Source organism: Aeromonas sp. 602658 (assembly GCF_049173005.1).
In the GTDB taxonomy this organism is placed as follows: domain Bacteria; phylum Pseudomonadota; class Gammaproteobacteria; order Enterobacterales; family Aeromonadaceae; genus Aeromonas; species Aeromonas veronii_A.
Map to the genome: position 1 here is coordinate 55758 of NZ_JAAKRF010000011.1, position 56903 is coordinate 112660.

53 protein-coding genes (1 of these 53 only partly in view) are annotated in these 56903 nt (G+C 60.1%); 29 read left to right on the top strand and 24 right to left on the bottom strand.

Translation table 11 applies throughout. The annotated features are described in order from the left end of the window. From panB to thpR, 7 genes are all read right to left on the bottom strand, one after another. Positions 1–127, bottom strand: the beginning of a protein-coding gene (gene panB / locus G5253_RS10525; RefSeq protein ID WP_005335640.1) for a 3-methyl-2-oxobutanoate hydroxymethyltransferase. Its footprint begins 668 nt before the window's first position; the window shows 127 of its 795 coding nt (coding positions 1–127); it begins with the start codon at positions 125–127; the stop codon falls past the left edge of the window. Further along, entirely contained in the window at positions 124–633 is a 510-nt protein-coding gene (folK, locus tag G5253_RS10530) for a 2-amino-4-hydroxy-6-hydroxymethyldihydropteridine diphosphokinase (RefSeq protein ID WP_005354659.1), read from the bottom strand. The genes panB and folK overlap by 4 nt, the downstream gene beginning before the upstream one ends. An 11-nt stretch (positions 634–644) precedes the next feature. After that, the gene (pcnB, locus tag G5253_RS10535) at positions 645–2111 is read right to left on the bottom strand and encodes a polynucleotide adenylyltransferase PcnB (RefSeq protein ID WP_266135253.1); all 1467 of its coding nucleotides are present in this window, start codon (positions 2109–2111) and stop codon (positions 645–647) included. A 255-nt stretch (positions 2112–2366) separates the two neighbouring features. Next, positions 2367–3275, bottom strand: a complete 909-nt coding sequence (gene gluQRS / locus G5253_RS10540; RefSeq protein ID WP_266135252.1) for a tRNA glutamyl-Q(34) synthetase GluQRS — start codon at positions 3273–3275, stop codon at positions 2367–2369. Positions 3276–3386: 111 nt separating this feature from the next. After that, positions 3387–3836 (bottom strand): RNA polymerase-binding protein DksA, encoded by a 450-nt coding sequence (dksA, locus tag G5253_RS10545; RefSeq protein ID WP_005335644.1) that lies wholly within the window; start codon positions 3834–3836, stop codon positions 3387–3389. Positions 3837–3955: 119 nt separating this feature from the next. Next, positions 3956–4699, bottom strand: coding sequence for a DNA/RNA nuclease SfsA (gene sfsA / locus G5253_RS10550; protein WP_203118487.1), 744 nt, complete (start codon positions 4697–4699; stop codon positions 3956–3958). After that, on the bottom strand, positions 4696–5238 hold the full coding sequence (gene thpR / locus G5253_RS10555; protein ID WP_266135251.1) for an RNA 2',3'-cyclic phosphodiesterase: 543 nt from the start codon (positions 5236–5238) through the stop codon (positions 4696–4698). The genes sfsA and thpR overlap by 4 nt, the downstream gene beginning before the upstream one ends. 178 nt (positions 5239–5416) lie before the next feature. Here thpR and hrpB point away from each other — a divergent pair, with 178 nt between their 5' ends. The 3 genes from hrpB to G5253_RS10570 all read left to right on the top strand — a co-directional run bounded on the left by hrpB (position 5417) and on the right by G5253_RS10570 (position 10716). After that, entirely contained in the window at positions 5417–7864 is a 2448-nt protein-coding gene (gene hrpB, locus G5253_RS10560) for an ATP-dependent helicase HrpB (protein WP_266135250.1), read from the top strand. Positions 7865–7937: 73 nt separating this feature from the next. After that, positions 7938–10256 (top strand): penicillin-binding protein 1B, encoded by a 2319-nt coding sequence (gene mrcB, locus G5253_RS10565; protein ID WP_005335656.1) that lies wholly within the window; start codon positions 7938–7940, stop codon positions 10254–10256. A 58-nt stretch (positions 10257–10314) separates the two neighbouring features. Beyond that, positions 10315–10716, top strand: coding sequence for a VOC family protein (locus G5253_RS10570; protein ID WP_139440714.1), 402 nt, complete (start codon positions 10315–10317; stop codon positions 10714–10716). Between the two features lie 78 nt (positions 10717–10794). On the opposite strand, the gene G5253_RS10575 is transcribed toward G5253_RS10570, so the two are convergent. Together G5253_RS10575 and G5253_RS10580 are read right to left on the bottom strand one after the other, a co-directional pair. Beyond that, positions 10795–11115 (bottom strand): SMR family transporter, encoded by a 321-nt coding sequence (locus G5253_RS10575; RefSeq protein ID WP_005335659.1) that lies wholly within the window; start codon positions 11113–11115, stop codon positions 10795–10797. Continuing rightward, on the bottom strand, positions 11112–11498 hold the full coding sequence (locus G5253_RS10580) for a DMT family transporter (protein ID WP_005335660.1): 387 nt from the start codon (positions 11496–11498) through the stop codon (positions 11112–11114). Before G5253_RS10580 ends, G5253_RS10575 begins: the two co-directional genes overlap by 4 nt. Before the next feature lie 158 nt (positions 11499–11656). Between G5253_RS10580 and G5253_RS10585 the strand changes: the two genes are divergently transcribed. The 3 genes from G5253_RS10585 (at position 11657) to ppa (ending at position 14976) form a co-directional block, all read left to right on the top strand. Next, positions 11657–12538 carry a LysR family transcriptional regulator gene (locus G5253_RS10585; RefSeq protein ID WP_421203280.1) on the top strand — a complete coding sequence of 294 codons (882 nt, stop codon included), beginning with the start codon at positions 11657–11659 and terminating at the stop codon, positions 12536–12538. Positions 12539–12648: 110 nt separating this feature from the next. Further along, on the top strand, positions 12649–14229 hold the full coding sequence (locus tag G5253_RS10590; protein WP_266135248.1) for a DUF3369 domain-containing protein: 1581 nt from the start codon (positions 12649–12651) through the stop codon (positions 14227–14229). 216 nt (positions 14230–14445) lie between these two features. Beyond that, positions 14446–14976: an inorganic diphosphatase gene (gene ppa, locus G5253_RS10595; RefSeq protein ID WP_005335667.1), complete on the top strand. Its 531-nt coding sequence runs from the start codon at positions 14446–14448 to the stop codon at positions 14974–14976. A 26-nt stretch (positions 14977–15002) separates the two neighbouring features. Here the strand turns inward: ppa and G5253_RS10600 are convergent, their stop codons facing one another. Beyond that, positions 15003–15350, bottom strand: coding sequence for a hypothetical protein (locus G5253_RS10600; RefSeq protein WP_076492509.1), 348 nt, complete (start codon positions 15348–15350; stop codon positions 15003–15005). 139 nt (positions 15351–15489) lie between these two features. Between G5253_RS10600 and G5253_RS10605 the strand changes: the two genes are divergently transcribed. The 10 genes from G5253_RS10605 (at position 15490) to G5253_RS10650 (ending at position 25464) form a co-directional block, all read left to right on the top strand. Further along, a complete protein-coding gene (locus G5253_RS10605) occupies positions 15490–16380 on the top strand; it encodes a hypothetical protein (protein WP_005354684.1) in 891 nt (296 codons plus the stop codon). 220 nt (positions 16381–16600) lie between these two features. Next, the gene (locus G5253_RS10610; RefSeq protein ID WP_266135247.1) at positions 16601–17143 is read left to right on the top strand and encodes a YtfJ family protein; all 543 of its coding nucleotides are present in this window, start codon (positions 16601–16603) and stop codon (positions 17141–17143) included. A gap of 44 nt (positions 17144–17187) precedes the next feature. After that, positions 17188–17487 carry a hypothetical protein gene (locus G5253_RS10615; protein ID WP_266135246.1) on the top strand — a complete coding sequence of 100 codons (300 nt, stop codon included), beginning with the start codon at positions 17188–17190 and terminating at the stop codon, positions 17485–17487. Positions 17488–17519: 32 nt separating this feature from the next. Next, a complete protein-coding gene (locus G5253_RS10620) occupies positions 17520–18104 on the top strand; it encodes a DUF2796 domain-containing protein (protein WP_421203282.1) in 585 nt (194 codons plus the stop codon). A 4-nt stretch (positions 18105–18108) separates the two neighbouring features. Then, a complete protein-coding gene (locus G5253_RS10625) occupies positions 18109–18798 on the top strand; it encodes an ABC transporter ATP-binding protein (protein ID WP_005335686.1) in 690 nt (229 codons plus the stop codon). Further along, on the top strand, positions 18792–20039 hold the full coding sequence (locus tag G5253_RS10630) for an ABC transporter permease (protein ID WP_005354695.1): 1248 nt from the start codon (positions 18792–18794) through the stop codon (positions 20037–20039). Before G5253_RS10625 ends, G5253_RS10630 begins: the two co-directional genes overlap by 7 nt. Positions 20040–20069: 30 nt before the next feature. Beyond that, entirely contained in the window at positions 20070–20543 is a 474-nt protein-coding gene (locus tag G5253_RS10635) for a DUF3299 domain-containing protein (protein WP_236327070.1), read from the top strand. A 104-nt stretch (positions 20544–20647) separates the two neighbouring features. Then, positions 20648–21508, top strand: coding sequence for a TIGR03899 family protein (locus tag G5253_RS10640; RefSeq protein WP_047439578.1), 861 nt, complete (start codon positions 20648–20650; stop codon positions 21506–21508). 276 nt (positions 21509–21784) lie between these two features. After that, entirely contained in the window at positions 21785–23422 is a 1638-nt protein-coding gene (locus G5253_RS10645) for a methyl-accepting chemotaxis protein (RefSeq protein WP_266135244.1), read from the top strand. A gap of 662 nt (positions 23423–24084) precedes the next feature. Then, positions 24085–25464, top strand: a complete 1380-nt coding sequence (locus G5253_RS10650) for a helix-turn-helix domain-containing protein (protein ID WP_266135243.1) — start codon at positions 24085–24087, stop codon at positions 25462–25464. A gap of 292 nt (positions 25465–25756) precedes the next feature. Here the strand turns inward: G5253_RS10650 and cysC are convergent, their stop codons facing one another. The 5 genes from cysC to cysG all read right to left on the bottom strand — a co-directional run bounded on the left by cysC (position 25757) and on the right by cysG (position 32096). Then, entirely contained in the window at positions 25757–26347 is a 591-nt protein-coding gene (cysC, locus tag G5253_RS10655) for an adenylyl-sulfate kinase (RefSeq protein ID WP_266135242.1), read from the bottom strand. 138 nt (positions 26348–26485) lie between these two features. Beyond that, the gene (locus tag G5253_RS10660; protein WP_266135241.1) at positions 26486–28210 is read right to left on the bottom strand and encodes an SLC13 family permease; all 1725 of its coding nucleotides are present in this window, start codon (positions 28208–28210) and stop codon (positions 26486–26488) included. A 4-nt stretch (positions 28211–28214) separates the two neighbouring features. Continuing rightward, complete coding sequence (gene cysN, locus G5253_RS10665) at positions 28215–29642, bottom strand: sulfate adenylyltransferase subunit CysN (protein WP_266135240.1); 1428 nt, start codon at positions 29640–29642, stop codon at positions 28215–28217. A 12-nt stretch (positions 29643–29654) separates the two neighbouring features. Continuing rightward, on the bottom strand, positions 29655–30587 hold the full coding sequence (gene cysD, locus G5253_RS10670) for a sulfate adenylyltransferase subunit CysD (protein ID WP_323137704.1): 933 nt from the start codon (positions 30585–30587) through the stop codon (positions 29655–29657). Positions 30588–30659: 72 nt separating this feature from the next. Continuing rightward, a complete protein-coding gene (gene cysG / locus G5253_RS10675; protein ID WP_266135239.1) occupies positions 30660–32096 on the bottom strand; it encodes a siroheme synthase CysG in 1437 nt (478 codons plus the stop codon). A gap of 197 nt (positions 32097–32293) precedes the next feature. Between cysG and G5253_RS10680 the strand changes: the two genes are divergently transcribed. Next, positions 32294–33217 carry an SPFH domain-containing protein gene (locus tag G5253_RS10680; protein ID WP_005335703.1) on the top strand — a complete coding sequence of 308 codons (924 nt, stop codon included), beginning with the start codon at positions 32294–32296 and terminating at the stop codon, positions 33215–33217. Further along, positions 33214–33669: an NfeD family protein gene (locus tag G5253_RS10685; RefSeq protein ID WP_005354718.1), complete on the top strand. Its 456-nt coding sequence runs from the start codon at positions 33214–33216 to the stop codon at positions 33667–33669. Before G5253_RS10680 ends, G5253_RS10685 begins: the two co-directional genes overlap by 4 nt. Before the next feature lie 69 nt (positions 33670–33738). On the opposite strand, the gene G5253_RS10690 is transcribed toward G5253_RS10685, so the two are convergent. Further along, positions 33739–35844 (bottom strand): methyl-accepting chemotaxis protein, encoded by a 2106-nt coding sequence (locus G5253_RS10690; RefSeq protein WP_266135430.1) that lies wholly within the window; start codon positions 35842–35844, stop codon positions 33739–33741. Between the two features lie 139 nt (positions 35845–35983). Here G5253_RS10690 and nadA point away from each other — a divergent pair, with 139 nt between their 5' ends. Next, positions 35984–37057: a quinolinate synthase NadA gene (nadA, locus tag G5253_RS10695; protein WP_201938717.1), complete on the top strand. Its 1074-nt coding sequence runs from the start codon at positions 35984–35986 to the stop codon at positions 37055–37057. A gap of 70 nt (positions 37058–37127) precedes the next feature. On the opposite strand, the gene G5253_RS10700 is transcribed toward nadA, so the two are convergent. After that, complete coding sequence (locus G5253_RS10700) at positions 37128–37994, bottom strand: D-hexose-6-phosphate mutarotase (protein ID WP_266135429.1); 867 nt, start codon at positions 37992–37994, stop codon at positions 37128–37130. Positions 37995–38080: 86 nt separating this feature from the next. After that, complete coding sequence (gene gap / locus G5253_RS10705; protein ID WP_005335708.1) at positions 38081–39076, bottom strand: type I glyceraldehyde-3-phosphate dehydrogenase; 996 nt, start codon at positions 39074–39076, stop codon at positions 38081–38083. 348 nt (positions 39077–39424) lie between these two features. Between gap and malQ the strand changes: the two genes are divergently transcribed. The 4 genes from malQ (at position 39425) to msrB (ending at position 46485) form a co-directional block, all read left to right on the top strand. Next, on the top strand, positions 39425–41614 hold the full coding sequence (gene malQ / locus G5253_RS10710) for a 4-alpha-glucanotransferase (RefSeq protein WP_266135428.1): 2190 nt from the start codon (positions 39425–39427) through the stop codon (positions 41612–41614). Positions 41615–41696: 82 nt separating this feature from the next. Beyond that, on the top strand, positions 41697–43874 hold the full coding sequence (gene glgB, locus G5253_RS10715; RefSeq protein WP_266135427.1) for a 1,4-alpha-glucan branching protein GlgB: 2178 nt from the start codon (positions 41697–41699) through the stop codon (positions 43872–43874). Continuing rightward, entirely contained in the window at positions 43874–46030 is a 2157-nt protein-coding gene (glgX, locus tag G5253_RS10720) for a glycogen debranching protein GlgX (RefSeq protein ID WP_266135426.1), read from the top strand. Before glgB ends, glgX begins: the two co-directional genes overlap by 1 nt. 68 nt (positions 46031–46098) lie before the next feature. After that, positions 46099–46485 (top strand): peptide-methionine (R)-S-oxide reductase MsrB, encoded by a 387-nt coding sequence (msrB, locus tag G5253_RS10725; RefSeq protein WP_040068248.1) that lies wholly within the window; start codon positions 46099–46101, stop codon positions 46483–46485. Between the two features lie 73 nt (positions 46486–46558). Here the strand turns inward: msrB and chrA are convergent, their stop codons facing one another. Then, positions 46559–47710, bottom strand: coding sequence for a chromate efflux transporter (gene chrA / locus G5253_RS10730; RefSeq protein ID WP_421203286.1), 1152 nt, complete (start codon positions 47708–47710; stop codon positions 46559–46561). Positions 47711–47792: 82 nt separating this feature from the next. Further along, positions 47793–48239 carry a nucleotide triphosphate diphosphatase NUDT15 gene (locus G5253_RS10735; RefSeq protein ID WP_266135424.1) on the bottom strand — a complete coding sequence of 149 codons (447 nt, stop codon included), beginning with the start codon at positions 48237–48239 and terminating at the stop codon, positions 47793–47795. 206 nt (positions 48240–48445) lie between these two features. Between G5253_RS10735 and G5253_RS10740 the strand changes: the two genes are divergently transcribed. Then, positions 48446–48673: a hypothetical protein gene (locus tag G5253_RS10740; RefSeq protein WP_216952052.1), complete on the top strand. Its 228-nt coding sequence runs from the start codon at positions 48446–48448 to the stop codon at positions 48671–48673. Positions 48674–48818: 145 nt separating this feature from the next. Further along, the gene (locus G5253_RS10745) at positions 48819–49136 is read left to right on the top strand and encodes a hypothetical protein (protein WP_266135423.1); all 318 of its coding nucleotides are present in this window, start codon (positions 48819–48821) and stop codon (positions 49134–49136) included. 131 nt (positions 49137–49267) lie between these two features. On the opposite strand, the gene G5253_RS10750 is transcribed toward G5253_RS10745, so the two are convergent. Together G5253_RS10750 and G5253_RS10755 are read right to left on the bottom strand one after the other, a co-directional pair. Further along, the gene (locus tag G5253_RS10750) at positions 49268–49744 is read right to left on the bottom strand and encodes an Lrp/AsnC family transcriptional regulator (RefSeq protein ID WP_005304871.1); all 477 of its coding nucleotides are present in this window, start codon (positions 49742–49744) and stop codon (positions 49268–49270) included. Positions 49745–50055: 311 nt separating this feature from the next. After that, on the bottom strand, positions 50056–50679 hold the full coding sequence (locus G5253_RS10755) for a helix-turn-helix transcriptional regulator (RefSeq protein WP_266135422.1): 624 nt from the start codon (positions 50677–50679) through the stop codon (positions 50056–50058). Positions 50680–50785: 106 nt separating this feature from the next. On the opposite strand from G5253_RS10755, the gene G5253_RS10760 reads away from it, so the two are divergent. Then, positions 50786–52015, top strand: a complete 1230-nt coding sequence (locus G5253_RS10760; protein WP_266135421.1) for an MFS transporter — start codon at positions 50786–50788, stop codon at positions 52013–52015. Positions 52016–52125: 110 nt separating this feature from the next. Continuing rightward, positions 52126–52944 carry a Cof-type HAD-IIB family hydrolase gene (locus tag G5253_RS10765; RefSeq protein ID WP_266135420.1) on the top strand — a complete coding sequence of 273 codons (819 nt, stop codon included), beginning with the start codon at positions 52126–52128 and terminating at the stop codon, positions 52942–52944. A 51-nt stretch (positions 52945–52995) separates the two neighbouring features. Here G5253_RS10765 and G5253_RS10770 read toward each other — a convergent pair whose 3' ends face one another. Further along, on the bottom strand, positions 52996–53559 hold the full coding sequence (locus G5253_RS10770; RefSeq protein WP_118854584.1) for a DUF2799 domain-containing protein: 564 nt from the start codon (positions 53557–53559) through the stop codon (positions 52996–52998). 206 nt (positions 53560–53765) lie between these two features. Between G5253_RS10770 and G5253_RS10775 the strand changes: the two genes are divergently transcribed. Continuing rightward, positions 53766–54605, top strand: a complete 840-nt coding sequence (locus G5253_RS10775) for an isopenicillin N synthase family dioxygenase (protein WP_266135419.1) — start codon at positions 53766–53768, stop codon at positions 54603–54605. Positions 54606–54815: 210 nt separating this feature from the next. Next, complete coding sequence (locus tag G5253_RS10780; RefSeq protein ID WP_005335722.1) at positions 54816–56129, top strand: sodium-dependent transporter; 1314 nt, start codon at positions 54816–54818, stop codon at positions 56127–56129. 3 nt (positions 56130–56132) lie between these two features. Here G5253_RS10780 and G5253_RS10785 read toward each other — a convergent pair whose 3' ends face one another. Further along, positions 56133–56852, bottom strand: coding sequence for a substrate-binding periplasmic protein (locus tag G5253_RS10785; protein ID WP_047439628.1), 720 nt, complete (start codon positions 56850–56852; stop codon positions 56133–56135). Positions 56853–56903: the final 51 nt, after the last annotated feature.

Below are 56903 nucleotides of genomic sequence, written 5' to 3' on the forward strand. Positions count from 1 at the left end.
TAAGCAGCACGTGGGCCCCCTCGTCGTCGAACAGCTTGGCAAAGGTGGCATCATAGGCGGTGATGGCGGTGAACTTTTGACCTTCCTGCTTCATCTTCAGCAGGCTGGCGGTGGTGATCTTGCTCATAGAGGCTCCTGTACGTCTGCACGCGGGGCAATGATGGCCAAATCATTGTGCGGGCAGCGGGCAACCAGTCGGGCGAGCGGGGTGCCGCAGGGCAGCACCAGAGCAGGCGCAATTTCGGCAAGGGGCAGCAGCACGAACTCCCGCTCCTTCATGCCGTAGTGGGGTACGATCAGGCGCTCATGGTTGATCACCTGATCCCCATAGAGCAGCAGATCGAGATCCAGAGTTCTCGGCCCCCACCGCTCATCTTTGCGCACACGTCCCTGTTCCAGCTCGATTTTTTGTAATTGATCCAGCAGCGCAAGGGGCGCGAGCCGGGTATTGAGCCGGGCCACGGCATTGACGTAGTCCGGCTGGTCAGCAGGGCCCATGGGGCGGCTGCTGTAAAACGACGAGGCCTCCACCAGCACAGATTCCGGCAACCTTGCCAAGGCGGCAACGGCGCGACGAGCCTGACCCAGCGGATCAGACAGGTTGGAACCAATGGCGATGAAGACCTCGGTCATCACGTCTGTTGTCACTCGGCCACTTTCGGTTTGCGGCGACGGGGGCGACGACGGTTGCGGCTGTTGCTGCTGCGCTTCTCGCCATCGTGGCTGCGGGGCTCACCGCGCTCACCGTTGGCCGGGCGACGGGTCGCTTCACGCTGCAGTTGCGGGCGCACATCCGGATTGGAGGCAACATAGCGCTCCCACCAGCTGGCCAGCTCGCCGAGACCGCGCTCGACCCGGTTGCGCAGCAACAGGAAGTCGAACGCCGCGCGGAACTTGGGATGCTCCATGGCGCGCTCGGGGTGCTTGCCCTGACGACGGGTCAGACGCTGTTGCAGTGCCCAGATGTCGCGGACATCGGTAGTGAAACGGCGGGGAACGGCGATGATCCGCACCTGATTGTCCAGCACCTCGTTGATCGCCAGCATGAAGGCGTCATACCAGGGCAGGCCGCTCTCGTTCTCCAGCACCCGACCACGGGCCTCGACGCAGCCCCACAGCAAGGTGGCGTAGAGGAAGGCGGGAGTGACGCGTTTCTCTTCACGAACCCGGGTGTCGGTATCGATCAGCGCCTGCTCGATAAACTGTTCGTAAGGCGAGTTGCCGTGCGGGGTAAACAGCGCAGCCACTTGCGGGAAGAGCTGCTGGAACAGGCCATACTCGCGCAGCAGTTTGTAGGTCGCCAGACCGTCGCCAGCCAGGAACAGCTTGAGGGTCTCCTCAAACAGGCGGGCAGCCGGGATGTCTTGCAGCAGTGGCGCCAGCTCCTTGATGGGGGCGGCAGTACGCGGGCTGATGGTCATATCCAGCTTGGCGGCAAAGCGCACGGCGCGCAGCATACGCACCGGATCTTCACGATAACGGGTCTCGGGATCGCCGATCAGCTCAAGCTTGCGCTCGGCCAGATCTTCCAGACCCCCTTCGAAATCGTGCAGGGTGAAATCTTTGGCGCTGTAGTAGAGGGCGTTGACGGTAAAGTCGCGGCGCTCGGCATCCTCTTCGATGGTGCCGTAGACGTTGTCGCGCAGCAGCATGCCTTCATCAGACTGGGCCGACACATGTTTGCTGGTATTGACCTGATGGTGGTGACCCCGGAAGGTGGCCACTTCGATCACGTCACGACCAAAGACAATGTGGGCCAGGCGGAAACGACGGCCAATCAGGCGGCAGTTGCTGAACAGCGCCTTGATCTGCTCCGGCGTCGCATCGGTTGCGATGTCGAAATCCTTGGGCGTCTTCCCGAGCAGCAGATCCCGGACTCCGCCGCCGACCAGGTAGGCCTCATAGCCCCCTTTGTTCAGGCGATAGAGCACCTTGAGTGCATTCTCGCTGATCTCTTTGCGCGAAATAGGGTGCTGATCACGGCTTAAGGTACGACGTTGACCGGCGACACGGGCTGGAATGGGGGATTCCACCGACTGCTCGCCGTCTTCCTTGCCGAGCACCTTGCGGCAAAAGTTTGCGATCTGGGAAAAAATGGTACACCTCTTCATGACTTCTAAATTGACGGGAGGCCAAAAAATAGCGGCCTATCATAGCTCACGCCTAACCAAATGAAAAACCGTGCTGACAATTGATCCCGCATGAAACCGTCTGCCAGCGAAAATAGCGGTCAATCTGCACATAGCTCACACCTGACCAAATGAAAAACCGTGCTGACAATTGATCCCGCATGAAACCGTCTGTCAGCGAAAATAGCTGTCTATCAGCGCCCAGCTCACGTCCTATTACACGAAAACCGGCTCTCTTTACTCAATGTCCAGCGGGATCTTCTCGCTGGCTGGCACCCGTTCGAGCTGCCAGTTGGCGATGCCCCATTCGATGATCTCGTCGATCCGGCTCGCCATCAGCTCGGGGGGCGGGCACTGGCCGAGGAAGTGCAGCGCCTGCCACAGGGCCGGTCGCACCTCATCGAGCGCCAGGGCCGGCGCATGGTTCTGCTTGGAGAGCTTGTTGCCATCTGCCAGCACCGCCAGCGGCAGGTGCACCCAGTCGGGCACCGGCGCCCCCAGGGTCTGATAAAGGGCAATCTGGCGCACCGTGGGCTCCAGAAGATCGGCGCCGCGCACTATCTCGGTGATGCCGCTGTCCATGTCATCCACCACCACCGCCAGGTTGTAGGCGTAGAGCCCGTCGCGGCGGCGGATAATAAAATCCTCCTCGGCGAGCGCTGCAGGGACCGCGATATGGCCCTGCAAGCGATCGTCGAAGTGGTAGACCGGATGGTGCTGGCGCAGCCGGGCGGCGCAACCTTCGGCCGCAAGCCCGAGGGTGCGGCAGTGGCCGCTGTAGAGACCGCCCACGGCCATAATTTCGCGCCGTGTACAGCGGCACCAGTAGAGATCCCCCGCCCGGTAGAGCTGGTCGATGATCTCGTCATAACGGCCGTGGCGCGCGCTCTGGAACATCACCTCCCCATCCCACTCGAGACCATATGCTTCAAGAGTCTTGAGGATCAGGGTCGCAGCCCCTGCCATTTCCCGCGGCGGGTCGATATCCTCGATGCGCACCAGCCAGCGCCCCTGCTGCGCTCTGGCCTGCAAAAAGCTGCCGAGGGCCGCAATCAGCGAACCGAAGTGGAGCGGGCCTGAGGGTGAAGGTGCAAAGCGGCCGACATAGGGACGTGCAAGGGGTGAGGACGGGGGATTCACTGGCATGACTGTTCAGGTAAGCAATTCATTGAGGCTGCATTCTGGGGCGCGACCGCCAAAAGCTCAATAAAAAAGGGAGCCCGCGAGCTCCCTTTTTCATATACCAGAGGGTCGGGATCAACCGGCCATCTGTTTTTCCTTGATCTCGGCCAGCGTCTTGCAATCGACACAGAGGTCGGCAGTCGGACGGGCTTCCAGACGACGGATACCGATCTCGATACCGCAGTGTTCGCAGTAACCGAAATCATCGTCTTCAAGCAGCTGCAAGGTCTTCTCGATCTTCTTGATCAGCTTGCGTTCACGGTCGCGGGTACGCAGTTCAAGAGCGAACTCTTCTTCTTGCGCGGCACGATCCACGGGATCCGGGAAGTTGGCAGCCTCGTCTTTCATATGGTCGACGGTACGATCAACTTCCTGCATCAGTTGGTTGCGCCAGGCACCCAGGATCTTGCGAAAATGCGCCTTTTGTTGGTCATTCATGTACTCCTCACCCGGCTTTTCCTGGTAAGGCGCGACACCCGCAATGGCCAGGGGGCCCAGAGATTTCCTGTTTTCGCCTGTTGGCATGCCCTGTCTCCTAATTCAGCACGCTACCCGTGCCATCCATAAATTGAGGGCGACATCTATAGCAGAAGGGTAACGGGTAAGCAAACGAGCCGTACCAATAATGTTACCCACTCCAATATTTATGCACTCCCCTCGGGTAACAGGTGACCAGATTCAAACGGGATAAACCCTTGAGCCACCATGCCTTGCACCCCAACATGGGGCCGATAGCATAAAATTTCAACCCCCGCCGCGATTGCCTGCTCAATTAGCAGACTATAGTGCGGATCTATATGGGTTGCAGGGCGCATCCGGCTTATTCCGGAGTGCAACACCATAAAGAGCAGCACGGCCCTGTGGCCCGCCGCTTTCATCGCCATCAACTCGCGCAAATGCTTGGCACCACGGGCGGTGACCGCATCGGGGAAGTAGCCCATGCCAGCCTCCTCCCGCTCGTCGAGCAGGGTGACCGATTTTACCTCGATGTAACAATTTCCCTTCTCGTCATCTTCCAGCAACAGATCGATGCGACTGTTCTCTTCGCCATACTTCACCTCGGTGCGCAACCGGCTGTACCCCGCCAGCGGAGCGATGGCCTCCTGCTCGATCAACTCCCGGGCGATCTGGTTGGCGCGCGCCGTGTTGACGCAGATAAAGTTGCCCGCCGGGCTCTCGGCGATCTCCCAGCTGTTGGGCAGCTTGCGCTTGGGGTTATCGGAGGTGGAGTACCAGACCCGGGTGCCCGGATCAGCACAACCGGTCATGGCACCGGTGTTGGCGCAGTGGATGGTAATGACCTCGCCGTTATCGAGTTGCACATCGGTCAGAAAGCGCTTGTAGCGGGCCACCAGCTGGCCCGATTGCAGGGGGGGATCAAAGATCACGGGTTAGCCCTCCGCCCGTCTTCTTTTACCCGGGCGCGCAGCGGCCAGCAGGCAAGCGGCTCGTAGCGTACCCCGTCCGGAGTCGAGATGGATTGATAGAGGCAGAACTCATCGGCCTGCAGCAGAAAATTTGGGGCAGGCAGGATGGCCGGAGCCTCACCCGCCTTGCGCGACAGGGTGACATGGGGGCGATAACCCTGCTCGCCATTGCCAAGGCGCAGCTTCTCGCCGTGGCGGCGCAGCGCCTTCGCCAGCACGGTCAGCTCGTTGGGCCACTCCTTCGGGCCAATCCAGGCCGCCTTGGCCCGGCTGAACCAGCCGGTCTCATCCAGCCTGATGGTGAGCGGCGGACAGTGCTGACGCTCCACGGCGGCGATCAGGCGGCGGGTGGTCAACTCGTCAGCCTCACCCAGAAATGCCAGGGTCAGGTGGAGGTTGGCTTGCGGCACCGGCTGACCGGGCCAGGGCTGCTGATCGCGCCAGGCGATGAGCTCGGGAGCGAGCTCCTTGACGGGCAGGGCAAAGAAGAGTTTGGCCATGTGGTGATAATGCCTTTTTCACGCTCATTGGATGGGCCCATTCTATGGCAGCCATCCGGCCATGTCTCGCCACCCTCCTACCCGAGTGGCCATATCCGCACATCCACTCACGGTGGCGCGGGTGGCTGTGGCAGAATAGGCGCCGTTTTACCGGTTGCCACAGAAGGTGCTCATCGCTTTGTCCCAGCTCCCCATCGTTTCGGTATTGCCCGAACTCTTTGCCGCCCTCGACAGCCACACCAGCGTGATCCTGCAGGCGCCACCCGGCGCGGGCAAATCGACCCTGCTGCCGCTGGAGCTGGTGTGCCAGAACCGTCTGCCCGGCCGCATCATCATGCTGGAGCCAAGGCGGCTGGCTGCGCGCAATATCGCCACTTTTCTGGCGCGCCAGCTGGGGGAGAAGGTGGGCGAGCGCATCGGCCTGCGGGTACGTGGCGAGAGCCGCACCAGCTCAGCGACCCGGCTCGAGATCGTCACCGAAGGGGTGCTGACCCGGATGTTGCAGCAGGACCCTGAGCTGACTGGCATCTCGCTGGTCATCTTCGATGAGTTCCACGAACGCAGTCTGCACGCCGATACCGCGCTGGCCTTCGCCATCGAGAGCCAGCAAGGGCTGCGCGATGACCTCAAGCTCTTGATTATGTCCGCAACCCTGGATGGCATGGCACTCGAGACCTTGTTGCCGGATGCCCCTGTGGTTCGCTCCGAGGGGCGCGGTTTTCCCATCGACTATCACTACCGCCCCGCCAATCGCCAGCAGTGGCTGGAGCCGCAGGTCGGCGCCGTGGTACTCGAGGCGCTGGCCGAGCAAGATGGCAGTCTGCTGGTCTTTCTGCCGGGACAGGGGGAGATCGAGCGGCTGGCGCAGTGGTTGGCAGACAAACTGCCGGACGACGTGACCCTCGCCCCCCTCTACGGCCGCCTCGACATGGCGGCGCAGCAGGCAGCTATCGAACCGGCGCCTGCCGGCCGCCGTAAGCTGGTGCTCACCACCAATGTGGCGGAGACCTCCCTCACTATTGAGGGGATTTCGGTGGTGATCGACTGCGGGCTGGAACGACGGGCCTCCTATGATCTGAAAAGCGGTGTCACCCGACTGGAAACCCGCCAGATAGCCAAATCCTCCGCCACCCAGCGGGCAGGCCGCGCCGGTCGCCTCGGCCCCGGTATCTGCTACCGGCTCTGGAGCAGCGAGGTGCAGGAGCGGCTCGCCGAGCAGAGCCCGCCAGATATCCTCACTCAGGAGCTGACCGGTCTGCTGCTGGATGCCGCCCAGTGGGGGGCCAGGGTGGAAGATCTGCCGCTGCTGGACATGCCCCCCACCGCCGCGGTAGCCAGCGCCCAGCAGCTGCTGGTGGCCCTCGGCGCCATGAAGCCGGAGGGTGAGCAACAACTCACTGCCGCTGGCCGTGCCATGGCAGCTTTCGGCACCCACCCTCGCCTCGCCCGCATGCTGCTGCGCGCCCGCGAGCTGGAAGCTGAAGGTCTGACAGGGATTGTCGCCGATGCCGCTTATCTGGTGGCGTTGCAGGAAGAAGATCTGCGAGGATCGGAGCGCCTATCTGTGTTGTTCCACCGCCGTCAAAGTGCCCTGCGCCAGGGTGCGGCCCGCTGGTTTGAGCGGCTTGGCGCCCGCCCTGCCAGTGCGCAGGGTCAGTGGCTGGGGCTACTCTGCGCCCTCGCCTGGCCGGATCGCATCGGCAAGCTGCGCAGCGGCAGTCGCTATCAACTCAGTGGTGGGGTGAGCTGCGATCTGGTAGAAGGTCATCCCTGTCAGGGACAAGCCGCCCTTATCGCCATCGAGATGGGTCAGAACGATCGGGGTAGCCGCATTTTTATCGCCGAACCGGTCGATCTCGACGAGCTGGTGCGCCTGCTGCCGGAACTGGTGAGCGAACGGCAGTGGTTCGACTGGGATGAACGGGAAGAGCGGGTGCGCGCCGAACGCCAGCAGGTGATCGGCGAGCTGGTGCTGAACCAGCGACCGCTGACCGAACTCTCTGACGAGCAGAAAGGGCGCTGCCTGCTGCAAGGTATTCGCCGCAAGGGGCTGCATGTGCTGCCGTGGGACGAGAGCAGCGAAGGGCTGCTGGCCCGTCTGTGCTGCGCCCGCGACTGGCTGCCCGATGAGGGGTGGCCCGCGATGGATGAGGAAAATTTGCTGGCCACGCTGGAACAGTGGCTGCTGCCAGCGGTGAGCGGTATGACCCGGCTGGAGCAGCTGAAGAAGCTCAATATGAGCGACATCCTGCGTCAATCCCTGCCCTGGCCGTTGCCCAAACGGCTGGACAAGGCGCTGCCGAGCCACTTTGCGGCACCCACCGGCAGCCGGGTGCGGATCCGCTATCAGCCAGGGCAGGCACCGGTGATCCCGGTGCGCATTCAGGAGATGTTCGGGCAAGGTTCGACCCCCTGCGTGGCCGATGGCCGGGTGCCGCTGGTAGTGGAGCTGCTCTCCCCCGCCCAGCGACCGCTGCAGATCACCGCCGATCTGGCCGCCTTCTGGGTTGGCTCCTACGAACAGGTGAAGAAAGAGATGAAGGGGCGCTATCCCCGCCACTACTGGCCGGATAATCCGCTGGAAGCGATGCCGACCAAGGTCACCAAAAAGAAGATGGGCATCTAGGTTCGGCGGGTTAATCCCGCTCGAACGTTCGCGAATGCGACATAACAAGTAGAAAGGAAAGCAAAGAGGATTTATGGCAACCCAACGACGCAAGCGTGCCCCCAAGAAGGCAGCGCCCAAACGCACCATCTGGCGCAAGCTGTTCTGGCTTGGCTTCAAGCTCTCCCTGGTGGTGGCGGCCTTTATGGTGGTGTTTGGCATCTACCTCGATACCAAGGTGCGCGAGCGCTTCGATGGCGAGAAGTGGCAGCTGCCGGTGATGGTCTACAGCCGCCCGCTGGAGCTCTACCCCAGCCAGCGCCTGTCGCGGGACCAGATGCTGCGCGAGCTCAACATGCTGAGCTACAAGCAGGTGCGCCAGCCTCACACGCCGGGTGAATACACCATCAATGGCAACCGCATCGAGCTGATTCGCCGTCCGTTCGAGTTCTATGACGGCGCCGATGGTGCCCGTGGCCTGCGCCTCACCTTCAACGGCCCGCGCCTTGAGGGGATCCAGTCGCTGGAGAACCAGCGCCAGCTCGGTTACGCCCAGATGGACCCGGTGCTGCTCGATCGCCTCAATACCGAAGATCGGGAAGATCGCCTGCTGGTACGTATCGCCGAAGTGCCCGACAGCCTGCTGGTGACCCTGCTCACCACCGAAGATCGCGACTTCTACCAGCATGGCGGCGTCTCGCCAGTGGCCATCATGCGCGCCATGTTCGCCAACCTGATCGCGGGTCGCACCGTGCAGGGGGGCAGTACCCTGACCCAGCAGCTGGCCAAAAACTTCTTCCTGACCCGTGAACGCAGCCTGTGGCGAAAACTGCAGGAAGCCTATATGGCGGTGCTGATCGACTATCGCTACAGCAAGGACGAGATCCTGGAGTCTTACCTCAACGAGGTCTATCTGGGGCAGAACTTCTCGCAAGGGGTCTATGGTTTCGGGCTTGCCTCCTACTTCTACTTCGGCATTCCGGTCAACGAGCTGGATATCGATCAGGTCGCCCTGCTGGTCGGTCTGGTGAAAGGCCCCTCCTATTACGATCCCTGGCGCTTCCCGGAGCGGGCCAAGACCCGCCGTGATCTGGTGCTGAAGCTGCTGATGGATCACGGCAGCCTGACCCAGGCCGAATATGAGCTGGCCAGCCGCCAGCCCCTCGGCATCATCGCCCGCGGCCAGATGAGCTATGGCCGCACCCCGGCCTTTATGGGACTGCTCAAGCGAGAGATCCAGAGCCGCTTCGGCGCCGATCTGCTCAAGCAGTCCGGCCTCAAGATCTTCACCAGCCTCGACCCCATCGCCCAGCATGCGGCCGAGCGGGCGGTCGAATCGGGCCTCGCCGATATCGAGAAACTGCGCGGCAAGAAAAAGCTGGAGGCGGCCATGGTGGTCTCCGACTGGCACAAGGGCGAAGTGGTGGCGCTGGTGGGTGGCCGCGATCCCCGCTACGCCGGGTTCAACCGGGCGCTGGATGCCCGCCGCCAGATCGGCTCGCTGGTGAAACCGGCAGTCTACCTCACCGGTCTCTCCAACGGCCTGACCCTGGCGACCCCGCTCAAAGATCAGCCGATCCGCATTCGCGGTCAGGATGGTCAGGTCTGGACGCCGCAAAACTACGATCGCAAGTTCCGCCAGAGCGTGCCGCTGATGGATGCGCTGGCCAGCTCACTCAACGTACCGACCGTCAATCTGGGTCTGCAGGTGGGGCTGGAAAAAGTGGTCGATACCCTGCACAAGCTGGGAGTCCAGCAGGAGATCCAGCCCTATCCGTCGCTGGTGCTGGGGGCGGTGGCCCTCTCCCCGCTGGAGGTGAACCAGATGTATCTGCCCATCGCCAATCAGGGGCTGACCCAGCCGCTGTCGGCCATTCGCGCCGTGGTGAACGGAGATGGCAGCCTGCTCTATCAGCATGATCAGACCGCCAAGCGGGTCACCGACCAGCAAGCAAGCTGGCTGACCCTGTTCGCCATGACCAAGACGGTGAGTCAGGGCACGGCCCGCGCCCTCAGTGCCAAGTTCCCGGGCGCCACCATGGCGGCCAAGACAGGCACCACCAACGAGCTGCGCGACTCCTGGTTTGCCGGGATGGACAACAACGAACTGGTCAGTATCTGGGTCGGTCGCGACGACAACACCCCGGCGGGCTTGACCGGTGCCAGCGGTGCCCTGCAGCTCTTTAGCGGCTACATGAGCCAGCGCGGCGTCAACAGTCTGGGATTGAAGATGCCGGAAGGGGTCACCTGGGCCAACTTCTCCCGCGCCAGTGGCACCCGCGTCACCAGCGACTGCCCGGGCAGCCTGCAGGTGCCGGCCAAAGCCTCCACCATGGGCTCCCCGGCCGGTTGCGCCAGCAGTGCATCGCCGCGCAGTGCGCTGGATGACTGGTTCGGCGGTTTCTTCAACTAGATCAACGACACGGGCAGCGCAGGCTACCCGTTCACTATGCTGCTGACAAGGAAACACCATGACCTTTCCGCTGTTTGACTCCATCCACCATGTGGCCATCATCGCCAGCGATTACCCACGCTCGCGCCACTTCTACCACGAGGTGCTGGGGCTGCCCATCATCGCCGAGACCCTGCGCGAAGAGCGCCAGTCGTGGAAACTGGATCTGGCCCTGCCGGACGGCAGCCAGCTGGAGCTGTTCAGCTTCCCCTCGCCTCCCGAGCGCCCCTCCCGCCCCGAGGCGTGCGGCCTGCGCCATCTCGCCTTTCGGGTCAGCGACCTTGACCGGGTCATCGCCCACCTGCTGGCCCATCGGGTCGAGGTAGAGCCGGTACGGGTGGACGAGCTGACCGGCAAGCGCTTTACCTTCTTCGCCGACCCCGACGGCCTGCCGCTGGAGCTCTACGAAGCGCCGCGCTGAGCCTGCATCGACCAAGCAATCAGCCAAACAAAAGCCGCCCGGTTGCAACCGGGCGGCTTTTCTTATTGCTTCAGGTTATCAGGCGGTAGTCAGCATAACGACAGCCAGCGCCATCACCATCATGCCAGCCCAGCCGATGGGCTTGAGCCGCTCACCGAAGAAGAGCAAACCGCCCAGCGCCGTACCGACGATGCCGATAGCCCCCCAGGTGGCGTAGGCAACAGCCAGGTCAATCTGGCCGCCACTTACCGCTTCCGAGAGCAGGGTAAAGGCGCCGAGTACCAGCATGATCCCCAGGAATCCCCACCCCTTGTAACGAAACCCCTTGGAGCGGTTGATGGCCATGTTGGCGCCGATATCGATCAGTGCGGCACCCAGTACAATCACAAACGGACTCATGCTGTGGCCTCCGCTTCTACTGACTTGTCTGCGGGCTCATCATGGGTCTCCCCCATGGTCACCATAACAATCCCCACTATCGCGAGAGCCAGGCCAATCAGCTCCTGAACGGTCACATCGTAACCAAGGAACATGACCGACACTATGGTGATCAGGGTGATCCCGAGCCCCTCCCAAAGCGCAAACGCAATACCAATGGAGATTGTTTTGGCGGCTTTCGCCAGCAACCAGTACGAGAAACCGATCAACAGCCACATCGGGATGTAATTCATCCAGCCAGCTCCCTGCTCGGGGATCATGGCCATGCTGGAGGTACCGGCGACCTCGGTCACGATGGCACCGGTCAAAAACAGCCGGGCCAGAAACATACGACTTAATAACATATAAGATGCCTTTGTTGCTTCGACGGGAGAGATGGTAAACGGGGAGAAGCAACTCGCGACAATCGCTCAGCGTCTATTATTCCGACGCTACAGGTTTGCCTTGCCTTGGTTCGGCACGCTAAGGTGATGGTGAAAAACTCCGCCATGGCCTGTAAAACATGAAGCTATATCAGATAGAACTCTTTGTAGAGTCAGCCAATAGCGGCTCTATTGCCAACACCGCCCGTCGCCTCGGCAAAAGCCGCAGCGCCGTCAGCACCGCCATCGCGGCGCTGGAAGCTGAGCTTGGCGTCGAACTTTTTGAACGAGGTGCCAATCAGAGTCGCCTGACCGAGATCGGTGAGCTGGTGCTAGATGATTGCACCCGCCTGCTGCAGGCAGCCAACAGCCTGCAGCAGAAGTGCAAACATTACGCCTCGGGGGCCGAAGTGGCGCTGCGAGTCGCCCGCGATGACGCGATTCCCGAACCGGTGTGGCGCGAGATGCTGGCCAGCCTGCACAATCAGTTTCCCGGCACCAGTATCTCGCTGGTGCTCGCCTCTCCGCCCGAACTGCCGGCGCTGGTGGAAGAGGGGTTCGTCGATGCCGCTTTTGGCCTTATTACCGAAGATCAGGAGCGCAGCGGCCTCAATATCGACGTGCTCAACCCGATCCGCACCCTGATGGTGGTGGCACCCAGCCATCCGCTGGCCGGACTGAAGCGGGTCAAACAGCAGGATCTGACCGATCACACCCAGGTCACTCTCTCGTATGTAGATGAATTTTCTGTAAAAAGCCTGCTACCTGTGGGAGGCCAGCATATAGGTCTCTCCAGCTTCGAGTTGATGCGCAACGCGGTCCTCGATGGGCTGGGCTGGGCAGTTCTCCCCTCGCCACTTATCCAGAGCCAGCTGCGACAAGGCACCCTGCTGACCCTGAAGCACAAGTTCAGCCTGCAGTGGCGAGACTATGGCGTCTATCTGGCAGAAAATGCCTATCACGGCAAAGTATTGGCCTGGTTGAAAAAATCGATCCAGAGTTATCTTGAGCCTTTCGAGTAAAGATGAAAGAGGCGGTGCCAGCTCACGATATCTGCTTATCCTGATGATCCTGACAGAGGTGATCGTGCATACTCTTCACATACTCATTGAGCGCCGGAGGCGTAACCGATATGAGCAGTGCCCAAGACAAGGACGATATCTGGCTGGATGACGACATCATCGAACTCGATGATGAAGAGGTCGTGGTCCCCAAGGCACTCAATCCCTGGCAAGTGCTGATCGTGGATGATGAGCCGGATATTCATCACGCCACCCGGCTTGCCCTCTCCAATATTCAGTACAAATCTCGCCCGCTCGAGCTGCTCAACGCCTACAGCGGTGCTGAAGCCGCCACCATGCTGGAGGCCAATCCCAGGATTGCCCTGATCCTGCTCGATGTGGTGATGGAGACCGAAGATGCCGGTTTGCGGCTGGTGCACCGGATCCGCAACGAGATGCGCAACTCGCTGGTGCGGATCGTGCTGCGTACCGGCCAGCCCGGTCAGGCACCGGAACAAAGGGTGATCCTCGATTACGATATTAACGACTACAAAACCAAGACCGAGTTGACGGTACAAAAACTCTTCACCACCGTCATCGCCTCCCTTCGCTCCTACGAAACCCTCTGCGCCATCGACAAGAGCCGACAGGGACTCGGCAAAATTCTGGAGGGCGCGGGCGATCTCTACCATCTCCATTCACTCAAGGAGTTTGCTTCCGGCGTGCTCAAACAGATCAGCGCCATTCTCGATGTGGGCACCGAAGGGGCCATCTGTGCCGAACGCCGCCCAGGAGAACATGGGCTTGAGATCCTGGCGGCAACCGGAGACTACGAGGCGCTGCTGGAGGAGAAGAGCCTTGATGAATTTTCTGCCCTGAAAGAGTCGGTCATGAAGGCGTTAAACGAGCGCTGCAACCGCTTTGAACACCCGCAGGACTCTCTCTATATTGCAGCCCAGAATGGCCGCGAGTTCGTGTTGAGCTTCACCCCGACCCAGCCTCTGGATCCTCTCGAGTGCGATCTGCTGGATGTCTTCTGCCAGCGCATCTCGGCGGCCTACGACAATCTCTACCTCTACAACCAGCTGCTTCGTGCCCAGGAGGCCACAGTGGTGGCGCTGGCGGCGCTGGCGGAGTTTCGTGATTCCGATACCGGCGAGCATGTCTTGCGGGTGCAGAAGCTCTCGGATGCCATCGTGGCCGAATTGAAGCAGATGGCGGTCTACCCGGAGCAACTGACTCCGGAGTTTGTCGAAATGATCGGCATGGCTTCCATCCTGCACGATGTGGGCAAGGTGGGCACCCCGGACCATATCCTGCACAAGCCCGGCCGTTTCGACCCGGAAGAGCGGGCCATCATGGAGCAGCACGCCGGCATCGGCGCCAATATCCTGCACAAGGCGGGCGAAATGGTGGAGGGAACCAGCTACCTCTCTCTCGGCGCCGAAATCGCCCGGGGCCACCACGAGCACTTCGATGGCAAGGGCTATCCGCTGCAGCTGGCTGGCCAGCAGATCCCGCTGTCGGCGAGGATAGTGGCGGTGGTCGATGTATTCGATGCCCTGCTCAGCAAGCGCCCCTACAAGGAGCCCTGGACGCTGGCGCAGACCATGGAGTATATCCAGTCCCGCTCCGGTACCCAGTTTGACTCTCATGTCGTAACAGCCCTGTCGCGACTGGTCAACGAGTCGAGACTCCCCTACTCGCTCTGACTCTCTGCACTTGCCACTCAGCATCCCTTGCCGGTGACCAAGGTCACCGGCAAGGCATCAAAACAGCTGTTTTGTTGCATCCTGCACACATCAACGCGCCGCAAACCGGAAACATCACCCTTCTTTGGCTGCGATATCAGCTGAAATATGGTCATTTAACATCACATCGCTATAATATCGGCCTGCAATCCTGATACTAACAACGAAGGAAATATCATGAGCCTGAACCTGGTACCGGCCGGCAAGAGCCTGCCCGACGATATCTATGTCATCATCGAAATCCCGCAGAATGCCGACCCGATCAAATACGAAGTCGACAAGGACAGCGGTGCTATTTTCGTCGATCGCTTCATGTCTACCCCGATGTTCTATCCGTGCAACTACGGCTACGTGAACGCGACCCTCTCTCTGGATGGTGACCCCGTCGACGTACTGGTTCCGACCCCCTACCCGCTGCTGGCCGGTTCCGTCATTCGCTGCCGTCCGGTTGGCGTGCTGAAGATGACCGACGAATCTGGCGAAGATGCCAAGATCGTTGCCGTACCGCACTCCAAGCTGACCAAGCAGTACGACCACATCCAGGATGTGAACGATCTGCCGGAACTGCTGAAAGCCCAGATCCAGCACTTCTTCGAGCGCTACAAAGAGCTGGAAGCGGGCAAATGGGTCAAGGTGGAAGGTTGGGGCGACAAGGCCGCTGCCGAAGCCGAGATCAAAACCTCTGCCGAGCGTTACGCTGCCAAGTAAGCGTCACCCGGAATAAAAAAGGCGCCTTATGGCGCCTTTTTTGTCGGTGTTTGCGGCAGCTGACCTGCCGCATCTCCGGCAGGATTGCCCTGAATGTATATTTCACGACCATCTTTCTGGTAGGGACGATAGTAATCACCGCCACAGCGATAGCCACCGCCCGGCTGGCTCATCAGCTCGCAGTTGACCGGCAATACCTCCAGCCACTTGATAGCCTGCTGGTAGCGCAGCCACTCCTGCCATTCGTGTTCGCGCGCCAACTGATCGCGCAGGGCAAAGGTATCCGCAATGGACATCCCCTTGTTGACGATCACCTGACCCGCCATGGCTGGCAGGCTGAGCAGCCCAAACAGCACTATGATCCAAGGCTTCATAACCCCTCCAGAGTGACTTAATTTCACAATTAAATTAAAAGTCACATCAATCTGTTATCCAGATCACAAAACGAAACATCACCAAAGTGGTGCCGGCTCACCTAGTTGTTAATTATCGTCCACGGCAGGAAGCACCAACATGAAGCTGACCCCCGCGCTGTTGCTCAGCCTCACTCTCAGCACCACCCTTGGCGCCACAAGCAACGCCAGCGAAATCAACATGAGCTGGCAGTGGCAATCCACCGATGGCCAGCGCAAGCACTTCCAGCTGACCACCGACGATCAGGTGATGGCCGCCAGTCGCCACGAGATGAGCCTGCTGAAGGCCTCTCTCACCAATCCGCTGGAGACGCTCTACGCCTATATCAGCCCGCGGCTCTACAACAGCATCAACCTGATCAACCAGAGCAGTCCAGAGACCGCTACCAAGTTTCGCAATCTGGAGCAGGCCTTCACCCTGCGGGACGACAGCATGGAGTCGCTGCTGTTCTGGCAAGCCTACCAACAGTATCAGGAGGATGCCTTCTACCAGATGAGGGTGATCCCCTGCGTCCATCCGGCCAATCGCAAACTGCCTTGCGTGCGACCCGATTACTCCCAGCTCTTCTACCACTTCAAGGGGCATCTCAAGCCGCTGGCGCAGCAGTTTGCGGCCAAGGATCTCGCCACCAGCGTAAGCCTGCTGCAGGAGTGGCTGAACGCCATCCCCACCCAACCAGAGCAGCTGGATCACTTCGCGCCGCCGCTGCAGGCGTTGCAGGATAACAAGGCCGATAGCGACGAGAAGGCGCTGCTGATGGCCAGCCTGCTGGCAGAGCTGGCCCCGCAATATGTGCTCAGCATCATCTATCCGGATATCAGCATCGGCAGCGTCTCCCCAGCCTGGTTGGCCATTACGGCAGACAGTGGCGTACCCGGTGATGTGGTGGTGATCAACAATCAGCGCCATGTGTTGCTGACCGGCTCGTCCCTGCTGGCCCAGCAGATGACCATGGCCAAGATCCCCCTCATCAGCGAGTCGCTCTACTGACGCAGACAGCTCAGACCAGCAGCCAATTCATTGATTTTTATCGATGTCATGCCATCCTAGCCGCCCTTGCCAGCCAACCCCCTGACTGGCGGGGCGCCGACGCTTCTGAATTGCGATCTTATTTAACACTTTTTAAACAGATCCGATCAGTTTAGGATGAAGCTCGCCCATTCCCTCAATCCGAAACTCGTTATAACATAACAAATGGAGTGTCATCAGGATGAAACATCTCGTACTTACTTTGGCGCTGCTGCCATCTCTGGCCTTTGCTCACAACTTCAAGGATGGCAACCCGGTGCCGCTGGTCAATGTCAGCGACAAGGGTGAGCTGGTACTGAACGGCAAGGATATCGGCTACCAGCCGTGGCAGAGCACCTCGCTCACCGGCAAGGTGTTCCTGATCCAGCATATTGCCGGTCGCTCCAGTGCCAAGGAGCTGAACGCCCCGATGATCGAGGCGATCAAGGCCGCCAAGCTGCCGCAAGACAAGTACCAGACCGTTACCGTCATCAACAGCAATGACGCCATCTGGGGTACCTCCGGCTTCGTGAAGAGCAGTGCCGAGGACAGCAAGAAAGAGTTCCCATGGTCCGCCATGGTGCTGGATGCCAAGGGTATGGCGCGCAACGCCTGGGATCTGACGCCGGAAAGCTCGGCGATCATTCTGCTGGATAAAGAGGGCAAGGTGCTGTTTGCCAAAGATGGCCAGCTCGATGCCAACAACATTGCTACCGTGATGGGGCTCATCAAGTCCCATCTCTAAGTCAGAGAGAAAGGGCGCTGATGGCGCCCTTTCCATAAGGGTCTATGGGTCGTATCAAGCTGAAAATCTGGATCTTGCTGCTGGGCTGGTTATGGCTGCAGCCTGCCCTTGCCCGGCACCAGTTTGAATCCGCCCTGCCCGGCCACGACGACCATCACTGTCTGGTTTGCGCCCTCCATCTGGATGGCAAACAGATCATCACCGCTACCCCCTATTGTTTCCCCGGTTCGACCTCTGTTCTGCCCGCAGTTGCAACCATGCAACGCTCGGCAGATACCGCCACACTTCACAGCTATGCCATCCGTGCGCCGCCCGCCTCTGTTTTTATCTATCCCTTTGTTTAAGTTCACTATTTGTTTTGAAAAAAGGATTAAAGATGAAAGCAGTTACTCTGTTGCTGGCCGCTGCGGCCTTTGGCGCACACGCAAATCACGACGAACACGAGAGCCACAGCCACGGCGCCCACGAGCATGGCCACGGCCACCTCAATCTGGTGGTCGATGGCGACCAGTTGATGATCGAACTGCAGGCGCCCGCAGCCGATCTGGTGGGCTTCGAGCACGCAGCCAAGAGCGATGAAGAAAAGGCGCAGTATGCCAAAGCGGTCGCCCGCCTCCAGCAACCTGACGCCCTGTTCCGCTTCGACCCGGCCGCTGGCTGCAAACTGACCCAGCAGGAGCTGCAGGCCGCCAAAGAAGAGCATGACCATGACCATGACCATGACCATGACAAGGCTGCCAGCGACAAACATGAAGACCACCATGATCATGACGAAGCGGGTCACGCCGATATGGGCGCCATGTACACCTACACCTGCGCTACACCAGCCAAACTGACCGGTCTTGAGGCGACCCTGTTCAGCGTCTATCCGAGCCTTGATAAGCTGAGCGTGCAGGGGATCCTGCCCACCGGCCAGACCGCTGGCGAGCTGACCCCGTCCGCCAACAAGCTGAGCTGGTAACGCCATGAAAAAAGCCGTGGTTGAGATCCGCGATCTGGCCTTTGCCTGGCCAGGTGGCGACGCTGTACTCGATCTGCCCGCCCTCACCATCCGCGAGGGTGAGCGGGTCTTTATCAAGGGCCCGTCGGGCTCTGGCAAGTCGACCCTGCTCGGGTTGCTGGCCGGGATCCAGACCGCCAACCACGGCACCCTGGAGGTGCTGGGCCAACCATTGGCCCGGCTCTCTGGCCGTGCCCGTGACCACTTCCGGGCGGCCAATCTGGGTTATATCTTCCAGCAGTTCAATCTGCTGCCCTTTCTCTCGGTGCAGGACAACGTGACCGCTGCCCTCACCTTTTCGCCCGCCAAACGGGCTCGCCTGCAAGGGAGTCCGGAGCAGGAAGCGCGCCGTCTGCTGGCGGAGCTGCAACTGCCGGATGACGCGCTGCATCGCCCCGTCCATGCCCTCAGCATCGGCCAGCAGCAGCGGGTTGCCGCCGCACGGGCGCTGATCGGCTCGCCGCCGCTAGTGATTGCCGACGAGCCCACCTCGGCCCTCGACACCGACAACCGGGCGGCCTTTATCAAGCTGTTGTTCGAGGAGTGCGACAAGCAGGGCTCGACCCTGATCTTCGTCAGCCACGACCCTTATCTCGAACCCCTGTTCCCGCGGGTAGAAAACCTGCAACAGCTCAACCGGAGGGCATCATGCTAAAGCTCGCCCTGCAAAGTCTCTGGGCCCGCCGACTCACCGCCGGGCTCACCCTGTTGGCCGTCGCCATCAGCGTCACCCTGCTACTCGGGGTGGAGCGGGTGCGCACCCAGGCCCGCGAAAGCTTCTCCAACACCGTCTCGGGAACCGATCTCATCGTCGGCGCCCGCTCCGGTCAGGTTAACCTGCTGCTCTACTCGGTGTTTCGCATCGGCAACCCCACCAACAACGTGGGGTGGGACTCCTATCAGGCCATCAAGCAGAAACCGGGCGTCGCCTGGACCATCCCGCTCTCCCTTGGCGACTCCCACAAGGGATTTCGGGTGCTCGGCACCAATGGCGACTACTTCACCCACCTGAAGTACGGTCAGCAGCAGTCGCTGCAACTGCGGGAAGGGCGGCCGTTCGAGACGCCGTTTGAAGCTGTACTCGGCGCTCAGGTGGCCGAGAAGCTCGGCTATCACCTCGACCAATCCATCGTCATCGCCCACGGTGCTGGCAACACCTCGTTCAGCCAGCACGACAATCTGCCGTTCAAGGTGGTGGGTATTCTGGCGCCGACCGGCACGCCCATTGATCGCACCATCCATGTGCCGCTGGCGGGGATAGAGGCGATCCATCTGGGCTGGGATACCGGCCGCCACAGCAAGAACGTGACGCCGGAGCAGGCGCTGGCGCAGGATCTCACCCCGAAAACCATCACCGCCTTTATGGTGGGACTGAGCAACCGGATCCTGGCGTTCCAACTGCAACGCAGCGTCAACACCTATCCCAAAGAGCCGCTGATGGCGATCCTGCCGGGGGCCGCCCTGCAGGAGCTGTGGAGCCTGATGAGCGTGGCGGAAACGGCCCTCTCGGTCATCGCCGGTTTTGTGGTGGTAGCGGGCCTTATCGGCATGCTGACTACCCTGCTGGCGGGGCTTAACGAGCGACGCCGGGAGCTCGCCATATTGCGATCCCTCGGTGCGGGCCCTGCCCATCTGTTCCTGCTGCTGGCGCTGGAAGCGATGGCGCTGACCACGGTCGGCATCGCTCTCGGGGTCGCCGTGCTCTATCTGGGGCAGGGGCTTGCCTCGCCCTGGCTGCTCAGCCACTATGGCCTGCAACTGAGTCTGGGGCTGCCGAGCACCTACGAGTGGCAGCTGCTGGGGGTCGTGTGGCTGGCAGGCATGGTGATCGGCCTACTCCCTGCTGCACGCGCTTACCGCTACAGCCTGAGCGATGGCATGAGCATTCGCGTCTAGCGAGACGCCCAAAATAGAAAAGAAGGACAGATGATGAAGTGGAAAATTGTGGCGCTGCTCGCCAGCCTGCTGGTGTTGCCCGCCCTGGCCGCCGATTACAAGACCATCGACTGGGATGTGCTCATCCCGGAAGGGGAGAAACTGCTGCCACCGCCCCAGGTCAATCACGAAGATCCCATGTCGGTGCCGCAACCGGTGGGCGGGGTAAACAAGAAGCTGGACAACCAGGATGTGCGCATTCCGGGCTTCGTGGTGCCGCTGGAAGGGGATGCCAAGAAGATCACCGCCTTCCTGCTGGTGCCCTACTTCGGCGCCTGCATCCATGTGCCGCCGCCCCCCACCAATCAGGTGATCTATGTGAGCTACCCCAAGGGTGCGCCGGTGGATGACCTGTGGGATGCCATCTGGGTGAAAGGCAAGATGCGCACGGTCAGCTCCAGCCACGAGATGGCCACCGCCTCCTATTCGATGGACGCGGTCGAGGTGAGCGTCTACGAGGAGTAATCCTCCCGTTGCAAAAAAAGCGGTCTCCACGGAGGCCGCTTTGTTATCTTGGTATCCCGGTTGGAGTAACATTCAGCTCCAGAACCTGTGCGAATGGAGTCAGCATGGCAGACCTCCCCCCCCCGAAAAAAGAGAGTTCGATCCTGAGCAGCCAGGAGCAGACCCTGCGTCTGGCCCGCAGTCGTGGCATCGACGGCATGCTCACCCGCAACACCGACAGCACCTTCGAACAGCGCGCCACCTTTCGCCATCTGGCGGATCAGGCCGCCCGCCAGCGCAATCTGGAAGCCATCATGGTGATGGCCTCCCGCCACTGCGAAGAGACAGCCGCTGGCGGCGAGATGGACAGCGACTGGCTGACCCGCTTCCTGCAACTGGCGGAAGATATCAGCATGGTGCCGATGCAGCAGCTGTGGGGGCGGATCTTCGCGCTGGAAGTCGCCACGCCGGGCCGCTTCTCCATCCGGGCGCTCGCCACCCTCAAAGAGATGACCCAGCGCGAGGCCCAGCTGTTTCAGCGCATCTGTTCACTGACTTGCCACTACACAGGCAGCGACGAGCAGCGACTGCTGCTGGGGCTGCACAAGGGGGCCACCCTGCTGAGTCGTGCCAAGGCAACGCGCCTTGGCCTTGGCAAATACCGACTGCCCTACAACGCCCTGCTGCAACTGTTTGAGCTCGGGCTGCTGCATCGCGCGGAGCTGGAATCCGGCCCGCTGCCCGCCGATGGGGTCGAGCTGGAGTTTGGCAACCAGCGCTGGCGGCTGCAGTGCAAGCAGAACAACATCACCCTGCTCTACTACCGCCTCACCCCGGTGGGCAACGAGCTCGCCCAGCTGCTGCAAGAGTCGCCACTGGAGGAGTACCTGCAGGATCTGAAAACCGTGCTGGTGCAGGGGATCCAGATTGAAGTGATGCAGCTCGTCAGCGCCCCCTCCTCACCCGCTCCCGACCCTCTCCCCTGATCTCTGGCGGGGCAGCGGATGCCCCGTCGGTTCATGGCTCCTTCGCATCAAGCTGCTGGCTCCAAGCTTATGGGCTTGCCCAGAATAGGTTGCAAATTGCAGATGCCGCAGAGGCACACCCCGTCAGCTCCGTTGCATATTGCAAACAACCACGCGCTTTTCCTCTCCAAACCTCGCTAATAACACATCAATCATTAGTTTTTGCCAGCTGGCCCGCCCTTTGCACATGTCTTGGTGCAGATCAAAATTTGACCACAACAGCTCGGGAGCAAGGCCATGAGAATCAATCAACCGGTTACCCAAAGAGAACGTCTCTATCCAGACCACCAGAGCCTGATCTCCACCACGGATCTGGAGAGCCGCATCACCTACGCCAACGATGAGTTCTGCGATATTGCAGGCTTCTCGCTCGACGAACTGAAGGGGGAACACCACAATCTGGTGCGCCATCCTGACATGCCGAAACAGGCCTTTGCCGATCTGTGGGGTCACATCAGGGATGGCAAGAGCTGGATGGGGCCGGTGAAAAACCGTTGCAAGAATGGCGATCACTACTGGGTCAGCGCCTTTGTCACCCCCATCAAGGATGCCAGCGGCCGGGTGGTGGAGTATCAGTCGGTGCGCACCGCCCCGAGCGAGGAGATCAAACAGCGGGCCGAGAAGGTCTATGCCGACCTTCGCAACAACAAGCTGCCGCTGGCGCTCAAGTTGCCCACCTTCTCCCATACCCTGGCCATCAACCTCTGTCTGCTGCTGAGCCTGCTCGCCATGTTTGCGCTGGGCTACAGCCACGATATGAACTGGCAACTGGCGCTGGCAGCCCTGCCGCTGGCGATAGCGGCCATCACCCTGAATGCCCTCTCCAGCCGCCTCGGCAAGCTCAACAAGATGGCTCGCAGTCGCTTTGACAACCCGCTGATGCAGCTGCTCTACACCAACAAGGTGGACAATATCGCCGCCATCGAACTCTCGATGGTGATGAATCAGGCAGAGTTCAACGCCGTGCTGGCCCGCACCCAGCAGACCTGCAGCAAGATCCTGCAGGCCGCCGAAGGGGATCTGCGCAACGCCGAGTCCATCACCGACAACCTGCAACAGCAGCAGGCCGAGACCAATCAGGTAGCGACCGCAGTGACCGAGATGTCGGAGTCCATTCGCGAGGTGTCACAAAGTTCGACTGACTCCTCCAGCCTGCTGGATGAAACGGCCGTGCTGTTCAAGAGCGGCAACAGTAGCGTGGCCGAAACCGTGGCTGCCGTGGCAGGCATGAACAGCGAGCTGACCACCTCCAAGAGCGTGATCAGTGCGCTGGTCGGCCACTGCCGCGATATCGATGGCATCCTCGATGTGATCAACAACATCGCCAACCAGACCAACCTGCTGGCCCTCAATGCCGCCATCGAAGCGGCCCGGGCTGGCGAAGCGGGTCGCGGCTTCTCGGTGGTGGCTGACGAGATCCGCACGCTCGCCATCAAGACCCAATCCTCGACCAGCGAGATCCAGAAGATGATCACCGAGCTGCAAACCAGCGCCGGGGATGCAGAGCAGGCGATGGAGAAGGGCTGCCAACTCTCCGAAAGCTGCCAGCAAAAAGCCTCGGCGACCGGCACCATACTCCAGCAGATCAACGATATGCTGCAGCAGGTCGCCTCCGGCAGCGGCCAGATTGCCCAGGCGGTGCAGGAGCAGTTCCACGTCACCGCCGAGATCAACCGCAACGTGCTCAGCATCAAGACCCTGGCCGATGACTCCAGCGTTGGCAGCCAGCACGCCGTGCACGGCATCACCCAGCTGGTAAATCAGTTAAGCGATCTCGACCGGCTGGTACGCCAGTTCCAGAAAGGGGCTCCGGCAAGCCAGAGCCGCTACGAAGTGGCCACCACCCGCGCCGTGCCGGTTCGCCAAGCCAGATAACCACTACCCAAACAATCACCGCAGACAAACCCTATGGGCCTTTGGGCCCATAGGGTTTTTTAATGCCCGCCAACAAGAGGACGACATCCTCGCTTCACTATCCGATTTCCCCCTGTGCTGATGGGCCCAAGCGGTTGAGCGACCACATTCCAACCCATTACTGATTAATTTATTGATCTTGCTCAGGAAACGGCCCGCTTGCGCTTTTCACCCCAGCCCCGTTCGGTAACATAGCCGCTTGGCAACCTCTCTCAGGAGTCAGCCATGAACCAAACCAGTGCCAAATCTCAGGTAAAGCAGCAAGCTGGAGGCTGGAATTCAGGGGCGGTAGCGTGGTTTTTGCTGGTTGGCGCAGAGCGTAGCGAAGCCCAACAGACAAGCATTCTCAGCTCAACCAGAGCGGGATAAACATGGATTGGGTCGTTCGGTAAAACATATTTTCAGATACGTTTCGCGGTAAATGTTGGGCTTCACTGCGTTTAGCTCCAGCCTAGGATTTTATCCCAACATATGAGATTAATTATTTAAAGTATCGTATATAGCAAGTAAAAACACTCTCCACTCTCAATAGGTGATGTTCTCGCCATACATTTATTTAAGCACCATACATTAATATCATCTATAAACCACTCGCTAATTAATGCTATTTAAAGAGATCGAAAATGTTGAATTACTCTTACTATCCATTTAAGAAAGACCTTGAAAACATTGATATTGAAGACCTACTTTTATTAAGAAATGTATCAGAGGGTTGGTATATTGATTACAAGGTTCAAGGTCTGAAGATCATTGATTTCGCAAAGCATATATCAGCTTTCGCCAATCAATATGGAGGCTGGTTGATCGTTGGTGTTAATGAAAGCTCTGATGGAAGCAGAACTGCAGCGGAATTTGTTGGAATAACAAAATCAGAATTGGAAAAAGTTTCTAGGGATATCCGTGAAGCATCTTCCGCACATATTAACCCAGAGGTTCTATATGAGGAAAAAGCAATAGATGGACCACTCGAGGAAATTGGACTTGCTGAAGGTAAATCAATATTGATCATTGGTATTCCCATGAGTCATAACACCCCACACATTCATTCTTCTGGCAGAATATATAGACGGCTAGCAGATCAGTCCAAGCCAAAAGAAGAAACGGATCGGTATATACTTGACGACTTATGGAAACGTGGTAACAACAAGAAAAACAAAATCACTGAATTTTTAACGAACATTCCAACGCTCCCATCTAGCCAGTCAGAAACTACGTGGGCCCATATTTATTTTAAACCAGCTCAAGGACAATTAGGACCCTCTAAGCGCTTATCACTTGCCGATTTTTCAAATATTGTAAGAAATACAAATAAAAATATTTTTGGTGTACACGCACCGATGCAGGGAATTAACTGCACAACTGATGGTTTTATTGCTCGACAAATAGAGGGCAACGACCCAAGCTTAGCTACACTTACTCTGAGATGGTGGCATAATGGTGTAGTTAGATTTGACATTCCTTTGAATTTTTTTGACTTCGAAGGATTTATTAAAACCCATGATAAAAATAATTATGGTCATGACTATTGTAAACTTGCCTATCAGGCCGGCTATTCAAAAATCAAGATTGTTGATTACTCTATATTTGTTCCAGCTGTGGCTTCGTTAGCAAATTGTTACCTTCACATGCTGAAAACGACTGAAGATAAGCGAGATATTTATTCATGCTTCACACTAAGAAATGTATTCCATACATCTCCATTCGTAGACTCGAAAAAGTTTATTGAGAGAGCTAGCGAATACTCTATTCCTTTAACCATAGACCAAAATATTTCTGTGCCACAGGAACCTTATGAAAACAATATGTTTTATCATGAAAATACAATAGACAGTATTAATTTCGATTCCAATGAAGATTATCAACCAGCTCCATACACGTTTTCAATACCAATTGTTTACCAGGTATTTAAAGCTGCAGGGATAGTTTCGAATATAAATGATTTTTTTGATGATACGGAAGCTTGGGGGTTTAGCAAGGTTAATAATATACTGAGCAATCAATAACATAATCCACTTTCCTCACCGTGCCAGCCCGTAGGTTCGAATAGCGCAGCGTATTCGGACAATCGAAAATAACCCCGCCGCGATATAAGCAAGGATCGGAAGATCCTCTTGCGGGGTTGCTATCGGCCACTTTGAGACGGCTTAAGGCTCATCGGTGCCACTATAAGCTGTATTTATGGGTTTTCCGCTGATGACCCACGTTTTGCTTATAGTGGCTGCTGCCAACCCAGCAGCACCTATGGTAGCCAAGTGGCAGACCACTGGGCGCTTGTTTTAGGTTCTTCCGATCCAATTACAGATAGTTCCCCTGCCGCAAGGCGGTCAGCAACTCCTCCACCAGCGTATCCACCGGTTTACCGGCATTCAGCAGATGGATTTCCGGCTGCTCCGGCGCCTCGTAGGCGGAGTCGATACCGGTAAAATTCGTGATCTCCCCTGCCCGCGCCTTTTTATAGAGCCCCTTGGGATCGCGCTCTTCACAGATGGCGAGCGGCGTATCGACAAAGACTTCGACAAACTCCCCTTCGCCCAAGAGGCTGCGCACCAGCGCCCGCTCGGCACGGAACGGCGAGATAAAGGCGGTGAGCACGATCAGGCCCGCATCCACCATCAGCTTTGCCACCTCGCCGACCCGGCGGATATTCTCCTGCCGCGCAGCATCATCGAAACCGAGATCCCCGCAGAGGCCGTGGCGCACATTGTCCCCATCCAGCAGATAGGTGTGCTTGCCTTGTGCCGCCAGCGCCTGTTCCAGCGCCCCTGCCAGGGTCGATTTGCCCGCCCCCGACAGCCCGGTAAACCAGATCACCAGCGGTTTTTGCCCTTTAAGCTCGGCCCGGCTCTGTTTGTCGACGGCATGCTTGTGCCACACGATATTGCTCATCCAACACTCCTTCATTGGCGCTCACGCCTCAAAACTTAAACTGTCCGGAACCACGGGGAGCCGCCTAGGACTATCCGCCGACAACGTGCTGGTGCCATGGTATTGCTCACCCAACACTCCTTGATTGGCACTTATGCCTTAAAACGGAAACAGCAGGGGCACCATCACAATCACCCCGAGGCTATAGGCCAGCGAGACCGGCAGGGCCAGCTTGAGGTAGTCCGGCATCTTGTAGTTGCCCGCGGCATAGACCATCAGGTTGGTCTGGTAGCCATAGGGCAGGATAAAGCTGGAGCTCGCCCCGAACAGCACCGCCAGAATAAACGGCATGGTCGAGACATCCATGCTGAGCGCCAGCTGGTAGCCCATGGGGAAGGCCAGCGCGGCGGCGGCGTTGTTGCTCATCAGCTCGGTCAGCACCAGCGTAAACACATAAATACCGATAAAGGCGATGATGGGGCTGGCACCGTTAAACTCCCCCATCAGCCAGTCGGCGATAAGCTTCGCCAGCCCGCTCTTTTCGAGCTGATCGGCGATGGCGAGCGCCCCGCCCACCACCAGCCAGATATCCAGCGGAAAGCGGCGGCGGATCTCGTCCAGGGTCAGGATGCGGGTGAGCAGCAGCGCCACCAGCATCAGCAGCAAGCCCTTGAACAGCGGCACCAGATCGAATACCGAGAGCGCCAGCACCCCGAGAAAGCCCAGCACCACGGCGGCGCTGCGCTTGCCATCGAGACGGGTGGAGGCTTCCAGCCCGCTCACCACCACAAACTCCCGCCCCAGCGACTTGTTGCGGGCAAACTGGGGGCCGGGGGCCAGCAGCAGGGTATCACCGGCGTGCAGCTCAATCTGGCCGAGGCCACCGGTAAGCTGGGTTTCGCCACGGCGCACCGCCAGTACCACCGCATCGAAGTGGGTGCGAAATTCGGCATCCTTGATGGTCTGACCCACCAGCCGCGAGCTGTGGCTGACGATCACCTCCACCAGATGCTGGCCGTTGAGGCGGTGCTGGCCGTAGAGATCCAGCCCCTTCATCTCCTGCAACACGCCGACGCTCTCCACATCGCCACAAAACAGCAGTACGTCCCCTTCGTGCAGCTCGTGTTCCGGCTGCACCGGGCAGATCACCTGCTCGCCGCGAATGATTTCTGCCAGATAGAGGCTTTTCAGGCTGCGCAGGCCGTTCTCCTTGACGCTGCGCCCCGCCAGCGGTGAACCGGCGCCCACCTTGGCTTCGAGAAAGTAGCCAGATTCCCGGCTCATCTCGGTATCCTGCTCCGGCAGGTGGCGGGCAAACAGCAGCACGGCCACCAGACCGGTCAGCAGGGTACCCGCCCCCACCATAAAGAAGTCGAACATGCCGAGCGGCGGTACCCCCATCTTGATGAGGAAGCTGTTGACGATCAGGTTGGTGGAGGTGCCGATCAGGGTCAGCACCCCGCCAAAAGTGGCCGCGAAGCACATGGGCAGCAGCAGCCGCGATGGCGCATGGTTGGGGTTGCGTTTGACCGCTCCCAGCATGGAGGCCACCACGGCGGTGTTGTTGACGAAGGCAGACAGGAAGGCGGTGGAGAACCACACCTTCACCAGCACCTTGTTGAATGAACCCGTGCCCACCAGATTGGCGAACCAGCTCATGATGCGGGTCTTCTCCACCGCCAACGACACCAGCAGCAACAGCACCAGCGTCAGCAGGGCACTGTTGGTGTAGCCCGCCATCACGGCGTTGATATCCGCCAGCCCGCTCAGGTAGGTGATGAGCACGGCGCCCGAGAAGAGCAGCGCCGGGCGGAGTTTGCCCTGGATCAGCAGGGCCACGAGAGCAGCCAGCAGACCCAGCACCAGGAATTGTTGCCAGGTCATGAGCTTACTCCTTGCTTGTGTCGTTACCGATGGCAAGGGCTTGCCAGTGCGGGAAGTGCTTGCGCACCAGGGCGTTGAGCTCGATCTCAAACTCGCTGTAGTGCCCTTTTGCCGCTTTGGCCGCCAAGCCTTCCACTATCATGCCGGCGCCGACGGTGACGTTGGTCAGCCGGTCGATCAGGATAAAGCTGCCGGTATCACGGATCTCCTGATACGGGTCGAACGCCACCGGGTCGGTGAGGCTGAGCTCGCACAGGCCAATCTCGTTGAGCTTGAGCTCGCTCGCAGGCAGCTCGTCCAGCTTGTTGATCTCGATGCGGTGGCGGATAGCCTCCACCTGACCACGGCTCTTCTTGGTGGCCAGTTTGACGTCGTAGACCCGGCCCGGTTGCAGGGACTCCTCCCCCATCCAGACGATATGGGCCAGCACATTCTGGGTCACTTGCGGCTGCTTGGCGGCATCCACCAGCAGGTCGCCGCGGCTGATGTCGATCTCGTCGGCGAAGGTGACTGTGATGGCCTGACCCGGCAGGGCGTACTCCAGATCCCCGTCGAAGGTGACGATGCGGGTGACTGTGCTCTCCTTACCCGACGGCAGCACCGCCAGCTTGTCGCCCACCCGCAGGATGCCGGAGGCCAGCGTCCCCGCGAAGCCGCGAAAATCGAGGTTGGGGCGGTTCACATACTGCACCGGCAGGCGCACCGGGTGGCGCTCCAGCTCGCGCTCAACTTCTGCCGACTCCAGCAGAGCAAGCAGGGTTTCGCCCTGATACCAGGCCAGCTTGTCGCTCTGGTTGACCACGTTGTCACCGTCCAGTGCCGAGACCGGCACGATATGGATAGTGTCGACGCTGAGCTTCTTGGCGAACTCGCGGTAATCGGCACTGATGCGCTCGAACACCTCCTGACTGAACTCCACCAGATCCATCTTGTTGACCGCCACCACAAACTGCTTGATGCCGAGCAGGCTCGCGATAAAGCTGTGGCGGCGGGTCTGATCCAGCACGCCTTTGCGAGCGTCGATCAGAATGATGGCCAGATCGCAGGTGGAGGCGCCGGTGGCCATGTTGCGGGTGTACTGCTCGTGGCCAGGGGTATCCGAGATGATAAATTTGCGCTTGGCGGTGGAGAAATAGCGGTAGGCCACGTCGATGGTGATGCCCTGCTCGCGCTCCGCTTGCAGGCCGTCGACCAGCAGTGCCAAGTCCAGCTTCTCGCCGGTGGTGCCGAGCTTCTGGCTGTCGGACTCCAGCGCTTTGAGCTGATCTTCATAAATCTGCTGGGAGTCGTGCAGCAGGCGACCGATAAGGGTGCTCTTGCCGTCATCCACGCTGCCGCAGGTGAGAAAACGCAGCAGACTCTTGTGCTGCTGGGCGTGCAGATAGGCTTCGATGCCCTGTTCGGTGATGGCGGTCTGAATATGGCTGTTCATGCTGACGACTCCTTAGAAATATCCCTGACGCTTCTTCTGCTCCATGGAGCCGGCCTGATCGTGGTCAATCAGCCGCCCTTGCCGCTCGCTCGAAGTGGTGAGCAGCATCTCTTCAATAATTTCCGGCAAGGTGGTGGCATCGGATTCGATGGCCCCGGTCAGCGGGTAGCAGCCGAGGGTGCGGAAGCGCACCAGCTCCTGCTTCACTTCGTCTTCCGGGCCGATAGGCATACGATCGTCATCCACCATGATCTTGATGCCGTTGCGCTCCACCACCGGACGGTAAGCGGCGAAGTAGAGCGGCACTATGTCGATCTTTTCCAGATAGATGTATTGCCAGATATCCAGCTCGGTCCAGTTGGAGAGCGGGAACACCCGGATGCTCTCCCCCTTGTTGACCTGGCTGTTGTAGACCCGCCACAGCTCCGGGCGCTGGTTCTTCGGATCCCAGCGGTGGGACTTGTCACGGAAGGAGTAGACCCGCTCCTTGGCGCGGGACTTCTCTTCGTCGCGGCGGGCGCCACCGAAGGCGGCGTCGAAGCCATATTTGTTCAGCGCCTGCTTGAGCCCCTCTGTCTTCATGATGTCGGTATGCTTGCCGCTGCCGTGGACGAAGGGGTTGATGCCCATGGCGAGCCCTTCCGGGTTCTTGTGGACGATGAGATCCAGCCCGTATTTTTTGGCGGTCTCGTCGCGGAACTTGATCATCTCCTTGAACTTCCAGTCGGTATCGACGTGGAGCAAGGGGAACGGGATCTTGCCCGGATAGAAGGCCTTGCGGGCCAGATGCAGCATGACAGAGGAGTCCTTGCCGATGGAGTACATCATCACCGGGTTTTCAAATTCGGCAGCCACCTCGCGGATAATATGGATGCTCTCGGCTTCCAGCTGCTGCAAGTGGGTCAATCTTTCACGGTCCATGTTGGTCCTCGGGTCATTGCTTATGCGCCTGCTCGGGGCGCTGGGTGGTTCAGTGCGCGGCCGCACCGGCAGCCGCATCAAATATCTCTTTCCGGGTCAGGCCAGCTGCACCAGCTTGAGGTCACAGCCATCGAGATCCGGGTTAGCGCGCAGCTGCTCGCCGCCCTGTTCCCCAAACCAGGCGAGCCGCTCGCGCAGTGCCACTACTTCGCCGATGACGATAAGCGACGGGCTCACCGCCTGTTTGGCAAGCTCAGCCAAGTCGGCCAGTGTGCCGGTCAGCACCCGCTGGCGGGATGTGGTGCCGCGCTCGATGATGGCGATGGGGGTGGCTTGGCTTCGGCCGTGATCCACCAACTGCTGCTGGATATGCTCGGAGCGCATCAGCCCCATGTAGATGACCAGGGTCTGACTGGTGGCGGCCAACTGCTGCCAGTCGGGCTCCTTGCCATCGATCTGGCAGTGGCCGGTAATAAAGACGGCGCTCTGGGCGTAATCACGGTGAGTGAGCGGAATACCGGCATAGGCGGTGGCACCGGCTGCGGCCGTGATGCCGGGTACCACCGAGAAGGGGATGCCTTCATCGGCCAGCACTTCCAGCTCCTCACCACCCCGGCCAAACATAAAGGGATCGCCCCCTTTCAGCCGCACCACCCGATTGCCTGCTTTGGCGTATTCCACCAGCAGGCGATTGGTCTCCTCCTGCGGCACGCTGTGGGCGCCCGCCTTCTTGCCGACCGACACCAGAGTGGCATCACGGCGCACCAGATCGAGGATCTCGGCGGAGACCAGCTGGTCGTAGAGCACCACTTCGGCCTGTTGAATCTGTTGCAGCGCCTTGAGGGTCAAGAGGCCCGGATCACCGGGGCCCGCGCCGACCAATACCACCTCGCCCACTTCGCTTTTCGCTTGGTCTAGGCCATCACTCAGCCACTGCTCGGCCCCTTGCCAATCCTCTTTTTCAATCAGGCTAGCGAGGGTGTTGGAGGCAAAGGCGCGCTCCCAGAAGCGGCGGCGATCGGAAATCGAGGAGAGCACCCGCTTGGCCTTGTCACGGACCCGGCCGGAAAGCTCGGTCAGCCCGCCGAGATGGCGCGGCAGCAGGCTCTCCAGCCGCTCGCGCAACAGGCGCACCAGCACCGGCGCCTTGCCACCGCTGGAGACCGCCACCATCAGCGGCGAGCGATCGATGATCGAGGGGAAGATAAAGCTGGAGCGTTTGGGGTCATCCACCACGTTGACGAACAGACCCAGCTGGTTGGCGCTCTGATAAACGAGGGCGTTGACTTCGAGGTTGTCGGTCGCCGCCACCACCAAAATCTGGCCAGCCAGATGGGCCGGGGTGAAGCGCTCCGCCAGATGGGTGAAACGACCGGTGAATTCCGAAAATTCCGGTTCAAGCTCCGGGGAGACCAGGGTCAGCCGGGCACCGGCCGCCAGCAGCAGGCGCGCCTTGCGCAGGGCAACCTCGCCCCCGCCCACCAGCAGTACCGGGCGGCCTTCCAACTTGGCAAACATAGGTAAATAATCCATTTCGGCCCATCCCTCGGAACACGACTAATATGGGGCGACTATAGGCAGGGCAGCTTATCCCTCAAAATAATAAAAAATGCTTTTTAATGCGTTTTGGTAATTAGCAAAGCCAATTCATGACAAAGGCGTACAAAGTCACTTGTGGTACCTGACGCCAGACCATAGGCTAGGGACTGTGTTTCATAAGGAGCTAAATGATGAATGAATCATTGATTGTGCTAGGGATTTTTGTGTTCCTGGTGCTCGCCACCCTGAGCGCGGGCATCAAGATAGTGCCCCAGGGCTACAACTGGACGGTAGAGCGCTTCGGCCGCTACACCCGCACCCTGACCCCGGGTCTCAACCTGCTGATCCCCTACGTGGATCGGGTCGGCCACAAAATCATCATGATGGAGCAGGTGCTGGATATCCCGGCACAAGAGGTGATCTCCCGCGACAACGCCAACGTCACCATCGATGCCATCAGCTTTGTGCAGGTGGTGGATGCCCGCAAAGCGGGTTACGAGGTCAACGATCTCACCAGCGCTATCCGCAATCTCACCATGACCAACATGCGCACCGTGCTCGGCGCCATGGAGCTGGACGAGATGCTCTCCCAGCGCGACACCATCAACGAGAAACTGCTGCGCACCATGGATGCCGCCACCGCCCCCTGGGGCATCAAGGTGACCCGCATCGAGATTAAAGATGTGCGCCCGCCGCTGGCGCTGGTCGAAGCGATGAACGCCCAGATGAAGGCCGAGCGCCAGAAACGGGCCGAGGTACTGGAGGCCGAAGGAGTGCGCCAGTCCAAGATCCTGAAAGCGGAAGGGGAGAAGCAGTCCCAGATCCTCAAAGCCGAAGGTGAGCGTCAGGCCGCCTTTCTCGCCGCCGAAGCACGGGAGCGGGCTGCCGAGGCGGAAGCCAAGGCGACCCATATGGTTTCCCAGGCGATTGCGGAAGGAGACCTGCAGGCCATCAACTACTTCGTGGCTCAGAAATATACCGAGGCACTGGCCCGCATCGGTGAAGGCCCCAACAGCAAGATCATCATGATGCCGCTGGAAGCGGGCAGCCTGATTGGCTCGGTGGCTGGCATGGCCGAGCTGTTCAACAAAGATGGCAAGGGCAGCAAGTCATGACAGCCCTGTTAGAGGGGCTGACCCACTGGCACTGGCTAGGGCTCGGCTTCATTCTGCTGGCCATCGAGGTGCTCGGCTCGGTGGGCTTTTTGCTCTGGACCGGCATCGCCGCGCTGGAAGTGGGCCTGCTGCTGCTGATCTGGCCCTTTGGCTGGCAGGCGCAGTTGCTGCTGTTTGCGGTGCAATCCCTGCTCACCACCTGGGCCTGGTGGCGCTGGCAGCACCAGCGCGACAACTCGGGTCAGGATGCCGCCAGCACCATCAACGAGCGGATGCAGAGCTATATGGGCCGCGAGCTGACCCTGCTGGATGATGTCGCCCAAGGCACCAGCCGGGTACATCTGGACGACACGGTCTGGACGGTGCGCTGCGACGAGTCGCTGCCTGCGGGCAGCAAGGTCAGGGTGGTGGGGGCTGACTCACACATCCTGCTGGTTGAACCCCGCAACTGACGCAACTCTGCCATCGAGTGATAAAAAAGCCCGCGATCGCTCGCGGGCTTTTGTCTCTCTGGCAACAACTCAGGTACGCAGCCGATCGAGCTGACTGGCCAGCGCCGTGGCCGCTTGCTCCAGCGCCTCGCTCAGTTGATGGCTGGAGCTGGCCTCCTGCCCAATCACGTTGGCGGTATCACCAATCCGCATCAAATTCTTGTTGATATCGTCACTGACGGCGCTCTGCTGCTCGGCGGCGGTGGCGACCTGACTGATGTGGTCGTGGATCTGCTGGATCTGGGCCACCACCCGATTGAGCGCCTCGAACGCCTGCTCGGTGCCCTGCACCGTGGTGGTGGAGCGCTCGATGCCGGTATTCATCAGACGCTGACTGCTGCTCACCTCGGTCTGCAGGCTACCAATCAGCTGGCCGATCTCGTCGGTCGATTCACGAGTCTTGTTGGCCAGCGCCCGCACCTCGTCTGCCACCACTGCAAAGCCGCGGCCCATGTCCCCTGCCCGTGCTGCCTCGATGGCGGCGTTGAGGGCCAGCAGATTGGTCTGCTCGGCAATGGCGCGGATCACATCGAGGATCCGGCTGATATTGGTGCTGCGCTGGGCCACCAGCGCCACCGCCTTGTCCGCCTCATGCATATCGCCGACCAGAGTATGGATCTCGTTGCGGGCATTGCTGAGGGTCTGCTGGGCGGTATTGATGTGGTGAGTCGCCGCTTCCGACTCCTGCGCCGCCTGCTCGGCATAACCCGCCACGCTGACTGCCGTGGTGCTCATCTGATGCATGGCGCTTACCACGCTCTCCAGCTCCAGATTCTGCTCGTCCAGACTGTTGCGCATGGTGTCGGCGGTATGTTTCATCTCCCGCGCCTGCTGGTAGACCTGCTGGCCAATCCCCTTGCTCATTTGCACCATGCCCCGCAGCTTGCCGAGGAAGGCATTGAGCTGAGAACCCAGATCGATCAGCTCCTGATGGGTGTCGATCTCCATCTGCTGGGTCAGGTCACCCTCGTTGCTGGAGAGATGACCCACATGGCGGCTGATAAGAGAAAGTGGCGCAGTAATGGTCTGGATAAACCAGACCAGCAGCCCCAGCACCAGCAGGGTGATACCGCCCATGGCGATGATCTGCTGCCGCTGGCCATCCACCAGCAGGGCGCCCAGTTCATTGCTGATGGCGTGCGCCTTGCCGAGCGCCAGCGCCTTGGGCACCTTGATCATCAACCACCACTGGGTATTGGCTGCTTCAACCCGAATGGGCTGATGAAGAATGAAGTCACTGTCGCTGCTGACCGGCCGACCGTCAGGCAGGGTCAGGCCCACCTCCTTGAGTGGACGGCCCAGCTTGTCGGCATAGCGGTTGCTGCCCACAATCAGCCCCATCTTGCTGACCAGGGTCACATCCGCCTTGTTGTCATAGAGGCTCTTGCCAAGGTTTTCAGCCAGTTGCTGGAAGATGGGCAGGTTCATATCCACCCCGGCCAGCCCGACAAACTTGCCGTCACGCAGCACGGGCACCGTGAGACTGGTCATCAGCATCTTGTTTCCCGGACTGATTTCGTAAAGGTAAGGCTCCATCAGGCAGGGCTGACGGGTATCGCGACCACAGAGATACCACTCGCTGTTGCGAATGCCGAACTCGTTGAGGGAGGTATCAAACTTGGCCTCGCTGGCGGCGGCGTCCACCGCTTGCTGGGCGACGGCCCCTCCCTGATCCTTGGTGAAATAGACCTCCAGACTCCCCTTGCCCGCCACCGAGTGGCTGGCTCCGGCCACCCAGTTGGCATCCTCGCCATCGTAGCCGTTCGGTTCAAACTGGGCATAGATGGAGCTGATCCCGCTCGCCTGCTGCAGGCTGCTGCCGAGCAACGACTCCACTTGAGGCCGCGACAAGCGCTGTTCCGGTTTGGCCATGGCTGCTTCAATCTGGGCGGTCACGGTCAGGGGGATTTGGTAGGAGTTCTGCATCAGCGAAGCAATCTGGATGGCATAGCGCTCTGCCTGATACTGCAGACTGCGGGAGACCTCCTCTTCCAGTGCATCGCTGGTCTGGGTCATCACCATATTGCGAAGGGAACTGAAAGAAGCCGATTGCAACAGGGTCATGGCCAGCCCGGTCAACAGAAACAGCCCCATGGTCAGAGACAACAACTTGAACTTGAGGGAACGTTGCTTCATACGACAACTCCTTATGGCAATATGACAACGAATAAGTTGAGTATATTCGTCCACTTGCAGCACACCGGATTTGTGATGGGTTTGTCACCGGCTTCTGGTTATAATTTTGGCCTTCCCGAGCGTTGATGGAACAGTCGCAATGAGCAATGCACTGAGCAGTGTCCCGCCGGTAGTCGCGATGGACTACCCCTTTCCGGCCAAACCTCTTCCCCTGAGTGCCGAGCAGAGAACGACCTTGACCACAGAAATCAAGGCGCTACTCAAGGAGCGCAAAGCGGTACTGGTCGCCCACTACTACACGGATCCCGAGATCCAGGCGCTAGCCGAAGCCACCGGCGGTTTCGTCGGTGACTCGCTGGAGATGGCCCGCTTTGGCCGCGATCACGAGGCGCAGACCCTGATCGTCGCCGGGGTGCGCTTCATGGGGGAGACCTCCAAGATCCTGAGCCCCCACAAACGGGTGCTGATGCCGACTCTGGAGGCCGAATGCTCCCTCGATCTGGGCTGTCCCATCGAGCAGTTTTCCGCCTTCTGCGATGCCAATCCCGACCATACCGTGGTGGTCTATGCCAATACCTCGGCCGCCGTCAAAGCACGGGCTGACTGGGTGGTGACCTCCAGCATCGCGCTCGAGATCGTCGAGCACCTCGACGGTCTGGGTCACAAGATCATCTGGGGCCCGGATCGCCATCTGGGTGCCTATATCGAGAAGAAGACCGGGGCGCAGATGCTGCGCTGGCAGGGCCACTGCATCGTCCACGACGAGTTCAAGGCCCGTGCCCTGCGCGAGCTGAAAGAGCAGAATCCGGACGCCGCCGTGCTGGTTCATCCGGAATCCCCCGCCTCGGTGATCGAGCTGGCCGATGCGGTGGGCTCCACCAGTCAGCTGATCAAGGCGGCCAAAGAGCTGCCCCAGCAGAAGCTGATCGTGGCGACCGATCGGGGCATCTTCTACAAGATGCAGCAGGCCTGTCCGGAGAAAGAGATGGTGGAAGCACCGACCGGTGGCGATGGTGCCACCTGCCGCAGTTGCGCCCACTGCCCCTGGATGGCGATGAACGGTCTGGTGGCGATCAAGGAGGCGCTCACCGACGGTGCCGAGCGCCACGAGATCCATGTCGATGAAGATCTGCGGGTCAAAGCCTTGATCCCCCTCGATCGCATGCTCAATTTCGCCGCCGAACTCAAGCTCAAGACCCAGGGCAACGCCTGATTGCCGCCGTCACCAGATGCAAAGAGGGCTCCCGTGGGAGCCCTCTTTATTTATCTGAAACTCATCCTGCTCAGATGATCACAGTGGAGAGGCTGTGCTCTTCATCCGGCGCAACGGTCACACCCGCCTCACCGGCGATGGCCGCTTCGACGCAGAGCATGGTGCGATAGCCATCGTCGCTCATGTCGGCCATGGCGGTAGCCCCTTCCAGCCAGGGGGTCCAGACCACCACGCAGTCGTGGTTGCCACTGACAACCCGGGTCTCGCGCTCACCATCCTGCACGCTCACCAGCGCCTCTGGCTGCCAGTAGACCCGATCCAGCGGCCCGCTCAGGGTCAATGCACCCTGCTGCTTGGCATCCTGCCCGGTCAGCTTGTCGGCATAGGGCTCGCCCAGGCCGGTGACGCTCACCGCTTCCGGCGCACTGATTTGCAAATAGGTATGCAGCGCACCGCTATAAGTCAGCGGCTGGGCACCTGTGTTGCGAGTGGTCAGCACCAGCGAAAGCTCTTTGCCCACCAGCACGTCCAGCTCCAGTTCGAAGGGGTGATCCCACAGGGCGCGGGTTGCCTCGCTGTCGCGCAGGGAAAGATGAACAAGCGTGCCATCAGCGTGATCGGAGACCCCGTCCAGCATCCAGAGGGTGGTACGGGCAAAACCGTGGGAGGGCTTGCCGCTACCGACGCGGGCGGGCGCCGGGCCAAACCAGGGCCAGCAGATCGGGATACCACCGCGAACAGGCTTGCTGCCATCCAGCACCGCTTTGTCACTCAGCCAGATGGAGGCCGGCTCGCCATGACGCTGATAGCTCAGCACATGGGCGCCAAACAGGCTGATCTCGGCCTTGGCATAGTCGTTGTTGATGGTGAGAACCGGCAGACCGGCCGCATTGTTGGCAAGCTTACAATTGGCTGTCAGGGGACGAATGGATTGCATGTGGACTCCTGTCATCAGGGGAAACCGAAAAACAAAAAGGCGGCCAATGGCCGCCTTTTTCAAGCTACGCGATTGCGCATCCCAAATTACTTGGAGATGTGAGCGATCAGATCCAGAACTTTGCTGGAGTAGCCCATTTCGTTGTCGTACCAGGATACAACTTTAACGAATTTGTCGTTCAGCTGGATACCAGCCTTGGCGTCGAATACGGAGGTCTGACGCTCACCCAGGAAGTCGGTAGATACAACTTCGTCTTCGGTGTAGCCCAGAACGCCTTTCATAGCGCCTTCGGAAGCAGCTTTCATCGCTTCGCAGATTTCTGCGTAGGTGGCAGCTTTCTTCAGGTTAACGGTCAGGTCAACAACAGACACGTCCGGAGTCGGAACACGGAAAGCCATACCGGTCAGCAGGCCTTTCAGTTCCGGGATAACTACGCCAACAGCTTTGGCAGCACCGGTAGAGGACGGGATGATGTTCTGAGCCGCACCGCGGCCACCGCGCCAGTCTTTGGCAGACGGACCATCAACGGTCTTCTGGGTAGCAGTGGTAGCGTGAACGGTGGTCATCAGGCCAGACTCGATACCGAAGGTATCGTTCAGAACCTTGGCGATCGGTGCCAGGCAGTTGGTGGTGCAGGAAGCGTTGGAAACGATGTCCTGGCCAGCGTAGGTAGAGTCGTTAACACCCATTACGAACATCGGGGTGGCGTCTTTGGACGGGCCAGTCAGAACAACTTTCTTGGCACCAGCAGCGATGTGCTTACGAGCAGTCTCGTCGGTCAGGAACAGACCGGTAGCTTCAGCAACAACGTCAACACCGATTTCGCCCCACTTCAGGTTGGCCGGGTCACGCTCAGCGGTAACACGTACGGTTTTGCCGTTTACAACCAGGTTGCCGTCTTTAACTTCAACGGTACCGTTGAAACGACCGTGAGTTGAATCGTACTTCAGCATGTAAGCCATGTAGTCAACATCGATCAGGTCGTTGATACCAACAACTTCGATGTCTGCACGCTCGCAAGCCAGACGGAATACGAAACGACCGATACGGCCAAAACCGTTAATACCTACTTTGATAGTCATATTTAGTTACCTAACTGTTCAGTAGTCAAAGAAAATTCCGCTTGTAAATTTACTAGAACTCTCCGGTGAGTCAACCAACATTCTGTCTGAAATTGCGCTATATCATGAAAAACTGTGAAATTAATTTTCTGTTTATGTAACTGATTACCACGTTTTGACGAAAAAAGTGCCAGATCGTGGCATCGCGCAGATATCAACAATAGTGCCTACTCGGTCACACAACCATTCACAGAGATATGTAAAAATGTGCGCGGTTTAGCATGGCCCATAGAGCCACTGTTCAAGTACCACCCCATAAAAATCAAACAAAATAGTATAGATAGAATCCACAGCGGGAATTCTCAAACTATGACCACCCTGATTGAACAGCTGGCTGCCGCAAAAGGTATCGCCAGCGAGTATGTCGATGCCTGGGGCCACCCGGCCCAGGTATCAGAAGAGAGTAAGGCCGCCATGCTGGGCGCCATGGGCTACCGCGTCGATGACGAGGCCGCACTGGTGCAGCAGCTGGAAGAGGAGCATCGCCAGCACTGGCTGCGGGCGCTGGATCCTGTGATGGTGGTTCGCACCGGCGACGCCGTTACCCTTGAGGTTCGCCTCCCCATCGAATTCGTCAACGACGCCCTCACCTGGCAGCTCCAGCAGGAGCAGGGTGCAGTGCTGTCCGGTCAATTCACCCCCATCGAGGGTGAGCTGGTCGGCGTGGCCGAATTTGAAGAGATGGAGTGCCAGGCCTATCGCGTCACTCTGGATATGGCCCCGGAGCTGGGTTATCACCAGCTGGTGCTGCTGGAAGAGGGCAATGACGAGCCGTTGGCCACCATGCGCCTCATCGTTGCCCCCAAGGCCTGCTACAAGCAGGCGCCGATTGCCGATGGCCGCAAGGTATGGGGCCCGAGCGTGCAGCTCTACTGCCTGCGCAGCCGCCACAACTGGGGTATCGGTGATTTCAGCGATCTGGGCCAGCTGGTCGAGAAAGCGGCCGCCTGGGGTGCCCACTTCGTCGGCCTCAACCCTATCCACGCCCTCTATCCGGCCAATCCGGAGAGCGCCAGTCCCTACAGCCCCTCTTCCCGTCGCTGGCTCAACGTGGCCTATATCAATGTGGAAGCGGTGCCCGAATTCCAGCAGAGCGATCGCCTGAAAGCGGAAGTGGCAAGCCCTGCCTTCCAGCAACATCTGGCCGATCTGCGCGTCAAAGAGAACGTCGATTACACCGGCGTGCTCCAGACCAAACTCGGCATGCTGCGTCAGGTGTTCGACGAAGCCACCCTGAGTGTCGAGCGTCAGGCCGCCTTTGATGCCTTCGTGGCCGCCGGTGGCGACAGCCTGCAACAGCAGGCAGCATTTGATGCCCTGCAGGCCCACTTCTATGCCAAAGGCGAAAATGCCTGGGGCTGGCCGGTATGGCCGCAGGAGCTGCGCGATTACCACAACCCTGCCGTTGCCGCCTGGATGGCCGAGCACCCGCAAGATGTCAACTTCTACCTCTATCTGCAGTTCCTGGCTGACGAACAACTGGCGCAAGCCGATGCCCGCGCCAAGGCTGCCGGCATGGTGATGGGGATCTATCGGGATCTGGCGGTGGGCGTCTCCGAAGGCTCCACCGAGATCTGGGCCAACCAGGATCTCTACTGCCCGAAAGCCTCGGTCGGTGCGCCGCCCGATATCCTCGGCCCGCTTGGTCAGAACTGGGGCCTGCCCCCGATGAACCCGAACAAGCTGTTTGAAGCGGCCTATCAGCCGATGGTGGACTTGTTCCGTGCCAACATGCGCTCCTGCGGCGCACTGCGCATCGACCACGTGATGGCCTTGCTGCGCCTGTGGTGGGTACCGCCCGGAGCGTCTGCCGCCAAGGGCGCCTACATCTACTATCCGGTCAACGATCTGCTGGGTATTCTGGCACTCGAATCCCACCGCAATCAGTGCCTACTGATCGGCGAGGATCTGGGCACCGTGCCGGAGGGGATCGACGTGACCCTGAAAGAGAACGGCGTTCACTCCTACAAGGTGTTCTTCTTCGAACGCTCCAAGGAAGATGGTGGCTTTATCTCCCCGGCGCACTACACCGAGCAGGCGATGTCGGCCCTGACCACCCACGACATGCCGACCCTCAAAGGCTTCTGGCACTGCGATGACTTGGCGCTCGGCCGTCAACTGGGTCTGTATCCGGATGAAGATGTATTGAAGACTCTGTATGCTGATCGTCACCAGGCCAAACAGCGGATCCTCGACAGCCTGCATGCCCACAAGGTCATCTCTGACAACATCAGTCATGACGTCAACTGGGTCGGCATGAACACCGAACTCAACCACGGTCTGCAGATCCACATGTCCCGCGGCAGCTGCGCCCTGTTCAGTACCCAGCTGGAAGACTGGCTGGAGATGGACAAGCCGGTCAACGTACCGGGCACCAGTTACGAATACCCCAACTGGCGCCGCAAGCTTTCCGCTGATCTGGAAGATATTTTTGCCAATGAGGCACTCAAGGCACTGGCTGGCAAGATGAGCCAAGCCCGTGATGAGGCCAGTCGTTGAGACGCTGTCTCCCACAGCGCTCTCACCTAAATCCACTCCGGCTTCGGCCGGAGTGGATGCTCTGTCATGAAAGGAAATCTCGATGCTCGTTGAACGTTTGGTTGCTGCCCGCTGTTCCGATCCCTTCTCTCACTTAGGCCTGCAGGCCAATCCGGATGGGCCCGGCCTCAAACTGACCGCCTGGTTGCCTGATGCCCTCGAAGTTCGCGTCAAGGATCTCAAGTCGGGCAAAGTCGTTGCCACCCTGGCGCCCACCGATGAATCGGGTCTTTTTGAAACTGTTTTCACCCGCCGCAAAAACTCCTTCCCCTATCAGCTGATCGCCAGCTACCAAGATGCCACCACCGAGGTCATCGACCCCTATCAGTTTCAGGATGCCGCCTGGGCAGGCCTGGCCGAACTGACCGCCCAGCCGGAAAACCTCTACCACACCCTTGGCGCCCAGCTGCGCACCGTGGAGCATCTTGGCCAGCAGGTGGAAGGGGTGCGTTTTGCGGTCTATGCGCCGAGCGCCACCGCCGTGAGCCTCATCGGCGATTTCAACTTCTGGGATGGCCGCCGCCACCCGATGCAGCGCAGCCTGTGCGGTCACTGGGTGCTGTTTGTGCCGGGCCTCAAGGCCGGGGATCGCTACAAGTTCGAGCTCAAGGACCCCCTGGGCAACCGGCTGCCCCACAAGAGCGATCCTGTCGGCTTCTATTGCGAGCAGTATCCGTCATTCGCCTCCGTGGTCTATGACCACGCCCAGTACCAGTGGCAGGATGCCGAGTGGATTGCCAACCAGCACAACGACAAACGCGAGCAGCCGCTCTCCATCTATGAGCTGCACGTCGGCTCCTGGAAGCGCCACCCCAACGGCGACAGCCTGAGCTGGCGCGAGCTGGCAGTGGAGCTGGTCGCCTACGTCAAGGAGATGGAGTACACCCACATCGAGCTGCTGCCGGTCTCCGAGCACCCCTTCAGCGGCTCCTGGGGCTACCAGCCGGTGGGCATGTTCTCCCCCACCAGCCGCTACGGCACCGCAGATGATTTCAAATACTTCGTCGACCAGTGCCACCAGGCCGGGATCGGCATCATTCTGGACTGGGTGCCCGCCCACTTCCCGTCCGATGCCCACGGCCTGGCCCGTTTCGATGGCACCCCGCTCTACGAATATGAAGATCCGCGCCGTGGCTGGCACCCGGACTGGAACTCCTACATCTACGACTTTGGCCGCGACACAGTGCGCCAGTTCCTGGTGGCGAGCGCCCTGTTCTGGCTCGACAAGTTTCACATCGACGGCCTGCGGGTGGATGCAGTCGCCTCCATGCTCTATCTGGACTACTCCCGCAACGCCGGTGAGTGGGTACCGAACGTCGATGGCGGCAACCACAACTACGAGGCGATCAGCCTGCTCAAGTGGACCAACGAGGAGGTCTACGGCAAGTATCCCCACGCCATGACCATAGCCGAAGAGTCCACCGCCTTTGCCGGTGTCTCCCGCCCCACCTTCCTCGGCGGCCTCGGCTTTGGCTTCAAGTGGAATATGGGCTGGATGCACGACACCCTAACCTACATGCAGAAAGAGCCGATCCACCGCCGCTACCACCACAACGACATGACCTTCTCCATGGTTTACCACTATGACGAGAACTTCATCCTATCGCTCTCCCACGACGAGGTGGTGCACGGCAAGCACTCCATGCTCTACAAGATGCCGGGCGACGAGTGGCAGCAAGCCGCCAACCTGCGAGCCTACATGGGCTTCATGTACGCCCACCCGGGCAAGAAGCTCAACTTCATGGGCACCGAGATCGCCCAGAGCAACGAGTGGAACCACGATGCCCAGCTGCCATGGCATCTGCTGCAATATCCCAAGCATGCCGGTCAGCAGCGGCTGATCCACGATCTCAACCACCTCTACCGTCATGAGCCTGCCTTGTATCAGGCCGATTATGAGCAGACCGGCTTCCGCTGGCTGGATCATAACGATGCCGACAACAGCATCTTTGCCTGGCTGCGGGCGGACAAAGAGGGCAAGCAGACTATTGTGGTGGCTTGCAACTTCACCCCGGTGCCCCGTCTCGAATATCGGATCGGCGTCCCTGCGGCGGGCCACTATCGGGTGGTGCTCAACACCGACAGCGAGTATTACTGGGGCAGTAACTATGATGTAGGTCTGGTGTTCGCTGCCGAGCCGACCCCCTGGCAGGGGATGGCGCACAGCATAGTGCTGGATCTGCCGCCGCTGGCGACCTTGTTTATCAAACAGGAGTCTTGATGCTTGTAATGGAAAAAGGGGTGGGCCACCCGCTGGGGGCCCGCCTTGACGAGAACGGTTGCCACTTCTGCGTCTGGGCCCCCCAGTCGGACAAGGTGGAGATCTGCCTGTACGACGAGCAGGAGCAGGAGCTGATGCGGCTGGAGTTGCCCGGCCGCCGTGGCCAATATCGCTTTGGCTACGTGCGCGGTGTAAAGGCCGGTCAGCGCTACGGCTATCGGGTCTATGGCACCCCGCAGGAGGGGATGCTGTTCGATCCGCAAAAACTGCTCATCGACCCTTACGCCAAGGCGCTCAGTCGTCCCACCTACTGGGATGAAGCCCTCTATCAGGGTGACAGTGCCGGGATGATTGCCAAGTCGGTGGTAGTGGATGACAGTTTTGACTGGCAAGGGGTTGGCAAACCCGGGATCAGTCCGGCCCGCACTATTATCTACGAGACCCACGTCAAGGGCTTTACCAAGCAGCACCCTGGGATCCCCAAGGAGCTGCAAGGCACCTACCTTGGCATCAGCCATCCGCTGATCATCGAGCATATGAAGAGTCTGGGGATCACCTCAGTGCAGCTGATGCCGGTGGCCGCCTTCATGTCGGAACCGCGACTGGAGCAGCTGGGACTGACCAACTACTGGGGCTACAACCCCATCGCCTTCTTCGCCCCGGAGCCGCGCTACAGCACCCGAGCAGACGAGGCGGTGACCGAGTTCAAGACCATGGTGCGCGAACTGCACCGGGCCGGGCTCGAGGTGATTCTGGATGTGGTCTACAACCACACTGCCGCCTCGGGCTTCGACGGCCCAACCCTCTCGTTCAAGGGCTTTGACAACGCCGGTTACTACTCCTTCGAAGCGGGCCCCCACGGCCCGGACTACACCCGTCACGCCAACGTGACCGGTTGTGGCAACAGCGTCAATCTGGATCACCCCAATACCCTGCGGCTGGTGCTCGATGCCCTGCGCTACTGGGTCACCGAGATGCAGGTGGATGGCTTCCGTTTCGATCTGGCGGTGACACTGGCGCGGGAAGCGGGAGAGTTCGAGCCCATGGGCGCCTTCTTCAAGGCCGTGATGGCCGACCCTGTGCTGTCACAGGTCAAGCTCATCGCCGAACCCTGGGATATCGGCCCCTTCGGCTACCGGCTGGGTCAATTCCCGAGCCAGTGGCAGGAGATCAACGACCGCTACCGCGACACGGTGCGCGCCTTCTGGCGCGGTGATGCGGGCAAGATGGGGGACTTTGCCACCCGTCTGGTGGGGTCGCGGGATATCTTCCCGAAGAACTGGCGCTCCCCCCACACCAGCGTCAACTACCTCTGCTATCACGACGGTTTCACCCTGGAGGATCTGGTCTCCTACAACCAGCGCCACAATCAGGCAAACGGTGAAGACAATCGGGACGGCCACGGCAACAACCTCTCCTATAACCACGGGGTAGAGGGGCCGACCCTGGATCCGCGGGTCAACAGCCTGCGCCAGCAGCAGAAGCGCAATCTGATTGCCACTCTGCTGCTCTCCCAAGGCACTCCCCACTTCCTCGCCGGCGACGAGATGGGCCGCAGCCAGCTTGGCAACAACAACGCCTACTGTCAGGACAACCAGATCAGCTGGGTCAACTGGCAGTGGCGACCGGAGGATGAGCGGCTGTTCGCCTTCACCCAGCAGATGATGGCGCTGCGGGCGGAGTCCTGCGTCTTCTCCAACCTGCAACTGAGCGACGACAGTTGGAATGGCACCCCGTCCAGCTGCCATCAGGTCAACTGGTATCACCCGGACGGCCACCAGCTCACCGATCAGGATTGGCACGCCCCCATGGGGCAGGCATTCGCCATGGATATCGGCATGATCAACTGTGTTGGCGAGCGCTGGTACGTGTTGTTCAACGCCAGCGACTACGATATCCAGTTCCGCCTGCCGCCTCCGGGGGAAGGGCTGGAGTGGATCCAGACTATCGACACCGCCACCAACGATGGGCTGCCCTTCCTGCCCGATGACATCAAACGGCAGGTGGCAGTCGGCCGGGCCCACTCCCTCAAACTGCTGGAGCGGGTGGCGCTGGCCAGCACCTCGGAGGATGCCCAGCCGCCGGAGCAGGCGCTGCTGCCGGCATCCAGTGCGGACATGGCTGAAACTCCGATCACAGATCCGGGCAAACCATAACAGGCATGCTGGAGTCAGCTTTACGGAGCCGCTATGCTGGGCTCCGGTATGGATGGCAAGGAGTCGGTATGAGCAGTAACAATCCGGAACAGTGGCGCAGCAAACTGACCGCCGAGCAGTTTCACGTCTGCTGGGAGAAGGGCACCGAGCGCCCCTACAGCGGTGCCCTGCTCCACAATCGCAAGAGCGGCGACTACCTCTGTGTCTGCTGCAAGAGTGTGCTGTTTCACTCAGGAGCCAAGTTTGATTCCGGCTGCGGCTGGCCCTCGTTCGACAAGGCCATCGAGGGGACGGTGGAGTACACCGAGGACAACAGCCACGGCATGAAGCGAGTGGAGATCACCTGCCGCCAGTGCGGCTCTCACCTCGGTCACGTCTTCCCCGACGGACCGACCGAGACCGGCCAGCGCTACTGCGTCAACAGCCTGAGTCTGGATTTCGATCCCGACGCTTAAGCGGCTGACCCATTGCAATAAAAACGGCGCCTCCATCACGGAGGCGCCGTTTTTTATAAGGATTTCACCGGCTTCACGCCAGCAGGCTAGCAGCCATCACCAACAGGGCCGCGATGGCCGGCACCGGCAACTTCAACACCCGCAGCAGATAAAAGCCGATGGCAACCAGCGCCAGATCGCTCGGCGCCAGCACCGCACTCTGCCACACCGGCTGATAGAGGGCCGCCAGCAACAAGCCCACTACGGCAGCATTGATGCCGGTGACGGCCCCCGCCAGACGGGGCCGGGCCAGCCACTGTTGCCAGCAGGGGCCCACCGCCCAGAGCAGCAGAAAGCCGGGAGCAAAGAGCGCCAGGGTCGCCAACAGGGCCCCGATCATCGGCATCTCGGGCTGCAACTGGGCACCAAGATAGGTGGCGAGGGTAAACATGGGGCCCGGCACCAACTGGGCCAGGCTGTAACCGGTCAGAAACTGCTGCTCGTTGAGAGTATGTCCCACGCTCTCTTGCAGCAGCGGCAACACCACATGGCCACCGCCAAACACCAGACTACCGGCGCGATAGAAGTCGGCAACCAGCTGGCCAAGCGGACTACCGAGCAGCGGCAGGCCGATAAAAAAGATGCCAAACAGCAGCAGGGTCGGCCAATGAGGCTGACTGCTGGCGGCAGAAGGCAGCTCGGCGGAGGCTGGCACACTGCCCGCCCCGCGCTGGCTGCGGGCGCAGATCAGCGCCGCTCCCGCCAGCATCAACAGTTGAGTCAGCAGACTGGGCTGCCACCAGAGTGCAGCAGCGGTCACCACCATAATCCCTTGGGTCATTCCCGTGGCACAGAACTGACGACTCATGGTGAGCACCGCATCGGCCACCACGATAAGCGCCAGCAGTTTAAGGCCATGCAGCGCCGCATCGAGCCACAGATTGCTGCCCAGCTGGCCGATGCCGATCGCAGCCGCCAGTAGCAGAAGAAATGAGGGCAGCGTGAAGCCAATAAAAGCAGAGAGCGCCCCGCCCAGACCGGCGCGATGACGACCGATGGCGAAACCAAGCTGGCTGGAGGCGGGCCCCGGCAGCAGTTGGCACAGCGCCAGCAAGCGGGCAAATTCGGCCTGTGTCAGCCAGCCGAGCCGCTGGACGAAGGTACGCTGGAAATAGCCGATATGAGCGGCCGGACCACCAAAGCTGATGCATCCCAGCCATAAAAACTGAATAAATACCTGTCCCACGCTCTTCTCCCTCATCCCTCTTCTCCCGATGGAGAGGAGATATTATGACAGCGCGATGATCGTTTTATGACAATCAGACTGATTAGGCCGACACCATGGGCACATCACTCGGCAGATAGCAGCGTCTCGCCAGCCAGCAGGCGATGGACTGACGGCTGGCATCGAAGTGGGGCTCGGGCAACGCGCGCGGATCGCACCAGACCCAGCCTTCGCACTTCTCCGGCTCCAGCAGCTGCGGCTCACCATCGGCCCGGGCGTGCAGCGTCACCGAGATATAGTGCAGCCCGCTCTCGCGCCAGGTCTCCAGATTGTTGGTCACCGCCACCACCTCGGGCCCTTGGATCTCAAGTCCGATCTCCTCGGCCACCTCGCGGATCGCCGCCGACTCGAAGCTCTCCCCCAATTCCAGATGACCACCCGGGATCGACCAGTAGGGGGCATGGCTCCCTTTGCGTTTGCCAAGCAGTACCTGGCCTTGGGCGTTGGTCAGGATGACGCCGACCCCGACGCGGGGATAGAGAGTGGACATGAAAACGCTCCTTCAATCAGGCAGTAAAACGGCCCCACCTTAGGCCCAAGGAGGGCACAGGGCAAGCCCCGGCTGCACGGCACCTGCGCCTGTCGGTGACTCCTCCCCTTGCCTCTGAACCGGTTATCACTGATGCTGGGGAGTGAAGCCCGGATGGAGAGGTCATCCCCATCCTCTCAGTCCCCCATTACCTCGAGGAGTCCGCCATGAAAAAATTGCTCCCCCTGTGCGCCCTGCTGCTCACGGCTTGCCAAACCACGCCGCCCCCCAACTCGCTCGCCATCGATGATGCCGACGCCTGGCAGGCCATTTGCAAAGATGGCACCCGGGTTCGCGCCGTGGTGGCAGAGGGGATCTGTGGGGATCATCGTGGGGTAGCCATGTGGACGAATAAGCCAAGAGAGGAACGGATGGCAGAAGAAGCCGCCAAATAGTGTGATCTAGACACCATAAAATGACACTGCCGGCCAATTGGCCGGATTTTTTCGCGATCTCGCCAGCACTTTGCCACCTTGTTCATGGTGCGCTCAGTTTTCTGTTCCCATACTGGCCCTACAGTTCCAAAAGAGGAGAGACAAGATGCAAACATCCATCGTCGGGCTCTCCATTCTGTGGGGGCTAGCCAGTTTTGGTGTTCAGGGGGATTTCATCGAGAGCCGTGATTCCGTTGCGCCATCCTGGCAAGCCGAGTCCAGAGTGGAGATGGAAGGTTATCTGATTGAATCGCTTGGCAAAGATCGCTGGCTGTTCGATAACGGCAGCGAGAGCCTGCTGGTCTCCCTGCCCGAGGGGCAATGGGTGCCGACCGGCGAGCGGCTGCGAGTCAGCGGCGAACCGCAGCAGGAGCAGAGCGGCTGGCTGCTGCAGGTGGAAGACATCAGCCAGGTCAGCGTCTGACAGCGGCAGTCGCCCCGTCACCGCGACAGCTAATCCAGACCCGGTAACCACGACCGAATAACCAAAAGCGAATAGCAAAAGAGGAGGCCACTGGCCTCCTCTTTCTGTTTCTATGAGCGGTTTGCGCGGGCTCAACCCAGATGGTTGAGCGGCAGCGCCGTCTTGTGCTTGATGCGGCGCAGCACGAAGCTGGAGCGCACCCCGGTCACCCCCGGAATATGGGTCAGCTTGTCCAGCAGGAAGTGCTGATAGTGCTCCATGTCGCGCACCACCACCTTGAGCTGGTAGTCGGCATCATTACCGGTGATGAGATCACACTCCAGCACTTCGGGCAGTTCGCTGATGGCGCGATCGAAGTTTTCGAACCGCTCGGGCGTATGTCTGTCCATGGAAATGTGAATGTAGGCGGTGAGGGTGAGGCCAAGCTGGCGGGCGTTGAGCAGAGTAACGTGGGTGTCGATGAGACCGGCATCCTCCAGCGCCTTGACCCGGCGGGAGCAGGGGGACGGCGAGAGCCCGACCAGCTCGGCCAGTTCCAGATTGCTGATGCGGCCATTCTCCTGCATCAGCTCGAGAATATGTCTGTCTATGCGATCAAGTTTCAGCATTTACCCTTCCTCGTTGCAATGACTAATCCACTTTTCCTAGATTAAGGGTGAACTATTGCAAAAACAACCGAAATAAGTGGTTACTTTGCAACCACTCACCGGCACGGGAGGGATACTATGGTTACATCTTCCGGTGGCAAAGCAGATACCTGACCGGGTCTCTGCGGTGAAGGACCTTACCGGGTCAAGAGCCCCATCAGCCGTCTTACCTTATCGGGAAACGACGGGCTGGAACGAGAGAACCCCCTCCCCGAAGGCAACAAAGCAGGCATCCCGGCGCCTGCTTTGTTGTTTTTGGGCGTTTGGCGCAATCAGAGCGCGGGCGGCGTGATGCGATAGAGGCAGCGATGCGCCCCCTCCAGCAGATATTGCTCCCGTTCCACCGTCGCTGGCGCCAGCAGCTGGCGAAACAGCGCCAGTTCGCTGCGACAGAAACCGCGGCAGGTGCGCGCCGCCGCACAGATGGGACAGTGGCTCTCCCACAGCAGCCAGCTGCCATCCTCCTCACGGCGGATCTCCGCCATGTAGCCTTCGCGGCTGCGCAGCTCCCTGAGCGCCTCCAGCCGACCGGATAACCCCTTGTTGCCCAGCGTCTGCTGATAGCGCGCCAGCATCTGCTGCTCCCGCTGCAGGATCAGCCGCTCCATCCCCTCCTCGCCAAACAGCTCGCGCACGTTGTCAATCAACTGCACGGTCAGGTCGCTGTGGGTATCGGGGAAGCGCTGCCAGGCCTGCTCGGTAAGCTGCCACTGTCGCACGGGACGACCGCGCCCCCGCGCCTCGTCGCTGAATGTGACCCACCCCTCCTGCTCCAGTGCGAGCAGGTGCTGGCGGGCGCCCATGGAGGTCATCTGCAACTGCTCCCCCAGCGCGGCGGCGCTCTGCGGGCCATGGCTCTTGAGCAGAAACAGGATCTTGTCGGTGCTTGCGTTCATGACCCCATTATGGGGAGACCCCTTTATTAAATCAACAATTCACTTTACTTAATGCCGATTACCACCCAGAATAAATAAACAAATTACTTTACTTAATGGATGCAACATGGCGAAACAACAGCACAAAAATCCCCTCTGGGTGCTGGTCATGACGGTCACGCTGGCAGTTGCAGGTTTCAGTCTCCCCTCCCCGGTGTTGGCACCCTTGCTGCTGGATCCGGCCCACGGCATGCTGACGCCGGAAGCCTCCGACTGGAGCCGCAAGGTGTGGCTGGGGGTCATCATGGGGCTCTACCCCCTGTTCCAGCTGGTGGGCAGCCCCTGGCTCGGTCGCCTCTCCGACCGCTATGGCCGCAAGCCACTGCTGTTGCTCTCGCTGGCGGGGGTACTGGCAGGCTATGCCCTGATGGCACTCGGTATCGCCTGGCGCTCCCTCCCCCTGTTACTGCTCAGCCGGATTGTGGAGGGGCTGTGCAACGGCAACATCGCCATCGTGCAGGCGATGGCGGCAGATCTCGCCGGCAAGGAGCACAAGGCCCGCAGCTTCGCCTGGATCAACATCGGCATGAATCTGGGCTGGGTAGTGGGGCCGATGATCGGGGGCTACGCCGCGGTGATCTCGGGGGATTACAGTCTGGCCGCCTGGCTGGCGGTAGGAATGACCCTGCTCAACCTGCTGCTGGTGCTCTGGCTGATCCCCTATCGTCCGCCGGTGGCGGCCACCCGTCAGGCAGCGACCATCTCCAGCCGCCAGTTGCTGCTGCAACCGGCCCTGCTCCCCTACTTCGCGCTCACCCTGATCAGCTATGGCGCCGTGCAGCTCTATTTCACCTACTTCAATATCTGGCTGGTGGAGCGGCTGGCGTGGGATCCGGCCCAGCTGGCGCAGGCGGCGGTGCTGGTGAGTCTGCCCATGATGGCGGGCTCCTGGCTCGGATCCCGCATCGCCCGTCACTGGCGCGGCAGCTCCCTCGGCATTGTCGGCCATCTGGTGATGGCGAGCGGCATGCTGCTCTTTATCCTGCCCGTGCACTGGTGGGGACTGGCGCTTACCTTCGTTCCCGCTGGCATCGGCATGAGTCTGGGGGAGCTGGCCACTTCGGTGGCGATCTCCAACCGCAGTCACCCGGAGCAGCAGGGGCAGGCGATGGGGCTCTACCGCGCCCTCGCCGTGGGCAGCGAGATCCTGGCGGTGCTGCTCGGCAGTCTGGTGCTGCTGGCCGGTACCGAGTGGCCCTTCTATCTCGCCACCCTCTGCTCCCTTGCCAGTGCCGCCGGTTTCTATCTGCTGCGCCGCCGTGCCGACCGTCGTCAACAGCTGGCCAACTGCACCTGAGCCACGAAGGGATCACAGTTCGGTGCTTCGGCCGCGGGCAAGACTTGCATCGGGGCGCCGGGTCTGGGACGGTAAGGCTCTTTGCGGATTTGTTCGATGCTGGAGGAGCTATGAGTGAGTACAAGGCCATCGCGCTCGATATGGATGGCACCCTGCTGACCCGGGATCACAAGATCTCGTCGGCCACCCGGGCAGCCCTGGCGCAGGCCCGCGCCCACGGCATCAAGGTGCTGCTGGTCACGGGGCGCCACTACATGACGGCACGCCCCTTCCACCACGAGCTGGCCCTCGATACCCCCCTCATCTGCAGCAATGGCGCCTATCTCTATGATCCGGTGCAGAACCGGATCCTCAGCGGCGACCCGCTGGCGGCCGCCCCGCTTACCGAGCTGCTGGCCGCGGTCGAGGCGCAGCAGATGGGCGCTCTGTTCCACCTGAGCGAGGGGATCGGCTACATCGGCTGCGAAGAGCATGTCACCCGCATCCGCCATTGGTCGGCCAATCAGCCGGACCACCTCAAGATCGCCCTCCACCCGGTCGAGGAGCTTGCAGGCTGGCTCGACAACCCGGTCTGGAAGCTGGAGCTGTTCAATCAGGATCCGGCACGCCTGCACACCTTTATGGGCGAGGTGGTCGAACAGATGCCCTTTACCCGTGACTGGGCTGCCCCCTATGCGGTGGAGCTGGTACAGCCCGGTTGCAGCAAGGGCAACCGGCTGGCCCAGTGGGCCGCCAGTGAAGGGATTGCAATGGAGCAGGTGGTAGCGTTTGGTGACAACAACAACGACATCAGCATGTTCGAGCAAGTTGGGCTGGCGGTGGCCATGGGCAATGCGGCCCCGCAGCTCCAGAGCCATGCCCATCGGGTCACGGCCGACCACAACGAAGATGGTATCGCACTGGCGCTGCAGCGCTGGGTTCTGCCCTGAGCTGACAAGATGCAACATGGCCAGCACACGGGCTGGCCATGAAGAGAGGGATTAACCGCCGAAGGAGAACTGGATCACCCGATCCGGATAACGCAGACGGTTATACTCCCGGCGCAAGGATTCGTAGTGGCGAATGGCCCGATCGCGCTTGGCGCGGTAGTAGTCGCGCTGTTCCGTGTTGGTTTCGTTGCGGATGCTGCGCTCCAGCGTATCGATATCCCGCTCGGTACGCTCCAGCTCGTCGCTGATCTCCCGCAGGCGAGCAGCCAGTTTGTACTCTTCGTAGCCACGCTGATACTGCTTGAGGAAGCTGGCGTCATTGGGGCATACCCCCAGATAAGCCTGCCCCTCCTTGCCCTTGCTGTAAGCCAGCTCGGGAATGCAGTAGAGCTCCAGCCCCTTGTCGTAGCCCCGTTTCCACTCGGCCTCATCCACCCGAAGGCCATATTCGCTGCAAGACGAAACGTAATCGCGGGTCGCCTGACGGGTTTTGCCTTCCGATCCATCCTGATAACCCAGGTTGTACCAACTCATGGTGCGGCACTCATCTTCTGACAGGGCACTGCATCCCGCCAGCAATACCGGCAGGGTCAGCAACAGGATTTTGGGGGACATGAACAGACTCCGGAAAAGATAGTGAGCGGCATTCTAGAGAGGATAAAAGGCCATAACAAGGGATGCGCTCCCGTGCGGTCTGGTGCGGTTTATTTGATGTTTTTGTCACTATTCAACGCCGTGCCAGACGGGCGGCCAACCCGCTTTCCTTGTTATCAGGCGCAAGGTAAACTGCGCCATCTTTTAACTGGCGCGCAACAAAAACAATGAAAGTCCTGACCGTCGATTACCGCTCACCCGATGCGGCCCAACGCTTCACCGAATCCCTGCGAACCACCGGCTTTGGCGTGTTGACCAACCACCCCATTCCGAAAGAGCTGGTGCAGTCCATCTACGACAACTGGTATCGCTTCTTCATGAGCGAGCAGAAGCAGGATTTCCTGTTCAACCGCGAGACTCAGGATGGCTACTTCCCGCCGTCGGTCTCCGAGGTGGCCAAGGGCCATAGCCAGAAAGACATCAAGGAGTACTTCCACATCTACCCCTGGGGCCAGATGCCGGAAGAACTGAAGGAGCAGGCGATGGAGTACTATCGTCTGGCCAACGGTCTGGCCGCCGAGCTGCTGGGCTGGGTCGAGCAGTACACCCCGGCCGATATCGCCGCTCACTACAGCTGCCTCCTCTCCTCGATGATAGAAGAGAGCCAGAAGACCCTGCTGCGGGTGCTGCACTACCCGCCGTTCGATGGCACCGAGGAGCCGGGCGCCATCCGCGCCGCCGCCCACGAGGATATCAACCTGCTCACCATTCTGCCCGCCGCCAACGAGCCGGGGCTGCAGGTGAAGGGTTCCGACGGCGAGTGGATGGACGTGCCGTGCGACTTTGGCACCCTCATCATCAACATCGGTGACATGCTGCAGGAGGCCTCTCGCGGCTACTACCCCTCCACCACTCACCGCGTCATCAACCCGACCGGTGGCAGCGCCGCCAAGTCACGCATCTCCCTGCCGCTGTTCCTCCACCCGCGCCCAGATGTGGTGCTCTCCGAGCGTCATACCGCCCACAGCTACCTGATGGAGCGGCTGCGGGAGCTCGGGGTGATCTAGTCCGCCGACGAGCAGTTGTCAGAGACCAAACCGGAGCAATCTCGCTCCGGTTTTTATTTGGTGGCAGGATTGGGCAAAAAACAGAATTAAATTAGCCAATCGTGCCAATAAAACGCATTTATACCTGATAACCGTCGTAGTGATTGCGCCGTGACCTCCGTAACATGAGCGCCATTCTGCCCTGCCAAGGGGCGCTCGATTGGAGTTCTTATGAAGCAGTCCCAATGGTCATCCCGACTCGGCTACATCCTCGCCGCAGCGGGATCCGCGGTCGGTATCGGCGCAATCTGGAAATTCCCCTATGTCACCGCCGTCAACGGCGGCGGCGCCTTCCTGCTGGTCTTTCTGCTGTTCAGCTTCACCCTGGGGGTGGCGGTACTGATGGGGGAGACCCTGCTCGGCAGCATGAGTCGCCGCGGGGTAGTGGGTGCCTTCTCCGATCTGCTCGGCAAACAGTGGCGCTGGGTTGGGGTAATGGGGGTGATCTCTACCCTGCTCATCTACTGCTTCTACAGCGTGGTGGGCGGCTGGACCCTGGGTTATACCGGCATGGCCATCTCAGGCCAGCTCAATCACGGTGATGCGGCGGCCCTCACCGCCCGCTTCAATGACTATGTCAGCGGCGACGTCTGGCCCATTCTCACCCATCTGCTGTTTGCCGCCCTCACCTGGATGGTGGTGCAAGGCGGCATTCAGAAAGGGGTGGAGCGCACCCTGCGATGGATGATGCCGGCCCTGTTCCTGATGATCCTGATGCTGGTCGCCTTTGGCCTCACCCTGCCCAATGCGATGGCGGGAGTACGTCACTTCCTGATGCCCGACTTCAGCAAGCTGGGGATGTCCGGCGTGCTCGATGCCATGGGGCTGGCCTTCTTCTCCCTCTCCATCGGTCTAGGCATCCACACCACCTACGGCGCCTATCTGCCGACCAGCGAAGGGGTTGGTCGCTCCAGCCTCTGGGTGGTGCTGCTGGCCAGCATGGTAGCGGTACTGGCGGGTTTGATGATATTCCCGGTGCTGGCCTCGACCGGTATCGACCCGGCCTCCGGCCCCGGTCTCACCTTTATGACCATGCCGGCGGTATTTCAGCTGCTGCCCTTCGGTCAGGTGCTTGAGGTGATCTTCTTCGCCCTGCTGGTCTTTGCGGCGCTCTCCTCGGCCATCTCCCTGCTGGAGCATTTGCAGTGCTTCCTGTGCGAGACCTGGGGCTGGTCACGCCGCACGGCCTGCAGCGCCATCACTGGATTCGTCATGGTTAGCGGTGTTCCGGTCAGCCTGTCGTTTGGCCCGTTGCAACACGCCACCCTGTTTGGCAAAACCATCTTCGAGCTGCTGGACTTTGTCACCTCCAACCTGATGATGCCGCTGTTCGGCCTGATGCTGACGCTGCTGCTGGGCTGGAAGCTGGGACGCAAGGCGCTGCCGCAGGGGATTGCCAGCCATTGGCATCACCTGCTGATGAACTGCTGGCGCTGGATTGCCCCCTTGCTGATCGGCGGGATCTTGATTCGCGGTCTGGTGTGACGGTTACTCTTCGCGGGTGGGCTCATCGGCCCGCCCCTGGGCGGCTCTGACGGCCTCCAGGGCATGCTGCCAACGGGTGATCTCGGCATCATCCGTTCCCTTGGAGAAGACGATATAGAGACCGGCCTGATGGAGCAGTACCCCACTGCTGACAATGCTGCGCCGGGATAACCCCATCTTGTCGAGGGTGGCCTCCATCACCAGCTCCGCCATCGGCAAAGCATCGATCTTGCCCAGCATCAGCCGCTCTATCGCCTCCCCGACCGTCTTGTAGCGCACCAGATTGGTGTAGCCCTCATGGGTCAGCCGCACGTCATCGGCATTGCCCAGCACGACCCCCACTCTGGGCAGATCTCGCAGCTGCGCCAGCGAGGTCAGCGGGTGGCGACTATCCGGCGCCTGATAGATAAAGACCCGATTGATAAAGAGCGGGCCAACCCATTTGAAATGGGACTCCCGCTCCGGGAGCCGCTGTACCACGAACAGTCCATAGCCGGGCTCGACCCGTGCCAGCGCCAGCGCCCGCTTGAGCGGGTAAATCCGCACCGGATAACGGGTGCCAAGCTCCTCCTGCACCTCATCGATCAGGCGAATGGCAAATCCGTCGAGCTTGCCGTCGTGGTATTCGGTAAAGGGGGGTAAGTCGTGACTCAGCAGGGTTAATCCGGGCTGCGCCGACACACTCAGGCTGATCAGTAACCAGGGCAACACCATCCATCTCATACGACATCCTGTCTCATCGTTGTTCCCGTCAGCGCCATGTAGCAGTCACTA

Excerpts from the sequence above, each read along its gene's own strand:
- pcnB (WP_266135253.1), bottom strand. The coding sequence starts at position 2,111 with ATGAAGAGGTGTACCATTTTTTCCCAGATCGCAAACTTTTGCCGCAAG.
- mrcB (WP_005335656.1), top strand. The coding sequence starts at position 7,938 with ATGGCAACCCAACGACGCAAGCGTGCCCCCAAGAAGGCAGCGCCCAAA.
- G5253_RS10680 (WP_005335703.1), top strand. The coding sequence starts at position 32,294 with ATGAATGAATCATTGATTGTGCTAGGGATTTTTGTGTTCCTGGTGCTC.
- ppa (WP_005335667.1), top strand. The coding sequence starts at position 14,446 with ATGAGCCTGAACCTGGTACCGGCCGGCAAGAGCCTGCCCGACGATATC.
- gluQRS (WP_266135252.1), bottom strand. The coding sequence starts at position 3,275 with ATGCCAGTGAATCCCCCGTCCTCACCCCTTGCACGTCCCTATGTCGGC.
- G5253_RS10750 (WP_005304871.1), bottom strand. The coding sequence starts at position 49,744 with ATGCTGAAACTTGATCGCATAGACAGACATATTCTCGAGCTGATGCAG.
- G5253_RS10610 (WP_266135247.1), top strand. The coding sequence starts at position 16,601 with ATGAAACATCTCGTACTTACTTTGGCGCTGCTGCCATCTCTGGCCTTT.
- G5253_RS10570 (WP_139440714.1), top strand. The coding sequence starts at position 10,315 with ATGACCTTTCCGCTGTTTGACTCCATCCACCATGTGGCCATCATCGCC.
- G5253_RS10755 (WP_266135422.1), bottom strand. The coding sequence starts at position 50,679 with ATGAACGCAAGCACCGACAAGATCCTGTTTCTGCTCAAGAGCCATGGC.
- G5253_RS10745 (WP_266135423.1), top strand. The coding sequence starts at position 48,819 with ATGCAAACATCCATCGTCGGGCTCTCCATTCTGTGGGGGCTAGCCAGT.
- G5253_RS10650 (WP_266135243.1), top strand. The coding sequence starts at position 24,085 with ATGTTGAATTACTCTTACTATCCATTTAAGAAAGACCTTGAAAACATT.
- cysN (WP_266135240.1), bottom strand. The coding sequence starts at position 29,642 with ATGAACAGCCATATTCAGACCGCCATCACCGAACAGGGCATCGAAGCC.
- G5253_RS10775 (WP_266135419.1), top strand. The coding sequence starts at position 53,766 with ATGAAAGTCCTGACCGTCGATTACCGCTCACCCGATGCGGCCCAACGC.
- G5253_RS10640 (WP_047439578.1), top strand. The coding sequence starts at position 20,648 with ATGGCAGACCTCCCCCCCCCGAAAAAAGAGAGTTCGATCCTGAGCAGC.
- G5253_RS10770 (WP_118854584.1), bottom strand. The coding sequence starts at position 53,559 with ATGTCCCCCAAAATCCTGTTGCTGACCCTGCCGGTATTGCTGGCGGGA.
- glgX (WP_266135426.1), top strand. The coding sequence starts at position 43,874 with ATGCTTGTAATGGAAAAAGGGGTGGGCCACCCGCTGGGGGCCCGCCTT.
- G5253_RS10700 (WP_266135429.1), bottom strand. The coding sequence starts at position 37,994 with ATGCAATCCATTCGTCCCCTGACAGCCAATTGTAAGCTTGCCAACAAT.
- G5253_RS10590 (WP_266135248.1), top strand. The coding sequence starts at position 12,649 with ATGAGCAGTGCCCAAGACAAGGACGATATCTGGCTGGATGACGACATC.
- G5253_RS10620 (WP_421203282.1), top strand. The coding sequence starts at position 17,520 with ATGAAAGCAGTTACTCTGTTGCTGGCCGCTGCGGCCTTTGGCGCACAC.
- G5253_RS10735 (WP_266135424.1), bottom strand. The coding sequence starts at position 48,239 with ATGTCCACTCTCTATCCCCGCGTCGGGGTCGGCGTCATCCTGACCAAC.
- folK (WP_005354659.1), bottom strand. The coding sequence starts at position 633 with ATGACCGAGGTCTTCATCGCCATTGGTTCCAACCTGTCTGATCCGCTG.
- G5253_RS10645 (WP_266135244.1), top strand. The coding sequence starts at position 21,785 with ATGAGAATCAATCAACCGGTTACCCAAAGAGAACGTCTCTATCCAGAC.
- thpR (WP_266135251.1), bottom strand. The coding sequence starts at position 5,238 with ATGGCCAAACTCTTCTTTGCCCTGCCCGTCAAGGAGCTCGCTCCCGAG.
- G5253_RS10635 (WP_236327070.1), top strand. The coding sequence starts at position 20,070 with ATGATGAAGTGGAAAATTGTGGCGCTGCTCGCCAGCCTGCTGGTGTTG.
- G5253_RS10660 (WP_266135241.1), bottom strand. The coding sequence starts at position 28,210 with ATGACCTGGCAACAATTCCTGGTGCTGGGTCTGCTGGCTGCTCTCGTG.
- G5253_RS10585 (WP_421203280.1), top strand. The coding sequence starts at position 11,657 with ATGAAGCTATATCAGATAGAACTCTTTGTAGAGTCAGCCAATAGCGGC.
- G5253_RS10740 (WP_216952052.1), top strand. The coding sequence starts at position 48,446 with ATGAAAAAATTGCTCCCCCTGTGCGCCCTGCTGCTCACGGCTTGCCAA.
- G5253_RS10615 (WP_266135246.1), top strand. The coding sequence starts at position 17,188 with ATGGGTCGTATCAAGCTGAAAATCTGGATCTTGCTGCTGGGCTGGTTA.
- G5253_RS10600 (WP_076492509.1), bottom strand. The coding sequence starts at position 15,350 with ATGAAGCCTTGGATCATAGTGCTGTTTGGGCTGCTCAGCCTGCCAGCC.
- G5253_RS10580 (WP_005335660.1), bottom strand. The coding sequence starts at position 11,498 with ATGTTATTAAGTCGTATGTTTCTGGCCCGGCTGTTTTTGACCGGTGCC.
- G5253_RS10625 (WP_005335686.1), top strand. The coding sequence starts at position 18,109 with ATGAAAAAAGCCGTGGTTGAGATCCGCGATCTGGCCTTTGCCTGGCCA.
- G5253_RS10690 (WP_266135430.1), bottom strand. The coding sequence starts at position 35,844 with ATGAAGCAACGTTCCCTCAAGTTCAAGTTGTTGTCTCTGACCATGGGG.
- G5253_RS10765 (WP_266135420.1), top strand. The coding sequence starts at position 52,126 with ATGAGTGAGTACAAGGCCATCGCGCTCGATATGGATGGCACCCTGCTG.
- G5253_RS10630 (WP_005354695.1), top strand. The coding sequence starts at position 18,792 with ATGCTAAAGCTCGCCCTGCAAAGTCTCTGGGCCCGCCGACTCACCGCC.
- G5253_RS10780 (WP_005335722.1), top strand. The coding sequence starts at position 54,816 with ATGAAGCAGTCCCAATGGTCATCCCGACTCGGCTACATCCTCGCCGCA.
- G5253_RS10605 (WP_005354684.1), top strand. The coding sequence starts at position 15,490 with ATGAAGCTGACCCCCGCGCTGTTGCTCAGCCTCACTCTCAGCACCACC.
- G5253_RS10760 (WP_266135421.1), top strand. The coding sequence starts at position 50,786 with ATGGCGAAACAACAGCACAAAAATCCCCTCTGGGTGCTGGTCATGACG.
- gap (WP_005335708.1), bottom strand. The coding sequence starts at position 39,076 with ATGACTATCAAAGTAGGTATTAACGGTTTTGGCCGTATCGGTCGTTTC.
- dksA (WP_005335644.1), bottom strand. The coding sequence starts at position 3,836 with ATGCCAACAGGCGAAAACAGGAAATCTCTGGGCCCCCTGGCCATTGCG.
- nadA (WP_201938717.1), top strand. The coding sequence starts at position 35,984 with ATGAGCAATGCACTGAGCAGTGTCCCGCCGGTAGTCGCGATGGACTAC.
- malQ (WP_266135428.1), top strand. The coding sequence starts at position 39,425 with ATGACCACCCTGATTGAACAGCTGGCTGCCGCAAAAGGTATCGCCAGC.
- G5253_RS10785 (WP_047439628.1), bottom strand. The coding sequence starts at position 56,852 with ATGAGATGGATGGTGTTGCCCTGGTTACTGATCAGCCTGAGTGTGTCG.
- cysG (WP_266135239.1), bottom strand. The coding sequence starts at position 32,096 with ATGGATTATTTACCTATGTTTGCCAAGTTGGAAGGCCGCCCGGTACTG.
- cysC (WP_266135242.1), bottom strand. The coding sequence starts at position 26,347 with ATGAGCAATATCGTGTGGCACAAGCATGCCGTCGACAAACAGAGCCGG.
- G5253_RS10685 (WP_005354718.1), top strand. The coding sequence starts at position 33,214 with ATGACAGCCCTGTTAGAGGGGCTGACCCACTGGCACTGGCTAGGGCTC.
- msrB (WP_040068248.1), top strand. The coding sequence starts at position 46,099 with ATGAGCAGTAACAATCCGGAACAGTGGCGCAGCAAACTGACCGCCGAG.
- glgB (WP_266135427.1), top strand. The coding sequence starts at position 41,697 with ATGCTCGTTGAACGTTTGGTTGCTGCCCGCTGTTCCGATCCCTTCTCT.
- G5253_RS10575 (WP_005335659.1), bottom strand. The coding sequence starts at position 11,115 with ATGAGTCCGTTTGTGATTGTACTGGGTGCCGCACTGATCGATATCGGC.